The sequence below is a fragment of the Cellulomonas sp. P2_F12 genome (assembly GCF_056403775.1).
In genome coordinates, this window is the sequence record NZ_JBFUEV010000001.1 from 1 (window position 1) to 57,432 (window position 57,432).

A 57,432-nucleotide genomic window follows, 5' to 3' on the forward strand; every position below is an offset into this window, starting at 1 on the left:
GGGGTGGCCTGGCCGAGGCCGGGGTCGGTGCCGCGGAACCATTCGGCGCGGGTCAGGGTGGAGGTGTCGGTGGCGGTGCCGGTCAGGGTGATGGTGGTGGCGCCGAGGGTGGGGTTCGGGGTGGCGGTCAGGGCGGAGATCACGGGGCGGACCTTGTCCACGACCAGGGTCCCGGTGGCGAACGGTCCCCAGTTCCCGGCCGCGTCCCGGCCGTGCACCGAGATCGTGTGCGACCCGTTCGCCAACGCCGCCACCGTCGCCAGCGGGATGTCCGCGTAGACGCCCTCGCTCGCGCTGGAGTACCCGCCGTCGGCGGCGTTCACGACGAAGCCCGTGCCGGTGGCGCCGACCGCGTCGATGAAGCCTTCCGCGCGGGCGACGGGCGTGTTGACCCCGCCCGAGGCCGGGTCGGTCACCGTGGTGGTCACGCGGACCGCGGCGATGCCCGAGTTGAACGGCAGGGTGCCGTTGTTCGGCGTCACGGCGACGGTCACGGGCGACGTGGTGGTGGGTCCGGTCTTGTCCACCGTGAGGTTCGCGGTGGCGAGGTCGCCCCAGTTGCCGGCGGCGTCGCGCGCGTGGATCGACACCACGTGGCTGCCCTCGGTGAGGGCGTTGACGGTCGCCGCGGCGATCGTGCCGTCGATGCTGGACACGGACGACGCGGTGCCGACGGTCAGGGGTGCGCCCGTGCCGTTGGCGCCGACGGCGTCGACGAAGAGCTCGGCAGCCGCGATGTCGCCCCCGCCGCTCGCGGTGTCGTCGGCCGTCGCGCTGACGATGACGGCCGCGGTGCCGTTGGTCGCGTCAGGGGTCAGGGTCTGGGCGCTCGTGGTGGGTCCGGCGGAGTCGCCGGCGCTGATCAGCACGGAGCTGAACGGACCCCAGTTCCCCAGGGCGTCCTGGCCGCGCGCGTACAGGACGTGCTGGCCGACGAGGGCGGGTGCCCCGGCGCTGACGACGTCCTCGGTCGCGGAGTCGAACGTGCCGTCGACGGGGCTCATCGCGGTGCCCGTGCCGCTCGCCACGGTGTCGACGTAGTACTCGGCCGCCTGGATGGCGGCTCCTCCCGTGCCGGCGTCGCTGATCGTCGCGGTGACGTCGGCGGCGCTCTGGACGGCACTGGTCGCGGGACCTGCGTCGTCGCCGCCACCGGTGCCGGTGACGTCGAGGAGGGTGAGCATGCCGCCGATGCCGGCCGTGTTGCTGTTGTGCAGCAGCAGGCTGCCGTCGTGCACGACGAGCATGCGGTCGGTGGTCGACGCGCTGGGCGTCACCAGCGCGTCGGCGGTCTGCCCGGGACCGAAGGTCTCCGCGACGTACTGCCGCGCCAGGTTCAGCGGGCTGCCGTCGAGCGCGACCACGCTCTGGTGGGCGCCGAGCACGGACATCGAGTGGTACTGGCTCCCGGCGTTGACGTAGCGCAGCAGGGTGGTCCGGCCGACCGCCGTCGTGATCGGGGCGGTGTCCGGGTACGCCTTGCCGTTGACCAGGAAGTAGCGGGGGTTGTACTTGCGCATGTCGAAGCCCGCGGGGCTGGGGGCGTTGTTCAGCGCGGGGTCGATCTCGCTGAGCACCAGCACGGCCTCGTCGTCGAACGCGGTCGACGCGGAGTCGTAGGCCCGGCCCGCGGTCGGGGGGCGCACGACGAGGGCGCCGTAGAGGCCCATGGCGACCTGGTGCTGAGCGTTGGCCAGGAGACCCGCCTCGTAGAGGTAGGTGCCGGGCCGGCTCGCGGTGAAGGAGTAGACGGAGGTGCCCGCAGGCGCCGCGCCGACGCGGTCGGGGACCATCGCCTGCCCCTGGACCAGGAGGGCGGTGGCCTCCGTGAGCTGGTTGTGCAGCGTGATCTGCACCGTGTCGCCCACGTTCACCACGAGCGTGGGTCCGCCGGGCGCCGTCGCGGCCGCGCCGGTCGTGTTGTAGCCCCACACCGTGACGGCCTGGCCGCCCGCGGGCAGGGTCGTGCTCCCGGCGACCGCGTACAGGTCGATCGGGACGGCCGCCGCCGCGGCGGGACCGGCCACCGACACCAGGGCCAGCACGAGCGCCAGCGCACCGCCGGCTGCCACGGCGGAGGTGACCCTCCGCAGGCTCGTTGCGCGCATCATCGTTCTCCCCACCCCTTCGCTCATCCGCAGCTGTTGGGCGGCGGCGGGTTGATCCGCATGTAGGTGATGGGGCCGGTCATGGTGGCGCCCCACGAGGTGATCTGGAACAGGGCGTGGTTGTGGCTGATGATGTAGTACTCGCCGCACTGGTTCAGGGTCGGCGTGCCCGGCGGCAACGTCTGCGTGCTGCCCAGGTACGGGCTGCCGCTGTAGAACACCCCGATGACCTCGTTGGCCAGGCTCGGCACGGTGACCGGCACCGGGTTGCTCACCGGGTCGTAGCCCTCGGCGTCGTACCACTTGAACAGCACGTCCCAGGTCTGCCCGGGTCCCACGTTGATCGCGAACTTCTCGAACGACAGGTCCTGCCCGGCGGGCCCCTCGAGCGGGCGGCCGTCGCGGCCGATGACCAGGCCGTTGTTGCCGTGCGGGTGGAACGGGAAGTCCTCGGTGCCGACGTTGAGGTAGCGCGCCAGGCCGGGGTACGGGTGCGTCGAGACGTCGTAGGGGTTCACGGACGCGAGCGAGCCGTACGGCTGCGTCGGCAGCCAGGAGGCGCCGTTGTCGGCGATGCTGTCGGGGAACCCGCGCCCGTTGATGAGCCAGTAGCGCGGGTGGTACGAGTTCATGTTGAACGTGGTCCCGGCCTCGACCGCGGCGTGCTGGTACGGGTCGATCTCGGAGAGCAGGACCATGAACTCCTCGGTCGGCGTGAACTGGCTGTCGGCCCGGTCGTAGGCGAACCCGGAGCCGAGCGCGGGCCGCACGATCAGCGCGCCGAACAGCCCCATCCGCACCTGCTTCTCGGGGTTCGTGCCGGACTCGTAGAGGTACGTGCCGGGCTTCGATGCGGTGAACGTGTAGGACACCGTGCCGTCCACGGCCGCGGCCGTCGGAGCCAGGGAGGTCACCCGCCCGCCGCTCGTCACGGGCTCGGACGGAGCACCGTCGGCCCGCACGCCCTCCTGGCCCGGGAAGACGATCGAGGCCGCCTCGGGGAGCGTGTTGTGCAGGATCACCGTCACCTGGTCGCCCTCGTGCACGCAGAGCACGGGGCCGGGGTGCTGGAACGAGTCGAACCCGCTCGAGTACCCCCACATGAACGCGGTGTTGCCGTCCGGGAGGCTGATGTACCCGGTCCGCGTGGTGAGGTCGAAGATCGGGCTCCCGGGCACGGAGCCCGCGCCCGTGGTGCACACGATGCCGATCTTCGGCGGTGCGTCGGCGGTGGCCGGCGAGGCGCCCACGAGCGCCGCCACCGTCGCCCACGCCAGCGCCAGCACGGCGACGATCGCGGGACCGCGCAGGGCGCGGCGGGACGCCCTGCCCTGCAGGAGTGCGCGGTTGCTGGTCACGGGGCTCAGACTCCCCAGTCGTTCGGATAGGCCTGCGGGTGGACGCCGCTCGCATAGACGCGGACCTCGGTGGCCTGGCCGCCGAAGCCGCCCGGAGCGCGGTTGTCGGACCGGGCGTACGCGCGGTTGTAGAGCATGTACGTGTCGTAGGCCCCGGCCCCCTGCTTCGCAGGGGCGGTGAAGAGCACGTCGTAGCTCTCGCCGGGGCCGATGTTGAGCGTGTCGGTCTCGTAGGAGGTGTTCGTGCCGTCCCGTCCTCGCATCGGCGTGGCGTCGCGGCCGACCACCGTCATCCGCAGCCCGGAGAGGGTCATCGCCTGCTCCCGGAACCCCAGGTTGGAGAACCGGAGCGCCACACGCTCGCCCGCGTTGCAGTTCACCAGCGACGAGTGCGGCTGGTACTGCAGCTGGGGGAAGCCCGCCGGGGCGATGAGGTCGCCGTTCGCGTCCCGCACGGGGTGGAACGGGTCGATCGACCCGTTCGGCGCGATCGTGTCGGGGTAGACCCGCCCGTTGAGCAGCGCGAAGTCGGCCCGGTAGTCGCTCCACTCGGGGAGCTGGATGTGCGCGTCGGCCCAGTGGGCCTCGGCCCAGACCTCCGACAGGAACATGGCGAACTCGCGGTCGAACCCCGTGGAGCCGTCGCCGTCGTTGTAGAGGTACTTGCCGCTCGGGTAGTACGACGTGTTGCCGTCCTGCAGCGGCCGGACGAAGACGAGCCCGGTCATGCCCATGTGCACGTGCTCCACGTCCTCGACGTGGCAGTGGTACATGTACGTGCCGGGGTCGCGCGGCCGGTACGCGTACGTGAACTCGCGCCCCATCGGCACCGAGACCGAGCCGGTGGGCTCGCCGTCGAAGAACGGGATGACGTTGCGGAACCCGTGCCAGTGCAGGGTGTGCGCGTCGAACAGGTCGGGCCGCTGGGCCAGACCCAGGTTGGTCAGCTGCACCAGGAAGTCGACGGGGTGCGCCGGGTCGTACTGCTTGGCCCAGAACAGCGGAGCGGAGTGCTGCGCCTTGTTCTTCTGGTTCGCCTTCTGGGTGGGCGTCAGGCCCGTGACGTTGCGGAACCCGAAGATGTAGGTGGTGAACGGCGACGGCGCGTAGACGTCGGGGTGGAACGGCGGGATGGCCGGCGTGGGCGGCAGGTAGATCCAGCCGTCCGTGCCGCCCAGGGCCAGGTCCGCGACCCCGCCGGCCGCGACCGCGGCCTCGGGCAGCAGCACCTTGCCGGTCCACGCGATGCCGCCGGCGACGGCCGCGACCCCGCCGGCGACCTGCAGGAACTGGCGTCGGCTCAAGCCTTCGCTCGCACTCATCCCGGTCTCTCCCCTCGGGTGGTGGCGGAACAGGTCAGGGGACATCGAAGGCGTCCAGGTCCTGGGTGTCGGCGGTCAGTCGCAGGACCGTGCCGTCGAAGTACGTCGACCACACGCCGCCGTCGTCGCGGACCACGTCCTCGTCCTGGGCCGCGAGGGCGCCGGGCGCGGTCGTGTCGCTGCTGTAGGACAGGTACACGTGCGTCGGGTCGATCCAGACGAGCCCGTCGACGTTGGCCTGCGACCACCCGACGGCCGACGCGTCGACCATCCGCGTGTAGGAGCTGCCGCCGTTCCAGCGGTAGATGTCGGCGTCGTCGCCGGTCCCGCCCGCGCCCGGGGGCACGACCGTGTTGTCGGTGGAGAAGTACAGCCGGTTGTCGACGACGCTGATCGCGTCGAGGTCCGTGCTGCCCAGCCCGCTGGCGCTCCCGTCGTAGAACATCGACCACGTCCCGGCGTCGTAGTACACGACGTCCTCGTCCTGGACGGCCAGGTCCGGTCCCGGCACCGGGATGGTGACGGAGCCGTTGAAGGAGAGGTAGAAGTGCGTGTCGTCGATCCGGTCGAGGCCGTCGACGTTGGCCGCGGCGGGCAGCGGGTTGGTGATCGCCGAGACGTCGACCGCGCGCGTGAACTCGGTCCCGGTCCAGCGGTAGACGTCGGCGTCGTCGGCGGTGCCGGCCAGGTCGGTCGGGTTGGTGCTGCCGAACGTCGAGAACGAGATCGGGGCAGGGGCGGGTCCGCCGCCGGCCTCGTCGGCGCCGCTGTCGAAGCCGCCGAGCGCCGGGCGAGTCTGTCCGTCGATGTCCAGCAGCGGCGCGCCGAGCGTGGCAGCAGGCTGCTGGTACGACGGCACCGCCTTGCTGGCAGCCCCGAGGTTGCACGCCGGCGATCCCGGGCACGCGCTCAGGTGGTAGTTGCCGAGCAGGTTCGGCGGCGCCTCGAGGGTCACCAGGGTGGCGTCGACGAACGCGGGGTTCTGCCGCCACGTGGCGAAGGCGACCGACACGTCGTACGGCTGGACCACACCCGGGTCGATGCCGACCAGGTTGGTCGGGCTCGTCGTGTACGGATGCGTGCCGGCGTTCTGCTGCAGCAGGGTGGTGGTCGGCGCCAGCAGGCCCGTGCCGTCGGCCACCCCGAGGTCCCAGTAGTCGGTGTCGGCGGGTCCGACCAGGCCGATCCCCGTGACCGTGGTGCCGGCCCGGGTGCCCGCCCGGTTGTCCGAGAAGATGTTGTTGAACAGCAGCGGGTTGCTGAACACCGGCGAGCCGGCGGGCAGGGTGACCTGGAGCTCGTCGCTGTTGGCGGACGTCGACAGGCCCGCCGGCATCGGCTGACCGTCGGACGTCACGGCCGTGGCCGTCGTCAGGTTCTTCATGATCGTGTTGTTGTAGACCCGGACGTTCGGGGCGTCGTCGATGGCGATGCCGCCGCCCTCGTGGGTGGACACGTTGTTGACGATCAGGTTGTCGAACACGTTCATCGGGTAGTTCCCGGCCATGAGGAACCGCACGCCGCCGCCGTCGTCGTTGGCCAGGTTGGCCTGGATCTGGTTGGCGTAGATGTCGACCGGGCCGGAGCCGGGGGAGAGCGCGCCGGGCGTCGTCGGCAGCTCGCCGGCGATCATGATCGCGCCGCCCTCGTCGTTCGAGTTGTTGAGGTAGATGCGGTTCTGGTGGATCTTCCCGTTCGGGCTCAGGCCGTAGACGCTCAGGCCGCCGCCGTACTCGAGCGAGAAGTTGCCGCAGATGTCGTTGCGCGTGACCTCGTAGCGGTCGGACCCGGCGAAGATCCCGATGCCGCCCGCCAGGTTGGTGCCGGCGTTCGAGATGACGCGGTTGTTGGCGATCCGGGCGTCCTCGTTGTGCTGGTTGGTGTCGGGCGCGGCCACGTCGGGCGTGCCGAGGCGGATGGTGCCGTAGCTGCCGCCGTTGTTCTGCACCACGTTGTTGGTGATCTGCAGGTAGCGCGCGTAGGCGTTGGCCATGATCGCGCCGCCCTGCGTGACGATGCCCGGGGGCAGGCCCGTGGGTCCGCCGGTCAGGTCGTTGATGTTGCCGGGGAAGCCCTGCTGGTTGCCGCCGCGGATGTCGAAGCCGTCGATGGCGGCCTTGAAGCCCGCGGTGAACTGGCGCGCGACACCGGCCGCGGTCGTGGCGTTCTGCGAGGCCAGCACGTAGATCGTCTCGCCGTCGTTCACGGCCTGGTTGCCGTCCCAGGTGAGGGCGCCGAGCCGCGTGTACCAGTCGGTGGCCAGCACGCTGTCGCCGCCGAAGGCGCTGCCGTCGATGATCGAGCCCGGGACGAAGGTGCTGCCCTGGAAGCCGCCGGGGCCGACGCCCTGGAGCTTGACCGGCGACGCGACGATGAGGTTCTCGTAGTACGCGCCGAGGGGGTTGTTGCGCGGGTTGGCCAGGTCCGGCTGACCCGGGTACACGACCACGAGGTCGTTTCCGGGGCTCGCGTAGCCGGCGTCGATCGCCGCCTGCACCTTGGCGAACGGCTTGCCAGGCCCGACCTCGTAGACGTTGGGCAGGTACCCGCCGGGCAGGACGGACACGTTGCCGCCCGCGAAGTTGTCGACGCGGACGTCGTTCGGGGCGTTGAAGCTGGCCGCCGCGGTGGCCGTGAAGCGGACCCCGATGCGACCGCCGCCGGTGACCAGCGCCGTCGGCCACGGGGTGGGCCCGGTGGTGACGTTGGCGGTGCCCACGAGGGTGCCGTTCTTGTAGACGTTCACGGTGCCGTCGGACAGCGCGCGGGCACCCAGCTGGTCGCCGGCCGCGAACGTGATGCCGGGCAGGGTCGCCTGGACCACCGGGCTCGCGGCCTGCGCCGCCGAGGCCGCCGTCGAGACGACGACGCTGCCGGTGGTCGCGTTGGCGGTGACGCCGATGTAGCTGGTGACCGCGCCGCCGCCGCCCGTCCCGACCTTGAGCAGCACGCCGCCCTGGCGGTTGCCGCCGGCTACGACGGCCTTGGTGAACGTGAGGCGCGCGTCCTGGTTCTGGCCGAACGCGGCACCCGAGCTCCGGTAGATGGTGGCGCCGACGCCGCGGACCTGCGCCTGGTTGGCGTCGCTCGCGGGCGTGGTCGGCGTGATCCGGTACAGGCTCGTCGTCTGGCTGCCCGGGCCGCCCCAGGCGCTGCCGAGCGCCTGCGTGGTGCTCGTCGTGCTCCGGTTGAACGTGTCGAGCACGCTGCCGGCCGGGAAGGCGCCGTAGCTGCTGCGCAGCACGTGGAACGTCAGCCCGTTCACGGTGCTCTGCCCGTTGCCGGCCGTGACGGCCAGCTGGTGGGGTCCGGGCGGAGTGCTGGCGGGGACGGTGACCGCGATCTGCTGGGCGCCCCAGCTGCTGACGGGCAGGGCTGTGCCGTCGAGGGTGACCTTCCCGCTGCCCTGGGTGGCGCCGAACCCGGTCCCGGTGAGGGTGATCGCACCGGTGTCGCGCACGTACGGCCGCGAGACCGCGAACAGCTGCGGGGTCGCGGTGTCGAGGGTGCACGCGACGGCCTGCGGCAGGCCGGTCGACGGGGACTCGATGGTGAGCCCCACCTGCGTCGGCGCGAGGTCGGTCGGGATGATCAGGCCGGGGAACGCCTCGAACTCGGTGGCGATCGTGCGGTACCGCGGGTTCCAGTTCGGGTTGAGGTGGCCGGGCACGCCCGGGTCGTTGGCCACGAACCGGTACATGTTCGCGCACACGCCGGACGGCGTCGGGCAGCTGATGTGGTTGGTCGACGGCATGAGCACGTCGTAGACGCCGTTGAAGTCGGACTCGGTGGTGTAGACGAGCCGGTCGTTGAAGTCGTAGATGCCGACGGGCGCGAACGGGACGCCGGCCTTCTCGCCGTACATCGTCGAGCGCTTGTCGTTCGAGAAGTTGATGTCGTCCACCACGAGCCCGCGCATCCGGGCGGGGATCGGGACGTCGGTGAACACATTGAACATCGGCACGATCGACTTGCCGTTGTTGACGCGCACCAGCTTGGTGTCGCAGCGCGGGCGCGGGGTGCCCTCGAACGGCGACCCGCCGATGTCGACGAAGGTCGCGTTGTCCACCGGGGTCGAGGCCGGCACGGTCACGCCGACCGGGACGTCGTTGGTCACGCCGCCGTCGCCGACGACCGGCCCGTAGCCGTCCGTCCCGTCGCCGCCCAGGTCGACCGTGTGCAGGGCGCCGGCGCACGCCGGCGGGGGCACCTGCGGCACGATCTGGTCGCCGTTGCCGATGTTGATGTCCTCTTCGCCGGTCACCTTGTACATCGGGTTGCCGGACGCGTCGTCGGGCACGGCGATCCGCACCAGGTAGTCGCCCGCGCCGAGCGCCTGGAACGTTCCGCCGACGCACTGCGGGTCGGCCGGGTCGGAGGCGTCGAGGGTGCCGCCCACGCAGGCGTCGCCGAAGCCGTAGTTGCCGTCGACGGCCGCACCGAAGTTGGCGTCGGGAGTGCCCTGGTCGGTCGCGTACGGCCCGAACTGGATCTCCTGCATGAAGCTCGAGATGCACGGGCCGTCCGACTCCTGGTTCGGTGCCAGCACGTTCTCGTCCACCCCGTGGACCAGGGGGTTGCCGTCGACGTCGCGGGCCGTGCAGCCGGTGGGCCGGCTCCAGTGCTCGGTGACGTACGTGTTGAGCAGTGCGCCGGTGGCGTAGGACCCGTCGGCCGCGAGCTCGTACCGCGCGTCCGCGTCGCACGGCGCGCTCGTCGTGCCGCAGGGCACGGGCGCGTAGAGCTCGACGGGGACGTCCGCGATGCCCGGCTGCCAGTCCTCGGAGACGGCGTACTGCGGGTCGAGCTCGTTGCGGGTGGTGTCGTAGCTGACGGTGCCGACGATGCCGCCGTTGCGCGGGTCGGTGTGGTTGGCGCCCGTCGGGTCGTAGGCGTGCACGCCCCAGTCCATGCGTCCGCTCAGGCCGATGACGTTGAGCACGCTGACATCGACGCCCGCGCCCTTGACCGTGGTCGGGGTCGGTTGGTTGTCCGTCTGGTAGGTGACGCCCGTCGTGTAGATGGAGTCGCTGTACGCCTCCATGACCGTCCACTCACCGAGCGGGTACGCGGCCTCGAAGTGGTAGTGGCCGGTCGCGTCGGTGGTCGCCGACGTCTGGCCGCGGTCCATCAGCGAGTTCTCCTGACGCCGCAGCGTGAGCGTGAAGTTGGAGACACCCGGCTCGCCGGGGTCCTTCGCGCCGTTGCGGTTGGTGTCGTTGAAGACGTAGCCGTCGTAGCTGGTCCACCAGCCGTTGAGGGGAAGGGTGCCCAGCTGCTCGGTCTGCCCGTTGCTGATGGTCACGTTCAGCATGTTGAGGTTGTAGTCCTGGGGCTCGTCCCACCAGCTCAGCATGTAGTTGCCGTCGGGCACGCCGGAGATGTCGAACTGCCCGTTCGCGTCACCCTGGCCCACCCAGACGGCCTGGTCACCGTTCTGCAGGTCGGCCAGCGAGAGCCACGGCCGCACGATCGGCTTGTCCACCTTGGTGCCGGTGTTGCCGCCCCAGAAGTCGAACGCGCCGCCCGTGGGGGGCGTGTAGGTCTTGATGCCGACGACGTTGCCGACGATGTGGCCCGTCGCCGACGGCGAGAGGGGCTGACCGTTGTGAGTCGGCGGCGCGAACCCGAAGAGGGGCTGGGGGACCTGCTCGGCGCCCTGCACCGTCTCGGTGTCGTACCCCGTCATGCCCTCCATCACCCAGGCGTCCCAGTCGTGGTTGCCCTCGAGCGTGGTGGTCTGGATCCAGGACTGCCCGTCCGGCGGGACGGCCGACAGGGCGTACCGGTTGGTGCCGAGGTGCGGGATGGTCAGCAACCCGTCGGCGTCACTCACGCACTGGCCGCCCACGGTGTCCACCACCGGCAGCATGTCGGCGTCGAGGTCGGCGAGCGGGATCTGGTGGGTGTCCGGGTCCTCGCCGACGTACGTGGTGCACAGCGGGTTGCCGTAGACGTCGGTGCTGACCTCTCCCAGGTAGTCGGTGATCTGCCCGACGAAGCCGGGCAGGCCCGCGTCGCCGGGGTCGAGCGTCCCGTTGGTCGGGGCGACGTCCGCGAACACCTGGCCGCGCAGGGTCGCATCGGGCAGCGGGTTCGGCTGCACCTCCACCACGACCGGGGCGCTGGAGGTGAGCGGCATGGTCACGTGGACGCCGTCGATCTTGTAGCCGTCCGCCAGCACGGACACGAGGTACCGGCCGTCGGGGAGCGTGATCGAGCTGGTGCCCGTGACGTCGTCCTGGTTGCCCTGGGTGTAGATCGTGCTGGCGTGCGGGACCTCCTGGATTGACGGCCACGCGCAGCTCCCGGGGTACCCCGGGTCGGTCGCCGCGCAGCCGGTGCCCGGCGCGGGGGAGCGCTGCGCGGTGGTGCCGGTGTTGTCGACGCTCACGAGGTACTGGAAGTCGGGCACGGGGGCGCCCTTGACCACGCCGGCCCCGCCGAACGCTCGGGGCTCCGTGCGGGCGCTGATCACCTGCAGCTGCAGGTCGTTGGGTGCCGCGTGGGCGGCGACACCGGGCAGCGCGACGAGCATCGCCACCGACAGCGCGAGCGCGGCCACGCCCGAGGCGGCCTTCCGCCACGCAGGGATCCTCGTCGCGACTGCCCTCTGTTCACGCATGCGCTGCACCCTCCCGGCGAGCCCGGACGCTGTGTGGTCCCAAGGTCCGCCGCTCAGCGGGCGCACAGCCGGAACATGGCGAAGCGGTCATCACTTCGTCATCTGCGCGTCATGACGTGCCTGGTCACAGAGGTGTCGGGGTGAAGTCCGCCCGGTTTGCGTGCATTCGACCCGTTCGGCGCGGCATGCTTCCAGGGAATCTCGTTGCAGGAAGCCGGTGAACCGCCGCAGTGCCGCGGCGGGCGGTCGATGTCTGCGGGGCGGGTCGATGAGCACGGTGATGGTGGTCGACGACGAGGAGCGGATCCGCGCGCTCGTGGGCAGGTCGCTCTCTGCGGCCGGGCACCGCGTGGTGACGGCCAGCGACGGGCAGTCCGCGCTGGACCGGTTGGCGTCGGGCGGCATCGACCTGGTCCTGCTCGACCTGCTGATGCCGCACGGCAACGGGCTGTCGGTGCTCTCCTCGCTCGGGCAGCGCCGTGACGAGACCCCCGTGATCGTGCTCTCCGCCGTCACCGACGTCGCGGCACGGGTGCAGGCGCTGGAGAGGGGGGCCGTCGACGTCGTCGCCAAGCCGTTCTCGCTCGTCGAGCTGCTCGCGCGTACGCGCCGCCACCTCGGCACCAAGTCGACCGTCCCTGAGCAGGTCCGGTACCTGACCGCGGGCGGCATCCGGCTCGACCTCGACCGTCGGCGCGTGCACCTGGCCGACCGCGAGGTGACCCTGACCGAGCGGGAGTTCGCTCTCCTGGCCCACCTGATGCGCCGTCGCGGCGAGGTCTGCCGCCGCGAGGAGCTGCTGCGGGCCGTCTGGGGGCTCGACTTCGACCCGGGCAGCAACGTCGTGGAGGTCTGCGTCCGCCGGCTGCGCAAGAAGCTCGAGCCGGACCCCCCGATCGAGACGGTGCGCCGTGTCGGGTACTGCTTCGACGGCGACTGACGGCGGGCCGCCGGTGCAGGACCGCGCCCGCTGGGACCTCTACCTGGTCTGGTTGGCGTCCGCCGCGCTGTGCACCGCGGCGATGTGGGCGTCGCCGGGGAACGAGACCATCCCGTACCACCTGGCGTGGGCCGCGTTCGCGCTTCTCTACGCGCTAGGCAACTGGCGGCTGCGGTGGGCGATCGGCGGTCTGGTCCTGTGCGCGGTCGCCACCGGCTCGATCCTCGTGCTGCGGGTCGTGGACGGGCACATCCCGTGGCAGGAGGCCACCGAGATCCCCCTGATGACGCTGCTCGTGGTGCTCGGCGTCTGGCACGTCCGCCGGCGCCAGCTCGCGTTGCGCACGGTCACGGCGATGGCGCTGCGGGAGCACGAGATGGCAGTCGACAGGGAGCGGTTGACCCGGCTGACGTCGCACGAGATGCGGACCCCGTTGACCATCGCGCGCGGCTACGTCGAGCTGCTGCTCGGGCGCGTGGTCGATCCGGGGCAGCGGCACGACCTGGCCGTCATCGACGACGAGCTGAACCGGCTGACGCGCGCGACGGAGCGGCTGGTGCGCGCCATCCGGTTCCAGGGCGGTGCCGACCTCGCCCGCGTCGACATCGACGCCCTCCTGCGCGAGACCGCGGGCCGGTGGGCTCAGGTGGCCGACCGGCGCTGGGTGGTCGACGCGCGCGCGGGCGAGCTGGTCGGCTCGGCGGAGCGCATCCGCACGAGCCTCGACACCCTGATCGAGAACGCCCTGCGCTACACCGCCGACGGCGACACGGTCCGGCTCGCCGGGTTGCGGGGCTCGCACTGGGTCGAGGTCGCGGTGGGCGACTCCGGACCGGGCCTCAGCCTGGAGCAGATGGCGGGGATCAACGAGGGCTCCGACCGGACGCCGCGCGACGAGCTCTCGCAGAGCGGGCTCGGGCTGGGCCTGGTCCGCGGAGTGGTGGCCGCGCGCGGCGGCCGGCTCCGCGCCGGGGTCGCGCCCGAGGGCGGGGCGCTGCTCGTCATGCAGTTCCCCGCGGAGCCGACGAGGGCCGCGCCGACGCGGACCGACGACGTCGCGGTGCGGCACGGCGTGAACGAGGTCGTCGCCCCGGACGTCACGGTCTAGTCGGGAGCGGCCCCGTCGGGAGCGCCGCCGCGCACGAACGCGTCGCGCGGGTGCTGGACGTTCGCCAGCGAGACGATGTCGCGCCCGAAGACGCCCATCGCCAGCCACCCGGCCAGCACCCGGACCTTGCGCTCCCAGGTGGGCACGGCCAGCACGTGGTAGCCGCGGTGCATCAGCCAGGCGGGCAGGCCCCTCACCACGATCCCGCGGTACTGGAAGATCCCCGCGCCGACGCCGAGCGTCGCGACGACCCCGAGGCTCTCGTGCACGTAGTCCGTGGTCTCCTGCCCGCGCAGGACGGCGGCGACGTTCATGGCCAGGTGCCGGCCCTGGCGCACGGCGTGCTGGGCGTTCGGCACGGTGCGTCGGCCGGGCGCGCGTGCGGCGAGGTCCGGGACGGCGGCGTCGTCGCCCGCGGCCCAGGCGTCGGCCACCGGCGCGTCCCGGGGGCCGACCCGCAGGTCGGCCCCGACCACGAGGTACCCGCGCTCGTCGACCGGGAGGTCGGTGTGCCGGGCGACCACCGGGTTGGCGGCGTTGCCGGCCGCCCACACGATCAGCTCGGAGTCGAGCTCCTCGCCGTTCGAGAGCACCACGTGCCCGTCCACCGCGGAGACCAGCTGGGTGTTCAGGTGCACGTGCGCGCCGCGGGACTCGAGGTGCCGCACCACCCAGCGTCCCGGACCGTCGGTCACCTCGGGCAGGATCCGGCCCGACGCCTCGACCAGGTGGAAGCTCAGGTCCGCCCGCGTCAGCTCCGGGTAGGAGCGCAGGAGCCCGGTGGCCAGCGACAGCAGCTCGCCGAACCCCTCGACGCCCGAGAAGCCGCCGCCCACGAACGTCACCGTCAGGAGCCGCCGGCGCTCCGGCCCCGGAGGCAGCGTCGACGCCCGGTCGAAGGCCGTGAGCAGGGTGTCGCGGATGGCGACGGCCTCCTCGACGTGCTTCATGCCGATCGCGTGCTCGGCGACCCCGGGGATGGGGAACGTCCGCGTGACGGCGCCCGCGGTCACGACGACGAGGTCGTACGCGAGCTCGAGGTCGTCGCCGTCGGTGGGGCGCACCACGACCGTCCTGCGCGCGTGCTCGACCCTGGTGACCTGGCCGGCGACGATCCGGGTCCGCCTGAGGTGCCGGCGCAGCGAGACGGCGGCGTGGCGCGCCTCGATCGAGCCGGCCATCACCTCGGGCAGGAACGGCTGGTAGGTCATGTACGGGCGCGGGTCGATCACTGTGATCTGCGCCTCGCCGGGGCGCAGCCTCTTCTCCAGGTTCCACGCCGCGTAGAACCCCGAGTAGCCGCCGCCGACGACCACGATCCTCTTCTTCACGCGCACACCCTCTCGACCGTGCCGGACGCGGGAACGTGACACCTGTGGCCGTGGGCCGCCGCGGCGTGCCCGGGCAGCCCACGGCATCCACCGCGAGGAGGGCACGCTGCGGCGCGCGCGGCGGTGCTGTCGGCGGTCTCGCGGGCCACCGTCACAACATAGAGGCTGCGGTCACCGAGGGAGCCGGGCTACGTCACCAGCTCGCGCGGGAACACGAGCACGTCGACCAGGGCGCCGTTGCGCCACACGGTGATCTCGATCCGGCGGTCGATCGCGTCCTCGACCATGAGCTTCTGCACGGCCGTCGCGGTGACGACGCGGCTGCCGTCGAGCTCGACCACGATGTCGCCGCGGTGCAGGTCGGCCTGGGCGGCGGGGCTGCCGGGGGAGACGCCGGCGATCTGCAGCCCGGTCGGGGAGCCGATCCGCTCGACCAGCTGCGGGGGCAGCGGGACCTGCGCGCCGACGATGCCCAGCCACGCCCGGCGTACCCGGCCCGTCGTCATCAGCGCGGTGATGATCTCCCGGGTGGTGGTGTTGATCGGCACCGCCAGCCCGACCCCGATGCCCGCCAGGGCGGTGTTCACGCCCACCATCCGGCCCGCGCTGTCCGCCAGCACCCCGCCGCTGTTGCCGGGATTGAGGGCGGCGTCGGTCTGCACCACCTCGTCCACCACCCGGCCCGAGGCCGTGGGCAGCGAGCGGCCGAGCGCCGAGACGATGCCGGCCGTGACGCTGCCGGCGAGACCCAGCGGGTTGCCGAGCGCGACCACCAGCTGGCCGACCCGCAGCTGCGCGGCGTCGCCGAGCGTGACCGGCGCGGGCACGTCGCCCCGGGTGAGCAGGACGGCGAGGTCGGAGAGCGGGTCGCGTCCGACGACGTCGGCCTGCAGGGTGGTGCCGTTGCTGAACGCCGCCGTGGCCAGCGTGGCGCCGGCCACCACGTGCGCGCTGGTCAGCAGGTACCCGTCGGACGTGATGACGCTCGCGCTGCCGGCGCCGGTCCCGCGTCCGCTCCGGACCGTCAGGCTGGCGACGCTGGGCAGCACCGCCTCGGCGACGGCGACGACCGTGCGCGAGTACGCGTCCAGGGGCTCTTCCTCCACGGCCGGTACAGCCACGTGGGGAGGCCCGATATGCCCCCGGTTCGCCGCGGGCGCAATCCGGTCAGGCGCGCTCGCCGAGCGTGTGCCGGACGTCCTGCCCGAAGGTGATCCGCCCGGAGCCGTCGCGCAGCGCGCCGACCGCCTCCAGCACGTCGGAGCGCAGCGCGTCGTGCCGGTCCGGCGGGACGGCCTCCCACATCGCGCGCTGCCCGTGGGACCAGGAGAACTCGAGGAAGTGCTCGGGGTCGCGGAACGCGGCCTCGACGGTGCGGTGCGCCGTCCGGACGCCCCCGAGTCCCGCGTCGTCGAACAGGTTCGTCATGCCGTCGTCGGACGCGAACGGTCCGCGGGTGCCGCTCGTGCGCGCGTCGAGCATGGCCGGCGGCAGGTACGGGTCGAACAGCGCGTCGACGGCCCGCCACCGCTCGTCCTGCGCGCCGAACGTGGTCACGCCGAGGCGGCCGCCGGGCACCAGCAGCTCGCTCCAGGTGCGCAGCACACCCGCCGGGTCCGGGAGGAAGAAGAGCACGAGGCACGAGGCGAGGACGTCGAAGGAGGACGCCGGGAGCGCGGGCGCGCGGGCGTCCCCGACGCGGACCTCGACCTGCGGCAGGTCGGCCAGGTCGAGCGCGGTCAGCTCCACCATCCGCGGGGCCAGGTCGATGCCGAGCGCGTACCCGGTCGGTCCGGCCGCCCGGGCCAGCGGCGCCAGGGCCGCCCCGCGTCCGCAGCCCACGTCGAGCACCCGCTCGCCCGGATCGACGGCGAGCTCGTCGACCAGCCCGGCCGCGATCGGGCCGAACCACGGGACCCCGACGTCGTCGTAGGTGTCCGCGGCGCGGTCGAACACTCCGGCGATGCCGTCCGTCTCTCCCATGCCGACACCCTGGCAGTGCGACGTCGCGCGGGCCAGACGAGTGCGTCCGCCGACCGTTCGAGCCGGTCGGCGGACGCACGCGGACGCGCTAGATCCGGCGCCGGCGGCCCGGTGTCACCGCAGCCGCGACGACGGCCGTCTTGGCGACCGGCGCGGGTCCGGGAGTGATCGCCTTGGCGACGACGGCGGTCTTGGCGACGGGGTGGCCGACCACCCCGACGCGTCCGATGCGAGCGGGACGGAGCGGCATGTCAGGACTCCTCTAGGGCGAGTGCCTCGTCGGCCTCGATCGAGGCGATGATGGCCTGGATGGGGATGCGGCCGTCGGCGATGAGCTGACCGCCCGAGCGGCGGGCGGCGGACGCGAACCCGGCGGCCCACAGGTTCTCCCAGATGAGCACCCCCGCGACGCTGCCGGGGTCCATCGCGGCGGCCAGGTTCTCGACGTCCTCGGCCGCGAGCAGCTCGGCCAGCTCGGCCTCGATCGCCTCCAGCGGCCCGAGGTTCGGGATGTCGGAGAGCTCGATCGCGTCGACCGTGCCGTCCTCGTCCTTGGTGAGGACGAGCACGTCGATCACGCGGATGGTGCCGGCGTCGACCAGCTTCACCAGCTCGTCGACCATCTCCCCGGTGAAGCTGCTCTGCCCGGCCGGGAACTCGACGACCAGGTAGTCGACGGGTCCCAGCGTGTCCAGCGATGACTCGGTCATCGGACCTCTCCTTCTGTCGGTATCGGCTCAGGAGCCGATCGCGGCGGCCTTGAGCTTCGCGAACTCCGCCTGGTCGATGGCGCCCGAGTCGAGCAGCGCCTTGGCCTGGGCGATCTGGTCCGCCGCCGACGCCGTGGGTGCCGCGCTGCGGATCCGGTCGTCGAACGCCGCCTGGGCCGCCTGCATCTGCGCGGCCTGCCGCTCGCCCATGCCCCGCCCGCGCACGATCAGGTACAGCAGGATGCCGATGAACGGCAGGATGATGAGCAGCACGACCCACAGCGCCTTGACCCCGCCACCGGTCTCCCGGTCGCGGAACAGGTCCCCGAAGATGGCGATCAGCAGCCAGAACCAGATGACGAAGAGGAAGAACTCGAGCATCCAGAGCAGCACGTCTCCGCTGCCGAACGTCGCGGACAGGTTCATGGCGGACTCCTAGGTCGGCGGTAGAGCGAAGGGCTCGTGGAGATCGTCGGATGCCTGGTCCGTGCTCGGGATCACCCCCGCGGTCAATCACCCGGGTGAGACGGACTAGGGTGCATTTCAGGCAAGCCGGACGGCCCTGGGAGAGCTGATGCTGCAGGACGTCGATGCGCCGTGGTCCCCGGACCTGGGCGTGGTGCGCGCCAAGCTGGCGCCGCCGCGGCTCGCGCGCGGCGCGGTGAGCCGCCCGCACCTGCTGGACTCCCTGCGCGAGGGTCGCGGCCAGGGGCTGACCCTGCTGTCGGCCCCCGCCGGGTTCGGCAAGACGACGGTGCTCGCGGAGTGGGTGCAGGCGGACCCCGCCACGCGGTTCGCGTGGGTGACGCTCGACGCGGGGGACTGCGAGCCGGCCCGGTTCTGGACCCACGTGGTCGCCGCGCTCGCCGGGGTGGACCCGCTCGTCGACGTCGGCGGCATCCTCGCGGTGCGCGCACACCCGGAGCAGATCGTGGACGCGGCCCTCCCGCGGCTGTGCGCCGAGCTGGCGAGGGGGACCGGCGACGTCGTGCTCGTGCTGGACGACTACCACCGGGCCGAGACCCCCGAGATCGGCTCCCAGCTGGCGGAGTTCCTGCGCTACCGTCCGTCGCGCGTGCAGCTCGTGGTCTCGACGCGGTCCGACCCCGCCCTCGCCGTGGCGACGTTGCGGGCCTCGGGCGACCTGGCCGAGCTGCGGGCGGACGTGCTGCGGTTCGACGAGGACGAGCTCTCCCGGTTCTTCGACGGGATCGGCGTGGTGGGCCTCTCGGCCGCCGACGAGCACCGCCTGGCGGAGCGGACCGGCGGCTGGCCCGCACCCCTGCGGCTCGCGTCGCTGCTGATGCCGCCGACCGACCGCGGCGCGTTCATCGAGAGCTTCACGGGGGCGAGCCGGCACGTCGTGGACTACCTCGCCCGGGACGTGCTGGAGCTGGTCGAGCCGTCGACCCGCGACTTCCTGCTCGAGGTCTCGATCCTCGGACGGCTCAGCGGCCCGCTCTGCGACGCCGTCACGCAGACGTCGGGCTCGGGCGCGCTGCTGGCCCACCTCGAGCGCGCGAACCTGTTCATCTCGGTGGACAGCGCGGGGGAGTGGTACCAGGCGCACCAGCTGTTCAGCGAGGCGCTGCGGGTCGAGCTCGGCCGGACCCGCGCAGAGCTGGTGCCCGTCCTGCACGCGCGCGCCTCCGCCTGGCTCGAGGCGTCCGGGGACCTCGAGGCGGCCACGGACCACGCGATCGCGTCGCGCGACGTCGCGACGGCATCCCGGCTCGTCGCCGGCCAGGTGCAGTCGATGGCCGCCGCCGGGCGCAGCGCGACGATCGGCCGATGGCTCGCCGCGCTCTCGTGGCCCGAGGCGCAGCGGGACCCCGAGCTCGCGTTCGTCCGGGCGGTGGCCGCGAGCCTGACCGACGAGATCGACCGGGCCGCCGGCTGGCTCGACGTCGCCCGTGGCGGCCGGCTCGACACCCTCGACTCCGACGGCCTGTCGCTGGGCTTCCGCATCGACTTCCTCGACGCGGTCGTGGGCGTCGACGACGTCGGACGGGCCGAGGCCGCCGCGCGACGTGCCGTCGTCGCTGCGCCGAACCCCAGCTGGCACGGGATCGCGTTGTCGTGCCTCGGTCAGGCGCTCTACCTGCAGGGACGGGCGCCCGAGGCCGCGGAGACGCTGCGCCTCGCGGTCGGCCAGATCTCCGACGCCAACCCGATCATGCTCGCGTTCGCCGTCGGCAACCTCGGCCTGGTGGAGTCCTCGCTGGGCGCCCAGAGCCACGCCGATGCCCTGCTCGACCGGATGAGTGACGTCCTGACGGTCATCGGCGCCGACCGCTCGCCCTCGGGCGGGCTGCTGCTCCTCGCCCGCGGCGAACGGGCACGACGCGCGGGCGACCCCCAGGGCGCGGTCGCGCTGTTCCGCTCCGCCATCGACGTCCTGGAGGGGATCGGCCGCAGCGCCTGGCTGGCCAACGCGTACCTGCTGCTGGCGAGGGCGGACCGGGTGCTCGGTCACCGAGCCGCCGCGCTCGCCTCCGTCGACCTCGCCGACGAGGTCCTGGACCGGCTCCCCGACGCTGGTGCGCTGGTGGCGCGCTCGACGGCGCTGCGCGGCATGCTGGCGGCGCCGGGGGGACACCCCACCGAGTTCGGCGAGGCGCTGTCCGAGCGCGAGGTCGTCGTGCTCCGCCTCGCCGGCGACGGCCTCCAGCAGCGCGAGATCGCCGAGCAGCTCTTCATCTCGTACAACACCGTCAAGTCCCACCTCAAGGCCGCGTACCGCAAGCTCGGCGTGACCTCGCGGGAGGCGGCGATCGCCCGTCTCGACGAGCGGGACGCGCAACCACCCGGGTGAGCGTCCGCAGGGGTGGTCCGCGACGCCCCCTGTGCGACCACGATGCCCGGATGGTCATCTGCACGATCGTGGTCGCGGGAGAGCTCGACGAACGCTTCGGCGACGCCGTCGACGGCATGACGGTGACGGCGGGGGACGGTCGGACCGAGCTCGTCGGGCCGCTCACGGACCAGGCGCACGTGCAGGGGGTCCTTCGCCGGCTGTTCGACCTGGGCCTCGAGGTGGTGTCGTTCTCGACCGCTCCGACGGATCCGCCCAATCACCCGGGTGAGCGCCCGCGCGGGTGAGCACACCGCTCGGCGCCCGCACGAGCATGGCGTGAACCCGGGCGAACGACACGGTCGCGGTCCTCGGGTGCCACGCCAGCGAAGGAGCACCCCATGCCGCGCATGCTGAGACGAGCCGCCGTCCTGGGAGCCACGGCCCACGTCGCCTCGAAGGCTGGTGCCGCCCGAGGCGCCGCAGCGCAGGCCTCCGCGGACCAGGCCTCCGCGGAGCAGGCCCAGCCCCCCGAGCCGCCGCCCGCCCCGCCGGCCCCTGCCGTACCGGCCACCGACGTGTACGACGAGCTCACGAAGCTGAAGGGACTCCTCGACGCCGGCGTGCTGACGCAGGAGGAGTTCGACGCCGAGAAGGCGAAGCTGCTCGCGCGCTGAGCCCGACCGTCCGACCCCATCGATCACGCGTACCCAGGAGACCAGCATGACCATCGGACCTGTCCAGCTGCTCGTGGTGGCCTTCGACCGGCCGAACTTCACCGGCGAGATCCTCGAGGAGCTCGCGTACCTGCGGGACAACGACCAGATCCGTCTGATCGACGTGCTCGCCGTGCAGAAGCTGGAGGACGGCTCGATCGAGGCGTTGCGCCGCAGCGACCTGTCGATCGACGAGGCCGAGGACGTCGGCGCGACGATCGGCGCCCTGCTGGGTCTCGGCCTGGCCGGTGAGGAGGGCGCGGAGGTCGGCGCGCTGCTCGGGTTCGAGGCCGGGTCCGACGGGCACATCATCGACGACGCTCAGCTCTGGGACGTCGCCGACTCCATCCCCGAGGGCAGCGCCGCCGCGATCGCCCTGATCGAGCACGTGTGGGCGATCCCGCTCCGCGAGGCGATCGCCCGCGCCGGCGGCGTGCCGGTCAGCGACGAGTGGATCCACCCGCTCGACCTGGAGGCGATCGGTCTGGCCGACTGACCGCCGTCAGCCCGCCGGGGTCCCGCGCTGCGCAGCCTCGACCGCGTCCCCGACGGCCTGCGCCAGGGCCTCCAGGTCCCGGCGCGCGTGCCGGTGCGAGACGGAGGCGTGTGCGTCCCCGCGCAGCCCGTGCTGCTCGACGCCGGGATCGGCGGTGAGCAGCAGGAGGGTCTTGCCGAAGCCTCGGGGCACCAGGTGCGCGGCGACGCGGTAGTCGATGCCGTTCCAGGTGGCGAAGCCGCCGGCGCCCTCCCCGGCCGTGGCCGAGTCGATCGCGACGTCGGCGTTCTCGAGGTGCCACGTCGTGCCCGGGACGGTCTCGTCGGCGCCCGCGGCCCTGGTCAGGGCCCGCCACGCGACGGCCGTCGACACCGGCAGGTCGATGCTCGACTCGGTCTCCTTGGGTACGCCCATCTGGTGATCATCGACCGGTTCCGCCCGTTCTGCACCATCCGGGCCCCGATCAGTCCGCGGGAACGACGCGCAGAGTCACCGGCGCGACCGTCGGGCCGACGATCGCGCCCACCGGACCGGGCCCGTAGCGGTCGTACTTCGCGTGCAGCGCCGCGTCGAGATCGTCGTGCGGCGCGTCCGTGGCGTCCTCGAAGCGCACGTCCTTCTCGACGGCACCGACCCGGACCCGTCCGGCCCCCGACTCGCGCGCGCGGCGGAACCACCCGTTGGTCGGCCCGTGCGCGGAGCGGATGTAGAGGTCGGTGGCGTCCGTGACGAACCAGATCGTCACGAACGGCCGCAGGCTCCCGTCCGGGCGCCGCGAGGACACCTCGAGCTCGTCGACCCGCTCGATGCGCCGGAGCTCGTCGGCGGTCCACGCGCTCATGCGCCCGTCCCGTACTGCTCGTCGGTGACGGGCTCCGCCCACTCGGTGTCGGGGCCGGCGGTGCCGTCGCCGATCTCCCACATCGCCAGGTGGGTCATGAACCGGTCCGGGGCGGCGCCGTGCCAGTGCCACTCGCCCGGCGGCGTCCAGACGGTCTGCCCGGGCCGCACCTCGACCACCGCCCCGTCGCGGGTACCCACGCGGGCCACGCCCTCGGTGACGTGCAGGGTCTGGCCGTTGACGTGCCGGTGCCAGAACGTGTGCGCGCCGGGCGCGAACCGGACGGTGTTGACGCGCAGCCGGGCGGGCGCGGGCGGGGCGCCGAGGACGTCGAACCAGACGTCCCCGGTGAACCACTCCTCCGGTCCCTTCTGCGTCGACGGCAGCGGGGTGATCTCCATGTCGGTGTCTCCTTGTCGGTCAGGGCTGCAGCAGGACCTTGATCGCGCGCCGCTCGTCCATCGCGCGGTAGGCCTCGGCCACCTCGGACAGCGGAAGCGTCAGGTCGAAGACCCTGCCGGGGTCGATCTGCCGGTCCAGGACCAGCTCGATGAGGCGCGGGAGGTAGGCACGGACGGGCGCCGGCCCACCGCGGATGCCCTTGTTGGCCCAGAACAGCTGGTCCGTGGGCAGGTCGCCGTGGGGCACGCCCACCAGGCCGATCATGCCGCCCGGGCGCGCGGCCTGGACGGCCTGCAGCCGGGCCTCCTCGGTGCCGACGCACTCCAGGACCGCGTCCGCGCCGATGCCGTCGGTCAGCTCCCGCACGCGGGCGAGCCCCTCCTCGCCCCGCTCGGCGACGAGGTGGGTGGCGCCGAACTCCGTGGCCACCTTCTGGCGGTCCGCGTGCCGGCTCATCGCGATGATCGTGGTCGCCCCGAGCTGCGCAGCGGCGAGGACGCCGCTGAGGCCGACCGCGCCATCGCCGACCACGACCACGCTGGTGCCGGGGCCGACGCCGGCCGACACGGCGGCGTGCCAGCCGGTGGCCATGACGTCGGAGAGCGCGAGCAGGCTCGGGACCAGGTCGGCGGCGGGCTGACCGGGGGTGGCGATCAGCGTGCCGTCCGCGTTCGGGATGCGGATCTTCTCCGCCTGGCAGCCGTCGTACCCGCCGCCGTGCTGACACGCCGAGTGCATGCCCTTGCGGCAGACGGGGCAGGTGTTGTCGCTGTGCAGGAACCCGCCGACGACGAAGTCGCCGGGCTGCACCGTGGTGACGGCGTCGCCGACCTCCTCGACGATGCCGACGTACTCGTGCCCGATCGGCGTCGGCCGCGGGACCTCGGCCAGCCCCCGGTAGCGCCACAGATCCGAGCCGCAGACGCAGGCGGCGACCGTGCGGACGACCGCGTCGGTGGGTTCGATGACGGTGGGATCGGGGCGCTCCTCGACGCGCACGTTCCCGGGTCCATGGATGATCGCTCCTCGCATGGGATCCATGGAACACGGTCGCCGGACCCGGCGGGAGGACCTGTCAGAACCCCCCAGCGTCCGACCTGACGGCGGCCCGGCGCCGCGGCACGATGGACCGATGGACATCATCGCCTGGCTGCTCGACTCCGACCCGGCCCTGCGCTGGCAGGTCCTGCAGGACGTCACCGACGCGCCCGCCGACCAGGTCGCCGCCGAGCGCGCGCGTGTGGCGCACGAGGGCTGGGGTGCCCAGCTGCTCGCGGCCCAGGAGCCCGACGGCCGGTGGAGCGGCGGGACGTTCTTCCCCGAGTGGGTCTCGACCGAGGCGACGCTGCGTCTCCTGCGGGTGCTCGGCCTCGACCCGGGCAGCGACGAGGCCCGCCGCGCGCTCGCACCGGTGCACGAGGCCGCGCGCTGGGAGTACGACCCGACGATGAAGTTCTTCGACGGCGAGGTGGAGCCGTGCATCAACGGCCGCGCCGTCGCGATCGGCGCCTACTTCGGCCACGACGTGCGGGTCGTCGTCGACCGCCTGCTCACGGAGCAGATGGCGGACGGGGGCTGGAACTGCGAGCAGGAGAACGGCTCGACCCGCGGGTCGTTCGACACCACGATCAACGTCCTCGAGGGCCTCCTGGAGTACGAGCGCTCGACCGGGCCCGACGACGACGTCCGCGCCGCCCGGGTGCGAGGCGAGGAGTACCTGATCGACCGCCGCCTGCTGCACCGGCTCACCGACGACGTCGTCCCGCAGGAGCGGTGGTTGCAGATCGGGTTCCCGAACGGGTGGCACTACGACGTCGCCCGCGTGCTGGACTACCTGCGGGTGGCGCGGCCGCGGCCGGACGAGCGGATGTCCGAGGCGCTGGAGGTCCTCGAGTCGAAGCGGGGAGCCGACGGGCGCTGGCGACTCGAGCGCGCGTACCACGACCGCCTCCTGGTCGACCTCGGCGAGACCGAGGGGCAGCCCAGCCGCTGGCTCACCCTGCGCGGCCTGCGGGTGCTGCGCTGGGCGGCCGACGGACGGGACCCAGCGGCTGTCGTCGCCGCGGTCTAGCCTGGCGCGTGCCCGAGCGGAGGGAGACCGACATGGTCCTGATCGGCGCCCATGTGCGCGACGACGACCCGGTGGCCACGGCCGCCACCCTGGACGCGGAGTGCGTCCAGGTGTTCCTCGCCGACCCGCAGGGGTGGAAGAAGCCGGTCCCGCGGGACGACGCGGACGCGCTGCTCGCCTCGGGCCTGGGCATCTACGCGCACGCGCCCTACCTGGTCAACGTCGCGTCGACCAACAACCGGATCCGCATCCCGAGCCGGAACATGATCGCGCAGCACTCGGCCGCCGCGGCGACCCTCGGCGCCCGCGGGCTCATCGTGCACGGCGGGCACGTCGGCGAGGGCGACGACATCGCAGTCGGCATCGACAACTGGCGCAAGACGTTCGAGCGCGCCACGTTCCCCGTGCGCGTGCTGGTCGAGAACACGGCCGGCGGCGAGAACGCGTGCGCCCGCACGCTCGACCGGATCGCCATGCTCTGGGACGCGATCGGCCAGTACGACGTCGGGCTGTGCCTGGACACCTGCCACGCCTGGGCGGCGGGGGAGGACCTCGAGACCCTCGTCGAGCGCGTGCGCGCCATCACCGGACGGGTCGACCTCGTGCACGCCAACAGCTCGCGGGACGAGCACGGCTCCTCGCGGGACCGGCACGCCAACTTGGGTACGGGCACCATCCCGCCGGAGCTCATCGCGCACGTGGTCCGCGAGGCGGGTTGCGACGCGCTGGTGGAGACGCCCGCGGAGGGCCAGGCGCAGGACATCGCGTTCCTGCGGGCGGCTCTCGCGGGCTGACGCTCAGATCCGGCCGCGCACCGGGGTCCGGTCGGCGGGGTCGTCGGGCATGACCATCTCCGCGCGGACGCCGAGGAGCCGGACCTCGCGGTCCTCGAGCTTGTCCGCGAGCGCCATGACCGCGTCGACGACGGTCGCCGCGTCGCGCGTCGGCTGCGCGAGCTTGCGGCTCATGCCCTTGGTGACGAACGGCGCGTAGCGCACCTTGATCGCCACGCGCAGCACCTCGCGGCCGTCCTGCGCGGCGTCCTCGACCACGGCGACCGCCAGCTCCCGGACCGCGTCGCGCACCTGCTCGGGCGTCGTGAGGTTCTGCTGGTACGTCGTCTCGCGGCTGTGGCCGCGCGGCACCCACGGGGTGTCGTCGACCGTCGTCGGACCGAGCCCCTGCCCGAGCTCGTGGTACCAGACGCCCATCCGCGGCCCGAACTCCGCGACCAGGGCGTCGACCGGCGCGGCGGCCAGCTCGTGGACGGTGCCGATGCCGAGCGCGGTGAGCCGTCCTGACACCTTCGACCCGACGCCCCACAGCTCCCTGGTGGGTCGGTGGCCCATGACGTCGGACCAGTTCTGCGCGGTGAGTCGGAAGACGCCGGCGGGCTTGCCGAACTCCGTCGCGATCTTGGCGCGGACCTTGTTGTCCCCGATGCCCACGGAGCAGTGCAGCCGCGTCTCGCGCAGCACCGCCTCCTGCGCGCGTCGGGCCAGCGCCTCGGGGTCGTCGGTCTGCGCGCCGAGGAACGCCTCGTCCCAGCCGAGCACCTCGACGACGGCGCCGAGCGAGCGCAGCGTCGACATCACGCCCTCCGACGCCGCCTCGTACTCCGGTGCGTCCACCGGCAGGAACACGGCGTCGGGCAGCTTGCGGGCCGCGACCCGCAGCGGCATGCCGGAGTGCACGCCGAAGGCCCGGGCCTCGTAGGACGCGGTGGAGACGACACCCCGCTCGGTCGGGTCGCCGCGGCCGCCGACGACCACCGGCAGGCCGGCCAGCTCCGGGCGGCGCAGCACCTCGACGGCCGCGACGAACTGGTCGAGGTCGACGTGCAGCACCCAGGCCGCGGGAGAACCCATGACCCGAGTCTGCCCGGGACGTGCAACACGGGCTACGAGAGGCCGAAGACCTGCAGCGGACGCCCGCGCGTCATGTCCACGACCGCGTCCGCGGCCTCGTCCTCGTCGAGGCGGTGGTCCGCCACGAGCCCGGCGAGGTAGCCCGCGTCGAGCCTGCGTGCCATGTCGTGCCGCGCGGGGATCGAGCAGAACGCGCGGGTGTCGTCGATGAAGCCGCTGGTCCGGGACAGTCCGGCGGTCTCGGACACCGCGGACCGCCAGCGGCGGATGGCGTCGGGCGCGTCGAGGAACCACCAGGGTGCGCCGACGTACACCGACGGGTAGAACCCGGCGAGCGGTGCGAGCTCGCGGGAGAACACGGTCTCGTCGAGGGTGAACAGCACGAGCGTGAGGTTCGGGTGGTTCCCGAACCGCTCGAGGAGGGGGCGCAGGGCGTCGGTGAACGCCCCGGGCAGGGGCAGGTCGTGCCCGGTGTCCGGCCCGAACCGCGCCGCCGTCGGGGCATGGTGGCCGCGTCGGACGCCCGGGTGGAGGGTCATGGTCAGACCGTCGTCGGTCGCCATCCGGGCCATCTCGAGCAGCATGTGCCGCCGCAGAGCCGTGGCCTGCGGCGCGGTCGCCACTCCCGACAGCGCGGCGGCGTAGATCCGCTCGGCGTCGGCGCGGGCGAGCGGCTCCGTGCCGACGTCCTCGTGGCTGTGGTCGGTGGAGACCCCGCCGTGCGCCCGGAAGTACGCGCGACGGTCCTCCATCGCGCTGACCCACCCGGCGTAGGTGCCGGTGTCGACGCCTGCGACGGCCTCGAGCCGCCGCACGTCCTGAGCCCACTGGGGCCGGCCTGCCTCGAGGTAGCGGTCGGGCCGGAACGTCGGCACCACGCGCCCGGTGAACGTCGGGTCGTCGCGCAGGGCCGCGTGGGCCGCCAGGTCGTCCGCCGGGTCGTCCGTGGTGGCCAGGACCTCGATCCCGAACCGGTCGAACAGCGCCCGGGGCCGGAACGCGGGCTGGGCGAGCTGGTCGGCGATCCCGTCGTACAGCTCGTCGGCGGTCCGCGCGCTGGGCCGCAGGCTCTGGCCGAACACGTCGGACAGGGCGCTCTCGAGCCAGTACTTCACGGGGGTCGCGCGGTAGACGGTCCAGTGCTCGCACAGCAGCCGCCAGGCCGCCCGGGCGGCGTCGGGGGAGAGCGGGCCCTGCCCGACCCCGAGCCGGTCGAGGGGGACACCGGACGCGTGCAGCAGCCGGGTCACGTAGTGGTCGGGCGTGACCAGCAGCGACGTCGGGTCCGTGAACGGCCGGTCCTCGGCGAGCAGGCGTGCCTCGACGTGCCCGTGCGGCGACACGATGGGCAGGGCGCGGACCTCGTCGTAGAGGCGTCGGGCGATCGCCAGCTGCTCGGGTGCGGACGGCAGCAGCCGGTCGGGGTGCAGGCGCAGGGCCGGGGCGGTGAGCGTGGGCACGGTCAGTCCTCCCGCGCTGCGCGACGTGCCGCCACCTCGGCGACCATGGTGCGGAACCGGGCCTCGGTCAGGGGGTAGAAGACCATGATGAGGACGCCGATCGTGATGAAGGCCGCGGGGACGAAGCCGGCGATGTAGCGGATGCCGTCCTGGGTGGCCTGGCTCTGCACGTCCTGCTGGGCCACGTAGCCGACGAAGGCGAGACCGAACGCCGCGGCGGCCCCACCGACGGCCTGCCCGACCTTGCGGGTGAAGGAGAAGACCGCGTAGGTGGTGCCCTCGGTCCGCACGCCGGTGCGCCACTCGCCGTACTCGACGGTGTCGGCCTCGAGCGCCCACATCAGGGTGTTCACGGCGGCCATGCCGACGCCGTAGAGGCCGAAGAACGCGATGGCGAGCCCCGGCCGGGTCGAGGGCGTCAGGGCGATGCCGAGGGCGGCGACGATGGCGACGACGCTGCTGGCCACGTACGCGGGCTTCTTGCCGACCGCCCGCACGATCCGGGGGATGAAGCCCGCGACGACGAACATGACGCCCGTGCTGACGACGGTCAGGATGATGAAGTAGTTGGCGTCGCCGAGGACGTCCCGGGCGTAGTACGCCTGGACGGTCTGCAGGGTGAACATGCCGACCAGGAACGACAGCGCGGACAGGCACAGCATGAGCAGCGGGCGGTTGCCCTTGAGGGTGCCGAGGCTCTGCTTGAGGCTCACGTGGGCGACATCGCGGGCCACGCGCTCCTTCGACGTGGCGAACAGCAGCATGTAGAGCCCGAACCCGATGACGACGAAGAGCAGGGTGGTCAGGGTCAACGACTGCTGCAGGTTGTCCGAGCTCTTGATCTGCGGCGCCACGATGAACGCCAGCGCGATGATCGTCGCCGCCGTGCCCATCGAGCGGAAGCTCGCCAGCCGGGCGCGCTCCACGGGCTCCTGCGTCATGGCGGACGCGAGCGAGCCGTACGGGATGTTCACCAGGCTGTAGGCGAGGCCGAGCAGCGCGTACGTCAGGTAGGCGTAGATCAGCTTGCCCGTGCCGCCGAGGCCGCCGGGGACCGTGAACGTCGCCACCGAGAGCAGGAGGAGGGGGAGCGAGCCGAACAGGAAGAACGGCCGGAACTTGCCCCAGCGGGTCATGGTCTTGTCGACCTGGCGGCCCGCCCAGATGTCGGCGAACGCGTCCCAGACCCGGACGACGAGGAACAGGGTGCCCGCGGCGGCCGCGGAGATGCCGACGACGTCGGTGTAGTACAGCAGCAGGAACATCGACGTCATGGAGAACGCCAGGTTGTTGCCCGCATCCCCGGCGGCGTACCCGAGGTACGTGCGGAACCGGAGCGTCGGGGCCGGCGCGGCGGTGGGCGTGGTGACGGGTGTGGTGACGGGTGGGTCCTGGACAGCGACGGTGCTGGTCATGACGGCTCCTCGATCAAGGGGTGGCTGGGTGCTGCGGGTCACGGCTTGGTGGTCCATCGGCGGCGCAGCACGTGCGCGGCCGACTTGGGGCGGCGGTCGCGGGTGAACACGCCCTTCTTGTTGCCGTCCACCCGGAACACGCTGTTCGACGCGGTGGCGAAGTCGGCGAAGTTCCAGACCTGCTCGCCGACGACGGCGTCGACCGCGTCGAACACGCGGTGGTTCATCTCCAGGTACTCGACCTGGTACTCCTCGGACCACGGCTGCGGGGTCAGCGAGTGCACCCCCGCGAGGGTGTCGGCGCCGTACTCGGTGATGATGATCGGCTTGCCGTCGCCCGCCCACTGCTGCAGCTCGGCCAGCCAGGCGGCCTCCGCGGCGACCAGGTCGCCCGTGTTCACGTACCAGCCGTAGTAGCGGTTGAGCATGAGCACGTCCCCGAGCTCGGAGACCTGGCACGAGCCGTGCGGGGCGAGCATCACGTTGACGAAGCCGACCGGGCGGCTGCGGTCCAGCTCACGGGTGAGGGCGAACAGCGGCTCGAAGTAGGCGCGCGCGGCGTCCGTGTCGGACTCGGGCTCGTTGGCGATGGACCAGAGCACGACGCTCGGGTGGTTCTTGTCGCGGGCGACGAGCTCTCGGATGGCCTGCGCGTGGGCCTCCTGGCTGACGTCGTTCACGGTCTCCGGGGAGAACGTCACGTAGCTCTGGCCGCCGAACACGCCCCCGGCCAGGCCCATGTTCTGCCCGACCGCCGCGACCTCGTCGATGACGACGATGCCCTTGCGGTCCGCGTACTCGTACACCTCCTCGGCGTACGGGTAGTGCGAGGTCCGGAACGAGTTGGCACCGATCCAGTCGAGGAGCTCGAAGTCGTGCACGAGGTACGCGTCGTCGTGCCCCTTGCCGCGGACCGCGCTGTCCTCGTGCTTGCCGAAGCCCTGGAAGTAGAAGGGCTCGCCGTTGATGAGGAACTGCGTGCCACGGACCTCGACGGTGCGGACGCCGACGCTCTGGTGGAAGCTGTCGAACGGTGCCCCCGACGTGTCGAGCAGCTGGATCTCGGCGTCGTACAGGTAGCCGGCTCCGGGCTCCCACCGGTGCACGTCGGGCACCGCGAGCTCGCCGCTGGCGCCCTCGGCGGTCGCGACGGTGCGGCCGTCGGCGTCGCGGAGCGTGACGCGCACGGTGTGCTCGGCGTCGCCGGCGACCGTGACGTCGTACGCGACGACGCCCGTCGTGCCCTGCAGGTCCGTGGTGACGACGACGTCGTCGACGTACGTCGTCGGCGTCGCGTACAGCCACACCGAGCGGTGCAGGCCGGCGAAGTTGAAGAAGTCGTGGAAGTACTGCTGCCGACGCCCCCGCGGGGTGTCGTGCACGATGCCCGGCGGGATGGTCTGGAAGCTCAGCTCGTTGTTGACGACGGCGGTCACGCGGATCTCGTCGCCTGCCGTGACCAGGGCGGTGACGTCGGCCTCGAACGGCGTGTAGCCGCCCTCGTGGCGCACGACCTCGGTGTCGCCGACCCACACGACCGCGGCGTGCGTGGCGGAGTCGAACCGCAGCGCGATCCGCTGGCCCTCCCATCCGCGCGGCACCCGGACCGAGGTCTGGTACCAGGCGTCGCCGACGTGGTCGCGTCCGGTGGTCCCCACGAGCACGTCGTTGTAGCTCGCGGGGACGGGCATGGCCTGCGCTCCGGCGAGGGGGCCGTCGTGCCAGCGCTCGCGGCGGCCGGCGCCGGGGGCGTCCAGGCGGAAGTCCCACATGCCGTTCAGCGACTTGCGCTCGCGGCTCGCGGTGTCCTGGGGACGAAGCATCGGTGCTCTCCTCTCATCGCCGGCGACGCATCTGCGCATCGGCCGGTGCACTCATTGACGCCCCGTGTCCCCGGGACGACAAGCGGTTGCCACGACTTGTCGCGACGCCTACCGTCCGGAGGGTGGAGGAGCACCGCGTCCCGACGATCTACGACGTCGCGAAGGCCTGCGGGGTCGCACCGTCGACGGTGTCGCGGGCGTTCTCCCGGCCGGGGCGGGTGAACGCCGACACCGCGGCGCGGATCCGCCGGGTCGCCGAGGAGATGGGCTACCGCGCGAACCCGCTGGCGCGGGCGCTGCCCACCGGCAAGACGTCGCTGCTGGCGCTCGTCGTGTCCGACGTGACCAACCCGTTCTACTTCGAGATCATCCGCGGGGCCGAGATGGCGGCGACGGAGGCGGACTACACGCTGCTCGTGGCGGACGTGCACGAGTCGGCGACCGCGGAGCGCAAGGCGCTCGAGAGGTCGCTGCCGCTGGTCGAGGGCGTCGTGCTCGGCACGTCGCGCATGTCCGACTCCGCGATCCGGGTCATGGCCAAGCAGCGCCCGACAGTGGTCCTCAACCGGGTGCTCACCGGGATCCCCAGCGTCATCACCGACAACGCGCGCGGGATGCGGCGGGCGATGGAGCACCTGGCCGAGCTCGGTCACCGGTCCATCGCGTACGCCGCGGGACCCGAGGCGTCGTGGGCGGACGGCATGCGCTGGCGCGCGATGCGCGAGGCCGCCGACGAGCTCGGCCTGCGGGTGCAGCGCCTCGGGCCCTACACGCCCACGCTCGCGGGTGGGACGGAGGCGGCGGCGGACGTGGCCGGCTCCACGGTGACTGCGACCGTCGCCTACAACGACCTGGTCGCCATCGGCCTGATGCGCGGGCTGGCGGCGGCCGGCGTCCGCGTGCCGCACGACGTCAGCGTCGTCGGGTTCGACGACATCTTCGGCGCCGAGCTCTGCTCGCCGTCGCTCACCACGGTCGCCGCACCGCTGCAGTCGCTGGGCCGGTACGCCGTGCAGACCCTGCTGGTCGGGATGCGCTCACGGACTCCGCCCGACGTGCGGCCGGCACTCCTGCCCGCGCAGCTCGTCGTGCGGGAGTCGACGGCCCGACGGGTGCGCCGGCGGAACGCCTGACCCGTGGGCGGCGAGGCAAGTCGCGGCAACCGATTGCCATCGGACCCTGTCCGGGTGCTGAATCGTCGGAGACCCGACGAGGGGTCGCCGATCTGGAGGTGGACACCGTGCACGACACGACGGGCTGGGGGCGCACCGAGGCGCTCGCCCCGGTACGGCTGGTCCACCTGGGGCTCGGGGCCTTCGCCCGGGCTCACCCGATCTGGTACACCGACCTGGCCAACACGTCGGTGGGCGTCGCGGACCGTTGGGGCGTGGCCGCCTTCACGGGTCGATCGGCGGCCGCCGCTGTACCCCTCGTGACCCAGGACGGCCGCTACACCGTGCTCGTCCGCTCGGCCGGCCGGGACGACCCTGTTGTGGTCGACTCGCTGGTCTCCGTGCACGACGGGGCGGACGCGGGCGCCTGGCGGGACTACCTGAGCCGTCCCGAGGTCGGGGTCGTCACCCTGACGGTGACCGAGGCGGGCTACCGGCGCGCCGACTCGGGTGGCCTGGACCGGCACGACCCGGACGTCGGCGACGACGTGGCGCGCGGTGCCGTCGACGCGGTCACGGCACCGGGCCGGCTGGTGGACGGGCTGCGCGCCCGCCGCGCGGCCGGCGCCGGACCGATCGCGGTCGTCAGCTGCGACAACCTGCCCGACAACGGCGCCGTGCTGCGCCGCGTGACGCTGGACCTCGCCGTCGCGGTCGACCCGGACCTGGCCCGCTGGATCGAGCAGAACGTCTCGTTCGTCTCGACGATGGTCGACCGGATCACGCCGGCCACCACCGACACCGACCGGACGACCGTGCGCGTGCTCACGGGCCGTGACGACCGTGCGCCGGTGGTCACGGAGCCGTTCAGCGAGTGGGTGCTCCAGGGCGCGTTCCCGGCCGGGCGTCCCGCGTGGGAGCTGGCCGGAGCGCGGTTCGTCGACGACCTCGAGCCGGACGAGCGCCGCAAGCTGTGGCTGCTCAACGCCGGCCACTCCCTGCTCGCCTACGAAGGGCTCGCCCGCGGCCGGGCCACGGTCGCCGAGGCGTTCGCCGACCCGGTCTGCCGCGCGCAGCTCGAGCTGCTCTGGCAGGAGGCCGCCGACGTGCTGCCGGCACCCGTGGAGGACTACCTCGCGGCCCTGCGGGACCGGTTCGCCAACGCGCGCATCGAGCACCGCCTCGCCCAGATCGCCCGGGACGGTTCCCAGAAGCTCCCCGTCCGCGTCCTCGCCGTCGTGCAGGCACGCGCCGCCGCCGGACTGCCCGTCGGGCGTGCCGGAGCCGGGGTCGTCGCCGCCTGGATCAGCCACCTCGACGTCGTCGACGTCGCCGTCTCCGACGCGGGGGCGGTCGCGCTCGCAGCGCGGCTGCACGGGCAGGGGAGCGCCGCCCGTGCCCGCCTCGCCCTCGCCTCGCTCGCCCCCCGCCTCGCTCGCTCGGACGTCTTCGCGCGCCACGTCGCCGAGGCACTCGCCGTCAGTCAGCCCACTCTCACAGGAGCACGAGCATGAAGATCGTCGCCGCCGACGTCGTCGTCACGAGTCCGAACCGCAACTTCGTCACCCTGAAGATCACCACCGACGACGGGCTGACCGGCCTGGGGGACGCCACCCTGAACGGCCGCGAGCTGTCCGTCGTGAGCTACCTGCGCGACCACGTGGTGCCGCTGCTGATCGGCCGCGACCCGCACCGGATCGAGGACACCTGGCAGTTCCTGTACCGCAGCGCGTACTGGCGCCGGGGGCCGGTGACGATGGCCGCGATCGGCGCGGTCGACATGGCCCTGTGGGACATCAAGGGCAAGGCCGCCGGCATGCCGGTCTACCAGCTGCTCGGCGGCGCCAGCCGCAACGGGCTGATGGCGTACGGCCACGCGTCGGGCACGGACCTGCCCGAGCTGTTCGACTCGATCCGCGAGCACCAGGCGCAGGGCTACCGGTCGATCCGAGTGCAGTCGGGCGTGCCGGGCCTCAAGGCCATCTACGGCATCGCCGCTCAGTCCACGGGCGAGGAGCGGTACGACCACGAGCCCGCCCAGCGCGGCGCCTACCCGGCGGAGGAGGACTGGGACACCCGCGCCTACCTGCGCCACCTGCCGACCGTCTTCGAGGCGGTCCGGAACGAGTTCGGACCCGAGGTGCCGTTGCTGCACGACGGGCACCACCGCATGACCCCGATCCAGGCGGCCAAGCTGGGCAAGTCGCTCGAGCCGTACGACCTGTTCTGGCTGGAGGACTGCACGCCCGCGGAGAACCAGGAGTCCCTGCGCCTGGTCCGCCAGCACACCACGACCCCGCTGGCCATCGGCGAGATCTTCAACACGGTGTGGGACTTCCAGGGGCTCATCAAGGAGCAGCTCATCGACTACGTCCGGGCGGCCTCGACCCACTTCGGCGGCATCAGCCCGCTCAAAAAGGTCATGGACTACGCCGCGCAGTACCAGGTGAAGTCGGGGTTCCACGGCCCGACCGACATCTCCCCGGTCGGCCTGGCCGCGCAGATGCACGTCGGCCTCGCCATCCACAACTTCGGCATCCAGGAGTACATGAAGCACGGGGCGCGGACCGACGAGGTGTTCCGGCAGTCCTTCACGTTCACGGACGGCTACCTGCACCCCGGCGACCAGCCCGGCCTCGGCGTCGAGCTCGACCTGGACGAGGCCGGCAAGTACCCGTACGAGACCGCCTACCTGCCCTACAACCGGCTGGCCGACGGCACGGTGCACGACTGGTGAACCGCGTCGTCGTCATGGGGGTCTCGGGCTGCGGCAAGTCGACGGTCGGCGCGCTGCTGGCGGACGAGCTGGGCGTCCCGTTCCTCGACGCCGACAGCCTGCACCCGCAGGCCAACCGGGCGAAGATGGCGGCCGGGATACCGCTGACCGACGACGACCGGTGGCCGTGGCTGCGCGTCGTCGGCACCACGCTGGCCGCCGCGCCGGACGGTGCCGTCGTCGCCTGCTCCGCGCTGCGCCGCGGCTACCGCGACCTGCTGCGAGCGGCGGTCCCCGACCTGCGGTTCGTGCACCTCGTCGGCACCCGCGACCAGCTCGCCGCCCGCATGCGGGCCCGGCAGGACCACTTCATGCCCGTGTCCCTGCTGGCCACCCAGCTGGCCACGCTCGAACCCCTGGGCCCCGACGAGGACGGGATCGAGCTGGACTGCGCGTCCGCGCCCGCCCGGCTCGTCGCGGCCGCGGTCCTCGTCGGGTCGTAGGACCCGATCAGGCCTTCGGCACGACCGTCAGGTCGGGCCCGGGGGAGACGAGCGTCTCGTGCCCGTCGTCGAACCGCACGACGTACGGGCCGTCCGCGCCCCGCGCCTCGATCACTGTCCCGTTCCGGTCCGCCGTCCCGACCGTCCGGCCGTGGATGACGACCTTGTCACCGACCTCTGCGTGCATGGTGGCTCACCTCACCCCCCAGGCTAGAACGCCCGACGCGGCCCGGGGAGGGGGTGCCTACACGTACTCGCGCCGACGCAGCCAGCGCATCGCGGCCGCACCCCAGATGGGCGGCAGGTAGAACGTGACGAGCCGGTAGGTGATGGCCGTCGACACGGCGATCGCGCTGGGTACCCCGATGGCCTGCAGGCAGAGCGTGAAGCCCGCCTCGGCGACCCCCATCCCGCCGGGCACGGGCATCAGGCCGGAGAACAGGCTCACGGCCGTGTTGATGAGGATGAGCTGCGAGAAGTGGGCGGTCTGCCCGAACGCGTGCAGGCAGAGCGCCAGGACGGCGGCCTGCAGGAGCTGCGCGCCCAGGTTCCCCCCGAGCATCGCGAAGATCTTCCCGGGGCGCCGCAGCACGCCGAGCGCGGCGCGCGCCGACTGCGCCTGCTCGGTGACCGCGCGGCGGATCCGGGGGACCCACGCGGTGAGGCGGTGGCGCAGCCGGGGCACCACCAGGGTCACGACGACGGCGAGGAGCGCGAGCGCCAGCAGGATCGCCAGCAACGACGGGCCTGTGGACCCCGAGCCGGAGCTCTGCGACCCGGCCCCGAGGCTCGAGGTGAAACCGGGTAGTCCGCTCACGACGATCACGAGGATCAGCGTGATCTGCACGACGAACCCGCTGACGCTGTCGATGAGCCCGAACGAGAGGGCGGTGGCCGCGGGGATGCCGAACTTCTGGAAGAAGCGGACCTCGAGCGCCAGCCGCGCGGCGGAGGCCGGCACCACCAGCGAGATGAACTGGATGGCGTACTGGAGCATGAGGACGGGCAGGTAGCGCAGCCGCGCGGTCGTGGCGCCGAGCGTCGAGCCGGCCAAGGCCGTCTGGATGGTCGGCGAGAGCGCGAGCGCGGCGATGAGCCACGGCAGGTCGGCCGACCTGAGGGCGGCGGCGACGCTGGCGAGGTCGGCCCCCGCGAGCAGCGTGATGACCACGTAGATGAGCAGCGCGACGACCAGGAGCGTCCCGATCGAGCGCGGCGTCACGCGCCGCAGGCGCTCCAGCGGGGGCTCCTCGACACCCGCCGCCGTGACCGCCGCGTCCCGCAGCTCGTCGATCGACCACGTGGCCGACCGCACGTCGGCCCGGGTCGAGCGCCCGAGCGCGGCCGGCTGCAGGAAGGGCAGGACGGCGGCGAGCCCGTCGGGCCCGAGGGCCGCGATGGCCGCCGCGAGGGCGCGGTCGGGGCCGACGGCCAGGGACGTGGCCACCAGGAGCTGGGCCCGGTCCGTCTGCAGGTCGCCCGGCTCGGCGGCGGTCCGCGCCGAGTCGAAGTCCGCGAGGGCGACGGTGCCGTCGGTCCGCAGGACGACGTGGTGGCCGTCGATCGTCCCGTGGGCGATCCCCGCGTCGTTCAGCGTGAGCAGGGCGCGCCACATGTCGCCGAGCAGGTCGTCGTCCAGGAGTTCGGGCTCGTGGTCACCGAGCTCGCTGAGCGACGACCGGGGCGCGCTCGAGACCAGCAGGGCGTCACCCTGCTCGGCCACGCCGACGGCGACGACGTCGAGGGTCGGGACCCCCGCCTGCGCGGCGAGGAGGGTCAGCAACGCCTCGTGCTCGACGCGGGACCGTCGGCTCCCGCCCACGTGCGCCCGCTCGCCGCGGCGGGTCAGGGCGGTCCACAGCGACCCCACCACCTGGCTGTCCCACGCGTCCCGGCCGTAGAGCCGGACCAGCACGTCGGCGCCCTCCTCGGTCCGCCCGTCCAGCAGGTACCTCCCGGACTCCATGCTGACGGCCGGGGTGACCTGCGTGGTGCGCACGCCGAGGTCCGCGAGAGCGACCTGGACCTGCGCGGTGGTCAGGCGTCCCTGCGGCGACCCGAGCAGCAGGTGGGCGATCGCGGCGGCCGCGATCCCGACGGCGATGGCGGCGCTCGCGCCGAGCAGGTTGGTGGTCTCGAGGCCGATCGCGGCGAACGCGCCCAGCCCGATGACGACGCGCCCGGCGTACCTCCAGGGCCGGGCGAGGTGCGGGGACGCCGTCACCAGCACCGCCGCCAGCACCGCGACGCGCGTGGCGATGTAGACGACCGGGGGACCGGACGACACGAGCGCGTCGATGCTCTTGGACGCGTCCGTCCCGGCCAGGGCCCCGACGCCCATCGCGGACGCGAACGCCAGGACCGCGGCGGTCGCCTGGTCGAGCAGGAGGCGTCGCCGACCTCGGCTCAGCGCCGCGAGCAGCACGACCCCGAGGGCCCACAGCGCCATGAGTGCGTACACGACGTTCCACAGCCAGCCGAAGACGGGTTCGAGCCAGGTGAGCAGCGCCTTGACCGCGTCGTCGGCACCCGACGGGCCGGGTGCCGCCAGCGCGACGATCCCGAGCGCGACGATCGAGGCGACGAGCAGGAGGACGTCCGTCGGTCGACGCAGCCGCGGGGCGTCGGCTGCCGACGACCACACGCGGACGAGTCCCGACCGGTCCGGCCTCACGGCCATCGAGCCTCCTGGCTGGTGACGGATCTCGCCGGCGCTGCGCCCCGCATCCCCGCGCTGAGCAGCGCGCGGACAGCGACGAGGCTACTGGCGCGGGGGCCCTCGCGGGGGGACCTTTCGCTCGGGGTCGTGCGCGCGACGGTCCGCGTCAGCGAGCGGCGGCGTCCGCCAGAGCACGCGCGGTCGCGACGGCGCAGAAGGTCCAGGTGCCGACGAGGGCGACGACGGCCGCGTGCCCGAGCGCGCTGACGGCGACGTTGCCGGTGGCGTCGCCGAGCAGGAGCGAACCGAGCGCGAGCGTGCCGACGGGGAACGTCAGCGCCCACCAGCCGGGCGTGAACGGCATCCCGGCCCGGAATCCCCGGACGGTGACGCGCACGGCGAGGACGACGACCGGGATGCTCAGCGCGAGCATGCCGTAGCCGAACGCGTCGGCCAACCCGTGCACCGCGGCCGCGGCCCCCGGGTCGAGGAGCGAGCCGCCCTGGCCGGCGATGGCCTGCGCGGCCGCTGTGGACTGGCCGACGATCCCCAGCGGGATCCAGGCCGACACCGACGCGGCGACCGGCAGGTGCGCCACCCGGACGTGGTGGCGGTACGCGACGGCGAAGACGAGGCCCCCGAGCACCAGGGACAGGACGAAGCACGCGACGACGGTCGCGAGCAGCACCGCCTGAGCGAAGGGAGCGCCCACCGAGGGCAGGAGCGCGGCGCCCGTCGTCGCGGAGACCATCGGCGGCACGACGAGCAGCCCCCAGGCCGGCACCGGGCGCCCCACGTCACGCGTGAGCGCCGCGGCGACGAACCCGGCCGTCGTGACCAGGCCGAGCGCGGTCCCGACGGTCCAGAGGATCGCGTCGACCCGCAGCGCCCCGGGACCGAGCCCACCGCCGAGCTGCGGAGCGACCGTCAGCACGGCGGAACCGCTGGCCAGCAGCCCCATCGCGACCGTGCCCCACGTCGGGGCGACCGCCGGGTCCCGGAGCGTGGCGGTCAGCGCGGACCGGTCCCGGGCGACGCGGCGCACGAACGCGGCCCCGAGGCCGACCAGGAGCAGGACAGCCACCGCCAGCATCGCCGCGGCCGGGGCGGTCAGGGCCGGCACCCGGGCGGCCTCGTGCCCGAGCAGCGTGGCCAGGATCGCGGTGCCCATGACCGCCGGGAACCACGCGGGCCCGGCCGGCGGAACGCTCGTCGGCACCGGAGTGGTCCGTCGGCCGGCGGTCAGGGTCGTCGTGCTCATGGGTCGAGCCTGACGGGGCGCGCGCGCCTCGCGTAGGGGCCGCATCGTTGTGGACCCACAAGCGGCGGTTGTGGCGGGCTACCCTGGTCGACGTGCCCTCCCTCGCGCGCGTGCCCAGCCTGGAGCAGCTCCTCGCGCTCACGACGACCGCCGCCCACGGCAGCATGGGCCTGGCCGCGAGCCACCTCGGCATCAGCCAGCAGGCGGTCAGCGCACGGGTCGGCGCCGCCGAGGCGCTGCTGGGGGTCGCCGTCTTCGAGCGCACGTCGCTCGGGGTGCGCCCCACCGGCGCCGGGCAGCTCGTCCTGTCCTGGGCGGACGGCGTGATCCAGGCGGCGGGCGCCCTCGAGGAGGGCGTCGAGGGCCTGCGGTCGGCCGGCACGCAGCTGACCGTCGCGGCCAGCAGCACGATCTCGGAGGTGCTGCTGCCTACCTGGGCGGGGAGACTGCGCCGGAGCCATCCCGGGGTGTCCCTGCACGTCGTGCCCGGCAACTCCGTCACCGTGGCCGCCGCGGTCGCTCGCGGCGACGCGCACCTCGGTTATGTCGAGGGGCCCACGGTCCCGCGGACGGTGCGGTCCCGGACCGTCGCGCACGACGAGCTGGTCGTCGTCGTCCCGCCGGACCACCCCTGGGCGCGGCGGCGGCACGGCATCGGGCGCGACGACCTGGCGGCGGCCCGGCTCATCCTGCGGGAGGACGGGTCCGGGACGCGCAGCCACCTCGAGCAGGTGCTGCCCGACCACGCCCCACCGCTGCAGACCCTGGGCAGCAACGCCGCGGTCCGCGACGCCGCACGCGCCACCGGTGCGGCGACGGTGCTGTCCGCCCTCGCCGTCGCCGACGACCTGCGCGCGGGGCGGCTCGTCCACGTGCCCGTGTCGGGCCTGAGCATGCCGCGCACCCTGCGGGCCATCTGGCACCCGAACCAGCGACCTCAGGGTGCGGCGGCGGAGCTCCTGCGCCTGTCGACGACGGGCGGCTGAACCCGCCGGGTCAGCGGATCACGACGGGGAACGACGCGTACGCCTGCGGCCGCTCGGGGGTCGAGGAGCTGCGGGCCGCTCCCGGCACCTGCTCGTCGTAGATCGCGCTTCCCGGGCCGTAGGTGTCGGACCACCCGACGGCGCTGGGGACCTGCTGGTCGTACACGGAGCCGCCGTGCCGGAATGCGGGGGCCGGTGCGGGTGCCGGGGCCGGGGCCTCGGCCGGGGCGCCGACCCCGAGCGGGTGCAGCCACACGAACACGACGGTGAGCGTGACGACCGCCAGTGCCAGGACGACGAGTGCGAGGACGAGGGCTCCGCGCGAAAGTCCAGGGCGGGTCGACGGGGTGAGGGTGGGGACGGCGGTGATCATGATGACCTCCAGGTACGTGCTCCCCGGGTGGGAGCTGCACCTCCACCGTCCGAGGGGTCGGTCACGCAGTGCCCATCACGGCGGTATCGCCGCGGTATCGGGTCACGCGCACGCCGGGCGGTACGGCGTCCCCGGGAGGTAGGCCGCCCACTCCTGCCTGGTCAGCGACCGGCCCGCCAGCGTGCACGCGGCGTCCTTCCAGTGCTGGACGTCCAGGTCCAGGCGCTCGACGCCGGTGCCGGTGCCGACGAACACGAAGCCGTCGGAGGTCGGCGCGAGGGACGCGTCGCCGTCGGTCGCGGGGATGTCCCCGGTGGACCCGAGCGGGCTGAACGTCGTCGCGTCCCAGATCGAGAGCCGGACCTCGTCGTAGCCGTCCAGGCCGAGGAGGAGCCGACCGTCCGCGCTGTACCGCAAGGTCGCGTACTCGGTCCGGCCCCCGGTGGCGACACGCGTGGTCCTGCCGCTGGCGAGATCGCGCGAGAGGATCTCGCCGGTCGACCTCCAGAGCAGCAGGCGGTCGCTGTCGGGCGTGAAGGTCAAGGCGGTGACGTTCGGGTTGTCGGGTCCGGGGGTCTCCGTGACGACCCGCTTGCCCGCCCGCACGTCGTAGACGATGAGCGGCGCCCGGCCGCCGAACCACGTCGCCGCGAGCATCGTGGAGTCGGGCGAGAACGCGATCGCCCGCGGCTTGGGCATGCCCCAGTCCGGGTCGTCCAGATCGGCCAGCGAGTCGGTGAGCACCGGCGCCGAGGTGTCCGACAGGTCCCACACCCGCACCGTGGTCGTGATCGGGAACCCGTCGGGGTGCACCCCCTCCGGCACCGGCGGGTCGGCCATGTCCTGCGTGAACTCCGAGGTGGCGAGGTACCGGCCGTCCGGGGAGACCGCCAGCCAGGACGCGTGCACGTCGTCCCGCGACCACAGGAGGCTCCCGTCCGCCACGGACCACATCCGCAGGTGACCCGTGCGGTCGGCGGCGACGACCGCCGTGCCGTCCGGCGTGACCGCGAGCGCCGAGACGCGTCGGTGCAGCGGAGGGTTGAACGTGCCGTCCGGGTCGGGGTACGGCCCCAGCCACAGGTCCCGCAGGGGGCGCAGCGAGGCCTGGTCGAACACGGTCACCCTGCCGTCGTAGAAGCCGGCCGCCACGACGGTGCCGGGCGGCCCGGCGGACGCCTGGTCGACAGCCCCGGTGGCCACCGCGGCGGCGATGCTGCTCGCGCCGTGCAGGGAGAAGGTGGTGGTGCGCGAGTTCTCGTCGACCGCGACGACGGTGTCCCCGCCGGCCGGCAGGGCCACGAGCCGCACCATGACGCTCGTCGCGGGGACGCGCAGCGCCAGGTGCATGCTGCCGGTCTCGTAGACCTCGACGGAGCCGTCCCGGTAGCCGACGGCGAGCCGGTCGCCGTCGGCGGAGAACGCCACGGCCGTCGGCACCGACAGGCCCGGGACGCTCGTCGAGCCGCCGGTCACCAGGTCGTGGAGCGTCACGGTGCCCAGCTGCGAGGCGACGGCGAGGGTCGCCCCGTCCGGGGAGAGCGCGACGTCGCCGGCCGTGAGGTACGGCCCCGACCAGACGCCGGTGGACAGGTCGACGGCGACTGCGAGCTCCGGAGGGTTGGCGTCCGCGCGCCCGAGGTACTCCATGACGACGACCACCCGGTCACTGTCGGCGCTGAACCGGATGGAGTCGGGCGCCTCCTGGTCCGACCGCGACGCCGGGAGCTCGGGCAGGGGGAGCAGCCGGGGACCCAGCCACGCGCCGCCGCTGCGAGCCCACACCCGCAGCGTGCGGTCGGCCATCGAGACGAGCGTCTGGCCGTCCGGGCTAATCGACAGCCGGTCCTGGCGGAAGAAGTCACCCGTGAACGACCCCGCGACCGGCTCGGCGGGCGCGGCGGCGCCGCTCGTCGCATCGATCCGGACGAGCTCGCGGCCCGACCCGTCGGCCGTGTCGCGCATGACGACGATGGTCCGGCCGTCGTCGACGAACCCCGAGACCCACGGCGTGTGCCACCAGTCGGCGACGGGCGGCCCGAGGCCCATGCTGGTGATCACCCGCCCCGTGCGCGTGTCGACGAGGTACGGGCCGGCGTCACCCTGGCCATCGCTCGGCTGCCCGTCGAGGATCGCCCGCGTGCCGTCGGGGCTGACGGCCGAGTCGTCGAACCGCATCGGGATGAAGACGCCGGAGCTCGCCGAGGTGATGACGTCGCGCCGGGCCAGGACATCGAGGAGATTGCCCTGCAACGACGGTCGGGGGGACATCTCGACGGCCTGCCGGGCGAGCAGGAGGGCGAGGTCGATCCTCGGCTCCGACTGGCTGGCCGACGACAGCCGGTCGCCGCGGGCGTCGGCGGCCGCCGACTCCGCGGCCAGGGCCGAGGCCGCGGCCCGCCGGCCGTTGCCCACGGCGAGCGACCCGCCGAACAGGGAGACGGCCAGCAGCAGGCCGACGGCGACGAGCGCGCCGAGCAGCTGCCGGTTGGCCCGGGTCCGGGCCTGCAGCCGTCGGGCCTGCTCGCGGTGCTCGTCCTGCTCGTGCTCGGCGGAGGCGTCGAGGAATGCCGCCTCCGTCGCGGCGAGGACGGGGTGCGCCCGCGCCCGCCACTCGAGCGCCGTCTGCAGGCGCGCCTCCCGGTAGAGCTCGTCCGTCGGCCGCCCCGCGAGGTCCCAGGCATCGGCCGTGACCTGCAGGTGCGTGAGCGTCCGCTGCCCGTCGACGTCCTCGTCGAGCCACGACCGTAGCCGCGGCCACGCGCGGACGAGGCTCTCGTGCGCGAGCGCGGCGGTGTCCGCATCGGTCGTCACGAGCCTCGACCGCACGAGCAGGTCGAGCAGCCGGGGTGCGTCCTGCGCCGTCTCGAACACCCGGGTGGGGACGCGGACGACGACCGGGTCACCCCCCGGCGCCGCGGCGACGAGCCGGTGCACGACGGCGCGCAGCCCCTCGCGGTCGGCGGCCGGCAGGGACACGTAGAGGCGCTCGGCCGACTGCGCGACCGCGCCGTTGATCCCGCCGCTCGCCGTGTATCCCTCGACGGTCAGGACGGCACCCTCGCGCCGGGTCCAGGTCTCCGCGAGCGCGTGGCCGAGCAGGGGCAGCGCGCCGGGCTCGTCGAGCACGTCCCGCACCAGCAGGTCGACGAGCCCGGGTTCGAGCAGCAGCCCGCTGCGCCGGGCCGGCTCCTCGATCGCACGCCGCAGGGCGGCCTCCGAGAGCGGGCCCAGCAGCAGGACGCCGCGCTCGACGTGCCGCGCAAGTCCCGGGTTGCCGGACATCGACGCGAGGTGGTCCGCGCGGACCGTGACCACGACGGTGCGCCCCGAGTCGACCAGCGTGGTGAGGCCGTCGAGGAACCCGGCCACGTCGGCCTCGACCGTCGGGGCGAACACCTCCTCGAGCTGGTCGACCACGAGCACCGGTGCGTCCTCGGCGGCGACCGCCGCGGCGAGCGTCGCCACCGGTGTCGCGCCCGGCGTGAGCACGACGACCGGCTGTCCCCGTCGGCGGAGCGCGGGCACGAGCCCGGCGCGCACCAGCGACGACTTCCCGGAGCCCGAGGCGCCCACGACCACGAGGAACCGGGACGAGTCCAGGCGCGCCAGACAGTCGGTGATCTCCGCCTCGCGACCGGCGAACAGGTCGGCCTCGTCGGCGTCGAACGACCGGAGCCCGGGGTACGGGCACACGTCCGACGGGCGGGCGGCCGGCGTGCCGGCGCCGTCGAGCGCGGGGTCCTGAGCGAGGATCGCGCGCTCGAGGTCCGCCAGCTCGGCCCCCGGGTCGAGCCCCACCTCCTCGAGGAGCACGGCACGGGCGCGGCGCAGCACGTCGAGGGCCTCGCGCTGACGCCCGGTGCGGTACAGCGCGAGCGCGTACAGCGCCCACCGGTGCTCCCGGGCGCGTGCCCTGCTCACGAGCCGGCGACCGTCGGCGACGGCCTCGGACGCGCGGCCGGCCACCAGCAACGCCTCGACCAGCTCCTCCTCGACCGACTCGCGCACCTCGGAGAGCCGGGCCGCCTCGGCGCGCCCGTCGTCCCAGTCCAGCAGGTCCGCCAGGGCCGGGCCGGACCAGCACGACAGTGCCTGCCCGTACACCGCCACAGCCCTGTTCGCGTCGCCGACCGCGAGGAGCTCGCGCGCCCGTCCGACGTGTCGCTCGAAGTCGGCGACGTCGAGGTCGAGGCCGTCGGGCTCGAGCACGTACCCCGCCGCGGTCGTCCGGATCCGCTCCGGGCCGAGCACGCGGCGCAGCCGCATCACCACGCCCTGGACGACCTTCGGCGCCGACGGCGGGACCGTGTCACCCCAGAGGGCCACCGCGATCTGGTCGACGGTGAGGGGCTCGCCGGCGTGGACCAGGAGCGCCGCGAGGACGACACGGTCGCGGCGCCCGAGAGCACCATCACCCTCGACCTGCGTCGGACCCAGGAGCCGGACCCTCATTCTCGGAGTGTCCGCCCGCCCGATACCGAGGTCAACGGACCTGATACCGCGGCGATACCGGCGAGGCGCCGCGGTGGGGTCAGGCCCCGCGGAGCGCCGAGAAGCCGAGGACGCGCTCGAGGACGAGGTCCGTCTGCGCCGCGTCGAACGTGGCGACCGAGTCGTCGACGAACAGGTGCGTGCTGCCGGGGTAGACGAACACCTCGCCCTCGCCGGCGGCGGCCACCAGCGCGCGGGCGTGGGCCGCCCCGTCCGTGCCGAAGAACTCGTCGTCGCCGTGCCCGTGCACCTGCAGCGGGACGCCGGCCGGCCAGCCGTCGAAGTCGTCGGTGCTGGTGGACGACTCGAGGAAGACCGCGCCACGGGCACCGGGGCGCTCGCGCACCAGCAGGTGGGAGTACACGACGCCCATCGAGATCCCCAGGTAGACCAGATCCGTCGGAAGCCCGTCGGCCGCGCGGCGGGCGCGCGAGGTCATCACGTCCCAGCCCAGGTCGTCCTCCTCGTGGGACATCCCCGCGGGGATGCTGTCGAAGGTGCGGCCTTCGAACAGGTCGGGCGTGTGCACGGTGTGGCCCGCCGTGCGGAGCCGGTCGGCGAGCGAGCGGACCCCGTCGGTGAGCCCGAGGACGTGGTGCAGGAGGAGGATCTCGGCCATCGACCGAGCCTGCCACGCCCTCCCGGCGGGCACACTGGGAGCACGAGCACACGCACGAGCACCGACGACGACGACGGAGGTCGCCCACGATGCCGGGTCACCGGATCTTCGCCATGAGCTTTGCCCGCATCTACCCGCTGTACGTGCAGAAGGTCGAGCGCAAGAACCACGGCAAGGACGAGGTCGACCAGGTCATCACGTGGCTCACGGGCTACGACGGCGCCGGTCTGGACAAGGCGATCGCGGACGAGGTCGACATGGAGACGTTCTTCGCCCAGGCGCCCGCGATGAACCCGAACGCGTCCGCCATCACGGGTCTGATCTGCGGGATCCGCGTCGAGGAGATCGACGACCCCCTGATGCAGAAGATCCGCTACATGGACAAGCTGGTCGACGAGGTCGCGCGGGGCAAGAAGATGGCGTCGATCCTGCGGGGTGTCGGCGCGCCGTCGTCGACGTAGACGAGGGGCACTAGGACGTTCCGTCGTCCTCGAGCCGGCGACCGATCTCCCAGCGCTGGCCCCACGGGTCCACGACGCTGCCCAGACGCCACCCATAGTCCTCGGCGACCTCAGCCTCGGCCGTTGCCCCGGCCGATACTGCGCGAGCCCAGACGGCATCCACGTCGTCGACCAACAGAATCATCCGTGCGGACCGAGAGCCCGCGGTCGCCGGCGAGAGCCGGCCGTGCGACGCACCCTCGCGGGACAGCCACAGCCGTGCTCCGTCGATGTCGAGCTGGACCACTCCACCGTCGGGAACGCTGTGGAGCACGGAGGCGCCGAACGCCGCGCGGTAGAACTCGACCGCAGCGGCGACGTCGGGCACGACGAGATCGGGTTCGACACTGGCCATCGGACCATGATGCTCTCCGCCGGCCAGCGCCATCGAGCGTCCGAGCACGCCGGCGCTACCGCCCGGGCGGTCAGAGCTGGTGGCCGAGCTTGTACTCGCCCTGCTTCCAGCTCGGCAGCTCCTCGGGAGCGTCCCCCTTGCGGGTGTAGGAGAACCCGTCGGCCCCGATGGTCACCTCCATCTCGCTGGAGTCCGTGCGCGCGACGACCGGCTGTGGGACGCCGTCGAGGTCGAGGACGAGCGACGCTTCGGTGTACCAGGAGGGGACCACCGGGTTGCCCCACCAGTCGCGGCGCTGGTTGTCGTGCACGTCCCAGGTGACCACCGGGTTGTCGGGGTCGCCGGTGTAGTAGTCCTGCGTGTAGATCTCGATGCGGTGTCCGTCGGGGTCGCGCAGGTACAGGTAGAAGGCGTTGGACACGCCGTGGCGGCCGGGACCCCGCTCGATCCGGTCCGACATCCGCAGGGCGCCGAGCTTGTCGCAGATCGCCAGGATGTTGTGCTTCTCGTGCGTGGCGAACGCGACGTGGTGCAGGCGCGGGCCGTTCCCGCCGGTCATCGCCGTGTCGTGGACGGTGGGCTTGCGGCGCATCCACGCGGCGTAGGTGGTCCCCGCCTCGTCCTGGATGTCCTCGGTCACCCGGAACCCGAGGTCCTCCAGGTACGCGACGGCCCGGGGCACGTCGGGCGTGACCTGGTTGAAGTGGTCGATGCGCACGAGCGTGCCCGGCGTGTACAGGTCGTAGCGCCACGCGAGCCGCTCGACGTGCTGGACGTCGTGGAAGAACTCGTAGGGGAACCCGAGCGGGTCCTCGACGCGCACCGAGTCGCCGAGGCCCTTGACGAACCCGTCCGCCCGCCGCTCGATCCGGCACCCGAGCTCGCGGTAGAACGCGACGGCCCGGTCGAGGTCCTCCGGTGCTCGGACCCGGTAGGACAGCGCGGCGACCGCGGCGACGGGGCCCGCGCGCAGGACGAGGTTGTGGTGGATGAACTCCTCGTGGCTGCGCAGGTAGACGCACGTGTCGTCCTCCTCGGTCACGACGAGCCCGAGGACGTCGACGTAGAAGTGCCGCGACGCGGCGAGGTCGGTGACGACGAGCTCCATCGACGCGGCGCGCAGGATGTCCGGCGGCGGGGACGACGGCGTCGGGATGGGGTCCGGGGTCGCGCTCACGTCAGTGTCCCTTTCCGAAGGTCGGGTTGTGCGCCTCGCCGAGCGTCACGTGCACGGCCTGCTGGTGGGTGTAGAAGTCGATCGACCGGTAGCCGCCCTCGTGGCCGAGCCCGGAGGCCTTGACGCCGCCGAACGGGGTCCGCAGGTCACGGACGTTGTTGCTGTTGAGCCAGACCATCCCCGACTCGACCGCCTGGGCGAAGGTGTGGGCCCGCCGCAGGTCGTTGGTCCACACGTAGGCGGCGAGCCCGTACTTCACGCCGTTGGCCAGCGCGAGCGCCTCCTCGTCGGTGTCGAACGGCGTGATGGCCACGACCGGGCCGAAGATCTCCTCCTGGAAGATCCGGGCGTCCGGCGGCACGTCGGCGAAGACGGTCGGTGCCACGTAGTTGCCCGTCGGGAAGCCGTCGGGCCGCCCGCCGCCCGCGACGAGGCGACCCTCGGTCCGGCCGATCTCGATGTAGCCCATGACCTTGTCGTAGTGCTCGGGGTGCACGAGGGCGCCGACCTCGGTGCTCGCCAGGTGCGGGGGGCCGACGACGACCCGCCGTGCCTGGGCGGCGTAGCGCTCGACGAACTCGTCGTAGATGTCGCGCTGGACCAGGATCCGGCTGCCCGCCGTGCACCGCTCGCCGTTGAGCGAGAACACCCCGAAGATCGTCGCGTCGATCGCCGCCTCGAGGTCGGCGTCGGCGAACACGACGGCGGGGGACTTGCCCCCGAGCTCCATCGACAGGCCCTTCAGGGCCGGCGCCGCGTTCGCGAAGATGAGCTGCCCGGTCCGGCTCTCGCCCGTGAACGAGATCAGCGGGACGTCCGGGTGCTTGACCAGCGCGTCGCCCGCCTCCTCGCCCAGACCGTGCACGAGGTTGAACACGCCCGTGGGCACGCCCGCCTCCTCGAAGATCCCGGCCCACAGGGACGCCGACAGCGGCGTGAACTCTGCCGGCTTGAGGACGACCGTGTTGCCGGTCGCCAGCGCGGGTCCCAGCTTCCACGACTCGAGCATGAACGGGGTGTTCCACGGCGTGATCAGCCCGGCGACGCCGATCGGCTTGCGGTTGACGTAGTTGAGCTGCCGCCCCGGGACCTTGAAGGCATCGTCGGTCTGGGCGACGACCAGGTCGGCGAAGAACCGGAAGTTCTCGGCGGCGCGGCGGGCCTGGCCCAGGGCCTGGGTGATCGGCAGGCCGGAGTCGAAGCTCTCGAGCTCGGCCAGGCGGGCGTCGCGCGACTCGACGATGTCGGCGACGCGGTGCAGGACCCGGGAGCGCTCGCGCGGCAGCATCCGGGGCCACGGACCGCTCTCGAACGCGTGCCGGGCCGCGGCGACGGCCCGGTCGACGTCCGCCGCCTTGCCCGCGGCGGCCCGCAGGTACGTCTCGTTGGAGACGGGGTCGAGGACCTCGAACGTCGCGCCGTCGGCGGAGTCGACGTGCTCGCCGCCGATGTAGTGCTGGATCCGCTCGGGCAGGTCGGCGGGCAGGTGGCGGGGGGTGGTCTCGCCCATGGGTCGCCTCTCGGGGTGCGGTCGTCTGCTCGTGGCTGGTGCGGGGGCGAGGTCAGCCGCTCGCCCGGGAGACTTCCTCCCAGAAGGGTGCGACCACGGCGCCGGAGATGCGCAGGTCGAGGAGCAGGAACGGGCGCTCGGCGGCCGGTCGGGCGCGCCACTCCGTCAGCGCGTCGAGGTCCTCCACCGACCGGACGGCGACGCCCTGGGCGCCGAGCGCGGTGGCCACGCCGGCGAAGTCGACGTCCGGGATGAGCATCGGCTCCCGGGACAGCCCCTTGCGCGCGTAGAGGTGCACCTCCGCGCTGTACGCCCCGTCGTTCCACACGACCGCGATCCCGCGGCCGCCCGCCACCCGCACCGCCGACTCGAGGTCCGACAGGGCCATGAGCCCGCCGCCGTCGCCGGTCGTCAGGACCACCGTGGCCTCGGGCCGGGCGAGCGCCGCGCCCACGACGCTCGGGAAGCCGAGACCGATCGCCTGGAACGCGGTGCCGACCATGACCATCCGGTCCGGCGCGGCCACCGGCCAGTACATGTTCGACCAGCCGAGGAAGTGGCCGCCGTCCGAGACGACCACCCGGTCCTCGGGCAGCAGCTCGGCGAGGCGAGCGGCCGCGGAGCGCGGGTCTAACCGGCCGTCCTGCGCGATCCCGTCGCCGGGCTCGTGCCGCTGCGCTGCCGTGAGGTCGACGGTCTCCCGCCACCCGCTGGGCACCGCGCCGTCGAGCTCGTCGAGGATCGCCGCCGCCACGACCGCGGCGTCGCCGCGGACGTAGCCGCCGACGTGCGGGTGGGTCGCCGCGGGTGCGACGTCGACCTGGAAGACCCGGCACCCGGGGGCGAAGAGGTCGCCGAACCGCATCGTGAACTGGTTGAGGGAGGCGCCCACGACGACCGCGACGTCGGCCTCGCGGACCAGCGCCATCGCCTCGTCCGCGCCGAACCCGCCGGCGACGCCGAGGTCGAACTCGCTGCGGGGGAAGATCCCGCGCCCGAGCGCCGTCGTCGTCGTCAGCGCCCCGGTCGCGTCGGCGATGGCGCCGAGGGTCTTGCCCGCGTCGGCCACCCAGGCGCCGCGTCCCGCGAGGAGCAGCGGCCGGCGGGCACCGGCGAGGGCCGACGCGATCTCCCGCACGACGCCGTCGGCGAACGCCCCGCGGACGGCGAGGGGTTCGGGCAGGCGGGGGATCGGCGTCTCGGGGACCGGGCCCGTGTCCAGGGTCGCGACGTCGTAGGGGATCGCGAGCACGGTGGGCACCCGGTACGTCAGGGCGTGCTCGACGGCGATGACGGTGGTGGCGGCGGCGTCGGTGCGGCCCACGGTGTAGGTGCGGGCGCCGACGGCCGAGGCCATCGCGATCTGGTCGACGTCCCAGGGTCGCGGTCCGGACGTCGGCTCGTCGCCGACCACGAGGACGAGCGGCACGTGCGCCTGCACGGCCTCGGCGAGGGCCGTGAGGGTGTTGGTGAACCCGGCGCCGTACGTCGTCGTCGCCGCAGCGAGCCTGCCGGAGGACCGGTGGAACGCGTCGGCGGCGACGACCGCGCCGGCCTCGTGCCGGACGGGGATGAAGCGGGCGTCGGTCTGGCACGTCAGGGCGTCGAGGAAGTACGCGTTGCCGTTGCCCATGACCCCGAAGACGTGGTCGACGTGGGCGGCGAGCGTGACGGCGACGTGTGCGGAAACCGTCGGCATGGAGCAGGGCCTCCCGGACCAGGGTCGACCGCGTCGTTGCGGCTCAGGGCGATAGTATACGATCCGTCAACCTCGACATCGACGTCAGGGGAGTCGGTCCCATGCAGTTCCACCACCACGGTTACGTCTCCGGCGACCCGCGCGTCCAGCCCGCGTCAGGCGTCGGCCTCGACCGTCCCGACGAGCTTCCCGACGAGGTGGACGTCCTCGTCGTGGGCACCGGACCGGCCGGCATGATCACCGCCGCGCAGCTGTCGCAGTTCCCGGACATCACCACGCGGATCGTCGACCGACGCGAGGGGCGGCTGGCGATCGGCCAGGCGGACGGGATCCAGCCGCGCAGCGTCGAGACGTTCCAGGCCTTCGGCTTCGCGGGGCGGATCGCGGAGGAGTCCTACCGCGTCATGGAGGTCTGCTTCTGGCACCCGGACCCGGCCGACCCGACGCGGATCGTCCGTGGCGAGCGGACGCCCGACGACCCGTCCGGGATCAGCGAGTTCCCCCACCTGTACGTCAACCAGGCGCGCGTCCTCGACTACTTCGCCGAGTTCATGGCGAACGCCCCGACGCGGATGACGCCCGACTACGGCTACGAGTTCCGCGACCTCGAGATCGCCGACTCCGGCGAGCACCCGGTCACCGTCCGTCTCGTGCGCACGTCGGGTGCGGACGCGGGGAGCGAGAAGACCGTCCGCGCGAGGTACGTGGTCGGAGCCGACGGCGCGCACAGCGGGGTCCGGCGGGCCATCGGCTGCACCGCGATCGGTGGCAGCGCGGCCCACGCGTGGGGGGTGATGGACGTCCTCGCCGTGACCGACTTCCCGGACATCCGCCGCAAGTGCGCGATCCAGTCCGGCTCCGGCGGCAGCATCCTGCTCATCCCTCGCGAGGGCGGCCAGCTGTTCCGCATGTACGTGGACCTCGGCGAGGTCCGGCCGGAGAACCACGACGCGCTGCGCAGCACGACCGTCGAGCAGATCGTCGCCCACGCGAACGCGATCCTGCGCCCGTACACGCTGGACGTGAAGGACGTGGCCTGGCACAGCGTCTACGAGGTCGGCCATCGCGTGACCGACCGGTTCGACGACGTCCCGCTCGAGGAGATCGGCACGCGCACCCCGCGCGTCTTCATCGAGGGCGACGCGTGCCACACCCACAGCGCGAAGGCCGGTCAGGGCATGAACGTGTCCATGCAGGACGGGTTCAACCTCGGGTGGAAGCTCGGCTACGTCCTGTCGGGTCGCAGCCCGGAGAGCCTGCTGGCCACCTACTCCGCCGAGCGCCAGGTCATCGCCCAGAACCTCATCGACTTCGACAAGCAGTGGTCGGCGCTCATGGCGAAGAAGCCGGAGGAGGTCACCGACCCCGCCGAGCTCGCAGACTTCTACGTGCGGACCACGGAGTTCCTCTTCGGGTTCATGACGCAGTACCCGCCGTCGATGCTCGTCGCCGAGGCGGACCACCAGGCGCTCGCCACGGGCTTCCCGGTCGGGAAGCGGTTCAAGGCCGCGCCCGTGGTCCGCGTCGCCGACTCGAACCCCCTGCACCTCGGGCACGGGCACCGCGCCGACGGCCGGTGGCGCGTCTACGCGTTCGCCGACCACGGGGCCGCCGCGCTGACCGCGTGGGCCGACTGGATGGCCGGCTCGCCGGACTCCCCGGTGCTCGCCCACACGCGGGCGGGGGAGGACCTCGACAGCGTCCTCGACATCAAGGTCGTCTACCAGCAGCCGCACGTCGACGTCGACGTCGCCGCCGTGCCCGAGCTCTTCCGGCCGCGCACCGGGCCGTTCGGGCTCGTCGACCACGAGAACGTCTTCGCCACGCACCCGACCGACGACATCTTCGAGCTGCGGGGCGTGGACCGAGCCGGGTGCGTCGTCGTCGTCCGGCCCGACCAGTACGTCGCAGCCGTCCTGCCGCTCGACGCCACGGACGAGCTCGCGGCGTTCTTCCGGCAGCACCTGCTCGTCGTCCGGGACCGGCAACCCGTCTGACCGGGGCGGTCGGTCAGGCCCGCGCCTGCACGAGCCAGACGCTCGCGTCGAGCCGGACCCCGTCCGCCACGGTGTACGGAGCCATCGCCGCCCGGACGTCGGCCAGTGCGCGCGCCTCGGTGTCCTCGTCGGTGCCGTCCAGCGTCCGGCCACCGAGGGATCCCCTCCGGAGGAACGACACCGCGTCCTGGGGCGAGCTCCCGAGACGGAGCGGGATGGTCATGGGTTCCAGCTCGACGGACGTCCACCCCGCCGCCTGCAGCACGGCCCGCACGCGGTCGGGGTCGGCGAGGCCGAACATGCCCGGTCCGCCACCGTTGGTCAGGTCGGGGAGCTCGACGTAGCGCGCGACGGCCGCTCCGGGGACGCACAACCAGGGCTGGTGCGCCGGCGACCGCCAGGACACGAAGGCCAGGCGACCCCCGGGTCGGGTCGCCCGCCGGAGCGTGGTGAACGCCGCGACCGGGTCGGCGAAGAACATCAGACCGAGCCGCGAGAGCACGACGTCGAACGACGACGCCGGGAAGACATGGGTCTGGGCGTCGTCCTCGACGAACGAGACGGTGCTCGTGCCCGCGGCGCTCGTCCGCGCCAGGGCGAGCATGGTGGGCGACACGTCGATACCGGTCACCGTGCCGGGTCGAGCGAGCGCCTCTGCGGCCAGCGTCGTCGTGCCGTACCCGCAGCCCACGTCGAGCACGTCCTCGCCGCGGCGGATCCCCGCCGCGGACAGCAGGGCTCTCTGGAACGGCTCGTACATGCCGTCGTACCGGTCGCGGTGGACCACCCAGTGGTCGGCGCCCCGCTCGTCCATGCGGTCCATCCGTGCCGGGGCAGCGGTCAGCGGGCGGTCAGCGCGGCGTCACGGGCGAGCCGGGCCGGGGTGTCGTCGTCGAAGTCGGCGAAGAAGCCGCCCACCCGGTCGGTGAGCTCGCCCATGCCGTCGCACGCGAACAGGATCGGCTGGTAGTGGGAGATGTCGTACTCCAGCGTGGCCATCGCATGGAAGTCGACCGGCCGGACGTCGGCCCCGCGGAACTCCTCGATCTCGCCGTAGGACGAGAGCAGGCCGGCGCCGTACGCGCGCAGCTCGCCGTGCTCGTACATCACCCCGAACTCGATGGTGAACCAGAAGACGTCGGCCACGTACTGCAGGCCCTCGGGCGTCTCGCACCGTCGCGCGGCCTCCCCGGCACGGCGCTTGACCTCGGCGATCGCGGGGTTGGCGAGCAGATTGCAGTGCCCCACGACCTCGTGGATGATGTCCGGCTCCGGCGTGTACAGCGGTTGCGACGGGTGACGCAGGTACTGGGTGGAGTGGAAGACCCCGTCGGCGAGCGACCCGTAGAACACGTCGAGGGGCACCAGCCCGGCGGCGGGGTGGAGCGTGAACCCGCTGAGCGGACCGAGGCCCGCGCTGACCTCGTCGAGCTGGGGCACGTGGTCCGTCGGCAGGGCGAGCGCCTCCTTGCCCTCGAGGAAGCCGCGGATCGCGAGCCGTTCGTGCTTGGGCGCGAGCTCGCGGCACACGGTGCGCCAGATCGCGTTCTCGGAGTCCGTGTACTCGACGCGCGGCACCGGGTCCCCGGGCTGCCACGCGAGCGCCGGGGCGGCGATCTCGTTGCGGCGGCGGCGGTACTCCGGGTCGTTCGCGCCGGGGTGGTCGTCGGCGAGGTGCACCGTGGCCTTGCCATCCTCGTCCGCGGTGACGGGGGCGTAGAGCTGACCTTCTTCGAACATGCGATCCGTTCTACGCCAGAAGACCGGGCGACGCATCCCCCGAACGTGTCCCCGACGTGCTGGCGAGAACCCCGTCGGTGCGAGCAGGCTGGCCGGGTGACCCGGTCCCGTGACGCTCGACTCCCGGCGGTCGTGGTGCTGGTCGGGTTCCTCCTGGGTGTGGGTGTCGCCGCCTCGGCGATCGCCGACCACCCGGGTGCCGCCGACCGCGACTGGGTCGTGGTCTGGTCCGGCCTGGCGGTCGCGCTGTCCACCAGCTCCGCCGCCGTGTTCGTGCTGGGGCTCCGGCGCTCGGCCGACGTCGCCGACGTCCGCCCGGTGCGGTGGGGTCCGATCCGGGCGCTCGCAGCCGTCACCGTGGCCGTCGTCGCCGTGCTGGCGGTGGCCTCCGTGGTTCTCGACCTGAGCGGCGTCAGCTGGCGCGGGCCGGTGCTCACCGTCTGGGCGGTCGTCGGCTCGACGACCGTCGTGATCGCTCTGCTGGGTGTCCGCGACGCCGTCCTGGCCGTGCCGGCGGGGTCGGTCCTCGGGCGTCGCGTCGACGACTATCTGCGCCTGCGTGAGCTCACGATCGGCCTGCTGCCTCCTCTGGGTGCGCTCATCGCGCTGTCGACGTTCGCCCTCGGGGCCTCCGCGCAGCTCACGCCGCTGCACGGTGCCGCGCCTGTCACGCCCGTCACGGTGCTCACGTTCGGGGTCGTCGGGACGGCCCTGGTCGGCGGCGCGTACGCGGTTCCCCGCCACGCGCTCCGTCTCGAGGCTCGCGCGTTGCTGCGCGTTCTTGCTCCGGTCGGTGGGTCGGACGCCGGCTCGGTCGGCGGCGAGCTGCAGCAACGGCAGGCGACCCAGGCGCAGCTCGGGCTCGACGCCACGCTCCTGGGCGAGCTGCAGACCGGGATCCTCGTCGTCGGGCCGCTGCTCGCTGCGGCCTCGACGCTCCTCCTCGGCGGCTGAGTCGCGCGTCAGGTGTAGTGGCGCCGCAGCGCGGTGATCGCGGGGTCGTCGATGGCCCGGACCCGCCCGCCGACCGGGTTCATCAGGCTCCCCGGGCCGTGGTCGTGCAGGAGCCCGAGCACGTCACCGATCTCGTGCAGGACGACTGCCTGGAGCAGCCCGACGGACCACTCGGCACGCGCGGAGAGGCGGATCCGGCCGCGCACGATGACCGTGCCGGACAACCGGGTGGTCGTGGAGCCGACGACGGAGCCGACGAACGACGGTTCGACGTCGGAGTCGACGAACGAGACGGAGATGTCGGACGGGCCCGCGCCGTCGACGATCTGGAAGTCGAGGTAGCCCGCCGCGCCGACCAGACCGGCGGCCTGCCACTGGAGGAACGCGCTGGTCACGATGTCGACGGCGTCCCTGCCGGCCGGGTCGACGAACGGGGCGAAGCGCGCACCCGACCCGTCGATGGCGACGGTCAGGCCGCCGTGCGCCCAACGCGCGGCAGCATCGGGACCGACCCCGCCCAGCGGGCCGATCTCGCTCAGGCTCGGGATGGGGAAGTCCCGCACAGCGCAGAACCTCCGCCGTCGGGCGAGGAGGGCGGCGATGGCCGTCTGCGCATCGTGCGGGTCGTGACCGAGGCCACCGTCGAGATGGCTCGGCAGCAGCGAACCGAGCGTGCCGTCACCGGTCGCTGCCGCGATCAGCCGACCGAGGGCTTCGGTGTTCTGCACACCGGATGCGCCGAATCTCTGAAGTGCACGTTGGGCTTGGTCTCTCACGCCGGCCGCGGCCGAGCCGACGGGAGCGCCTGCGGTCGTGCCGAGAGCTGCGAGGGCCTGCGGGATCTGTTGCCGTGCATCTGCCGCCGCCCTCGCTGCAGCGACCGCGGCGGCGATCCTTGCGTTGATCTGTTCGACGTCGTGCGAGTCGTCGTCGAGCACGTGCTGCTGTGGGGCATCGAGCTCGACGACCTCGATGCCCCGCAGCGCCCGACTGGAGAACGACAGGAGCGCAGACGAGGCGTCGGTCGCTCCTAGTGCGGCGAGGGCTCGGGCGTGGCTCGCGATGCGGGCTACCGGTTCGGCGACGCGGTTCCACAGGGCCAGTCCCCACTGAAATGCGGCGAGCGTGGCGAGGTCGCGAGCGGCGCCGGCGGCGTCCGGCTGCCCCGCATCGTCACATCGCGCCGCGAGCGTCACCAGAAGGTCGGACAGCAGCGCGTCATAGTCGGCACGCCACGCCGCGGGTGGGGAGTAGGCCTCGAGCACGGCGACGGCGGTCCGCTGCGTCGCGAAGCCCTCCGAGGCGAGGCCGAGGGAGAGCATGAGCTTCTGGAGCGACGTGAGGTTGCGTGCGATGCCGATGACGGCGGCTCCCGGGGCTGCCGCGGCCCGCTGGTAGGCGGGGAC

47 protein-coding genes (1 of these 47 only partly in view) are annotated in these 57,432 nt (G+C 73.1%); 16 read left to right on the forward strand and 31 right to left on the reverse strand.

Annotated features, from left to right (window positions below):
* The 4 genes from AC1DWH_RS00005 to AC1DWH_RS00020 form a co-directional block, all read right to left on the reverse strand.
* Positions 1-2,072 (reverse strand): multicopper oxidase domain-containing protein (locus AC1DWH_RS00005; RefSeq protein ID WP_477091927.1); only part of this gene is annotated, 2,072 nt, incomplete at its 3' end.
* Between the two features lie 59 nt (positions 2,073-2,131).
* Positions 2,132-3,466, reverse strand: a complete 1,335-nt coding sequence (locus AC1DWH_RS00010; RefSeq protein ID WP_477091928.1) for a multicopper oxidase domain-containing protein — start codon at positions 3,464-3,466, stop codon at positions 2,132-2,134.
* 5 nt (positions 3,467-3,471) lie between these two features.
* On the reverse strand, positions 3,472-4,788 hold the full coding sequence (locus AC1DWH_RS00015; RefSeq protein ID WP_477091929.1) for a multicopper oxidase domain-containing protein: 1,317 nt from the start codon (positions 4,786-4,788) through the stop codon (positions 3,472-3,474).
* A gap of 34 nt (positions 4,789-4,822) precedes the next feature.
* Positions 4,823-11,413, reverse strand: a complete 6,591-nt coding sequence (locus AC1DWH_RS00020; protein WP_477091930.1) for an SdrD B-like domain-containing protein — start codon at positions 11,411-11,413, stop codon at positions 4,823-4,825.
* Between the two features lie 268 nt (positions 11,414-11,681).
* Here AC1DWH_RS00020 and AC1DWH_RS00025 point away from each other — a divergent pair, with 268 nt between their 5' ends.
* On the forward strand, positions 11,682-12,353 hold the full coding sequence (locus tag AC1DWH_RS00025) for a response regulator transcription factor (RefSeq protein WP_477091931.1): 672 nt from the start codon (positions 11,682-11,684) through the stop codon (positions 12,351-12,353).
* Between the two features lie 13 nt (positions 12,354-12,366).
* Complete coding sequence (locus tag AC1DWH_RS00030) at positions 12,367-13,461, forward strand: sensor histidine kinase (RefSeq protein WP_477091932.1); 1,095 nt, start codon at positions 12,367-12,369, stop codon at positions 13,459-13,461.
* Here AC1DWH_RS00030 and AC1DWH_RS00035 read toward each other — a convergent pair.
* The 6 genes from AC1DWH_RS00035 to AC1DWH_RS00060 all read right to left on the reverse strand — a co-directional run bounded on the left by AC1DWH_RS00035 (position 13,458) and on the right by AC1DWH_RS00060 (position 17,911).
* Positions 13,458-14,792, reverse strand: a complete 1,335-nt coding sequence (locus AC1DWH_RS00035) for an NAD(P)/FAD-dependent oxidoreductase (RefSeq protein WP_477091933.1) — start codon at positions 14,790-14,792, stop codon at positions 13,458-13,460. The two genes, AC1DWH_RS00030 and AC1DWH_RS00035, sit on opposite strands and share 4 nt — an antisense overlap.
* Positions 14,793-14,980: 188 nt before the next feature.
* A complete protein-coding gene (locus AC1DWH_RS00040; protein ID WP_477091934.1) occupies positions 14,981-15,898 on the reverse strand; it encodes a S1C family serine protease in 918 nt (305 codons plus the stop codon).
* 61 nt (positions 15,899-15,959) lie between these two features.
* Complete coding sequence (locus AC1DWH_RS00045) at positions 15,960-16,775, reverse strand: class I SAM-dependent methyltransferase (protein ID WP_477091935.1); 816 nt, start codon at positions 16,773-16,775, stop codon at positions 15,960-15,962.
* 88 nt (positions 16,776-16,863) lie between these two features.
* The gene (locus AC1DWH_RS00050) at positions 16,864-17,025 is read right to left on the reverse strand and encodes a hypothetical protein (protein WP_456847665.1); all 162 of its coding nucleotides are present in this window, start codon (positions 17,023-17,025) and stop codon (positions 16,864-16,866) included.
* A 1-nt stretch (position 17,026) separates the two neighbouring features.
* On the reverse strand, positions 17,027-17,485 hold the full coding sequence (locus tag AC1DWH_RS00055; protein WP_477091936.1) for a DUF6325 family protein: 459 nt from the start codon (positions 17,483-17,485) through the stop codon (positions 17,027-17,029).
* 27 nt (positions 17,486-17,512) lie between these two features.
* A complete protein-coding gene (locus AC1DWH_RS00060; RefSeq protein WP_477091937.1) occupies positions 17,513-17,911 on the reverse strand; it encodes an SHOCT domain-containing protein in 399 nt (132 codons plus the stop codon).
* 148 nt (positions 17,912-18,059) lie between these two features.
* Between AC1DWH_RS00060 and AC1DWH_RS00065 the strand changes: the two genes are divergently transcribed.
* From AC1DWH_RS00065 to AC1DWH_RS00080, 4 genes are all read left to right on the forward strand, one after another.
* On the forward strand, positions 18,060-20,300 hold the full coding sequence (locus AC1DWH_RS00065; protein WP_477091938.1) for a winged helix-turn-helix domain-containing protein: 2,241 nt from the start codon (positions 18,060-18,062) through the stop codon (positions 20,298-20,300).
* A gap of 50 nt (positions 20,301-20,350) precedes the next feature.
* Positions 20,351-20,587 (forward strand): hypothetical protein, encoded by a 237-nt coding sequence (locus AC1DWH_RS00070; protein ID WP_477091939.1) that lies wholly within the window; start codon positions 20,351-20,353, stop codon positions 20,585-20,587.
* Positions 20,588-20,680: 93 nt separating this feature from the next.
* On the forward strand, positions 20,681-20,956 hold the full coding sequence (locus tag AC1DWH_RS00075; RefSeq protein ID WP_477091940.1) for an SHOCT domain-containing protein: 276 nt from the start codon (positions 20,681-20,683) through the stop codon (positions 20,954-20,956).
* Positions 20,957-21,002: 46 nt separating this feature from the next.
* A complete protein-coding gene (locus AC1DWH_RS00080; protein ID WP_477091941.1) occupies positions 21,003-21,491 on the forward strand; it encodes a hypothetical protein in 489 nt (162 codons plus the stop codon).
* Between the two features lie 6 nt (positions 21,492-21,497).
* On the opposite strand, the gene AC1DWH_RS00085 is transcribed toward AC1DWH_RS00080, so the two are convergent.
* From AC1DWH_RS00085 to AC1DWH_RS00100, 4 genes are read right to left on the reverse strand one after another with little or no spacing between them, the layout of a single operon-like run.
* Positions 21,498-21,905, reverse strand: a complete 408-nt coding sequence (locus tag AC1DWH_RS00085) for a hypothetical protein (protein ID WP_477091942.1) — start codon at positions 21,903-21,905, stop codon at positions 21,498-21,500.
* A gap of 49 nt (positions 21,906-21,954) precedes the next feature.
* A complete protein-coding gene (locus AC1DWH_RS00090) occupies positions 21,955-22,332 on the reverse strand; it encodes a DUF2255 family protein (protein ID WP_477091943.1) in 378 nt (125 codons plus the stop codon).
* A complete protein-coding gene (locus AC1DWH_RS00095; protein ID WP_477091944.1) occupies positions 22,329-22,733 on the reverse strand; it encodes a (R)-mandelonitrile lyase in 405 nt (134 codons plus the stop codon). Before AC1DWH_RS00095 ends, AC1DWH_RS00090 begins: the two co-directional genes overlap by 4 nt.
* A gap of 19 nt (positions 22,734-22,752) precedes the next feature.
* Positions 22,753-23,766, reverse strand: a complete 1,014-nt coding sequence (locus AC1DWH_RS00100; RefSeq protein ID WP_477091945.1) for a zinc-dependent alcohol dehydrogenase family protein — start codon at positions 23,764-23,766, stop codon at positions 22,753-22,755.
* Positions 23,767-23,866: 100 nt separating this feature from the next.
* On the opposite strand from AC1DWH_RS00100, the gene AC1DWH_RS00105 reads away from it, so the two are divergent.
* Together AC1DWH_RS00105 and AC1DWH_RS00110 are read left to right on the forward strand one after the other, a co-directional pair.
* A complete protein-coding gene (locus AC1DWH_RS00105) occupies positions 23,867-24,805 on the forward strand; it encodes a hypothetical protein (RefSeq protein WP_477091946.1) in 939 nt (312 codons plus the stop codon).
* 32 nt (positions 24,806-24,837) lie between these two features.
* Positions 24,838-25,599 carry a deoxyribonuclease IV gene (locus tag AC1DWH_RS00110; protein ID WP_477091947.1) on the forward strand — a complete coding sequence of 254 codons (762 nt, stop codon included), beginning with the start codon at positions 24,838-24,840 and terminating at the stop codon, positions 25,597-25,599.
* Positions 25,600-25,602: 3 nt separating this feature from the next.
* Here AC1DWH_RS00110 and AC1DWH_RS00115 read toward each other — a convergent pair whose 3' ends face one another.
* Genes AC1DWH_RS00115 through uidA form a run of 4 tightly spaced genes read right to left on the reverse strand, consistent with a single transcriptional unit; the run spans position 25,603 to position 31,371 of the window.
* Complete coding sequence (locus AC1DWH_RS00115; RefSeq protein WP_477091948.1) at positions 25,603-26,673, reverse strand: DNA polymerase IV; 1,071 nt, start codon at positions 26,671-26,673, stop codon at positions 25,603-25,605.
* A gap of 32 nt (positions 26,674-26,705) precedes the next feature.
* On the reverse strand, positions 26,706-28,133 hold the full coding sequence (uxaC, locus tag AC1DWH_RS00120; RefSeq protein WP_477091949.1) for a glucuronate isomerase: 1,428 nt from the start codon (positions 28,131-28,133) through the stop codon (positions 26,706-26,708).
* 2 nt (positions 28,134-28,135) lie between these two features.
* The gene (gene uidB / locus AC1DWH_RS00125) at positions 28,136-29,548 is read right to left on the reverse strand and encodes a glucuronide transporter (RefSeq protein WP_477091950.1); all 1,413 of its coding nucleotides are present in this window, start codon (positions 29,546-29,548) and stop codon (positions 28,136-28,138) included.
* A 38-nt stretch (positions 29,549-29,586) separates the two neighbouring features.
* Positions 29,587-31,371 (reverse strand): beta-glucuronidase, encoded by a 1,785-nt coding sequence (gene uidA, locus AC1DWH_RS00130; RefSeq protein WP_477091951.1) that lies wholly within the window; start codon positions 31,369-31,371, stop codon positions 29,587-29,589.
* A 122-nt stretch (positions 31,372-31,493) separates the two neighbouring features.
* Between uidA and AC1DWH_RS00135 the strand changes: the two genes are divergently transcribed.
* From AC1DWH_RS00135 to AC1DWH_RS00150, 4 genes are all read left to right on the forward strand, one after another.
* The gene (locus AC1DWH_RS00135) at positions 31,494-32,504 is read left to right on the forward strand and encodes a LacI family DNA-binding transcriptional regulator (RefSeq protein ID WP_477091952.1); all 1,011 of its coding nucleotides are present in this window, start codon (positions 31,494-31,496) and stop codon (positions 32,502-32,504) included.
* A 107-nt stretch (positions 32,505-32,611) separates the two neighbouring features.
* Complete coding sequence (locus AC1DWH_RS00140; protein WP_477091953.1) at positions 32,612-33,997, forward strand: mannitol dehydrogenase family protein; 1,386 nt, start codon at positions 32,612-32,614, stop codon at positions 33,995-33,997.
* Entirely contained in the window at positions 33,994-35,220 is a 1,227-nt protein-coding gene (gene manD / locus AC1DWH_RS00145) for a D-mannonate dehydratase ManD (RefSeq protein WP_456847049.1), read from the forward strand. The genes AC1DWH_RS00140 and manD overlap by 4 nt, the downstream gene beginning before the upstream one ends.
* A complete protein-coding gene (locus AC1DWH_RS00150) occupies positions 35,217-35,702 on the forward strand; it encodes a gluconokinase (protein ID WP_477091954.1) in 486 nt (161 codons plus the stop codon). Before manD ends, AC1DWH_RS00150 begins: the two co-directional genes overlap by 4 nt.
* A 7-nt stretch (positions 35,703-35,709) precedes the next feature.
* Here AC1DWH_RS00150 and AC1DWH_RS00155 read toward each other — a convergent pair whose 3' ends face one another.
* The 3 genes from AC1DWH_RS00155 to AC1DWH_RS00165 form a co-directional block, all read right to left on the reverse strand.
* On the reverse strand, positions 35,710-35,889 hold the full coding sequence (locus tag AC1DWH_RS00155) for a DUF1918 domain-containing protein (RefSeq protein ID WP_456847047.1): 180 nt from the start codon (positions 35,887-35,889) through the stop codon (positions 35,710-35,712).
* A gap of 57 nt (positions 35,890-35,946) precedes the next feature.
* A complete protein-coding gene (locus tag AC1DWH_RS00160) occupies positions 35,947-38,382 on the reverse strand; it encodes a lysylphosphatidylglycerol synthase transmembrane domain-containing protein (RefSeq protein ID WP_477091955.1) in 2,436 nt (811 codons plus the stop codon).
* A gap of 145 nt (positions 38,383-38,527) precedes the next feature.
* Positions 38,528-39,622 carry an SLAC1 family transporter gene (locus AC1DWH_RS00165; protein ID WP_477091956.1) on the reverse strand — a complete coding sequence of 365 codons (1,095 nt, stop codon included), beginning with the start codon at positions 39,620-39,622 and terminating at the stop codon, positions 38,528-38,530.
* 92 nt (positions 39,623-39,714) lie between these two features.
* Between AC1DWH_RS00165 and AC1DWH_RS00170 the strand changes: the two genes are divergently transcribed.
* Positions 39,715-40,608, forward strand: coding sequence for a LysR family transcriptional regulator (locus tag AC1DWH_RS00170; RefSeq protein ID WP_477091957.1), 894 nt, complete (start codon positions 39,715-39,717; stop codon positions 40,606-40,608).
* A gap of 10 nt (positions 40,609-40,618) precedes the next feature.
* Here AC1DWH_RS00170 and AC1DWH_RS00175 read toward each other — a convergent pair whose 3' ends face one another.
* The 3 genes from AC1DWH_RS00175 to AC1DWH_RS00185 all read right to left on the reverse strand — a co-directional run bounded on the left by AC1DWH_RS00175 (position 40,619) and on the right by AC1DWH_RS00185 (position 46,094).
* On the reverse strand, positions 40,619-40,981 hold the full coding sequence (locus AC1DWH_RS00175) for a hypothetical protein (protein ID WP_477091958.1): 363 nt from the start codon (positions 40,979-40,981) through the stop codon (positions 40,619-40,621).
* Positions 40,982-41,083: 102 nt separating this feature from the next.
* Positions 41,084-45,436, reverse strand: coding sequence for an nSTAND1 domain-containing NTPase (locus AC1DWH_RS00180; RefSeq protein WP_477091959.1), 4,353 nt, complete (start codon positions 45,434-45,436; stop codon positions 41,084-41,086).
* Between the two features lie 79 nt (positions 45,437-45,515).
* On the reverse strand, positions 45,516-46,094 hold the full coding sequence (locus AC1DWH_RS00185) for a dienelactone hydrolase family protein (protein WP_477091960.1): 579 nt from the start codon (positions 46,092-46,094) through the stop codon (positions 45,516-45,518).
* 89 nt (positions 46,095-46,183) lie between these two features.
* Between AC1DWH_RS00185 and AC1DWH_RS00190 the strand changes: the two genes are divergently transcribed.
* Positions 46,184-46,555, forward strand: coding sequence for a DUF2200 domain-containing protein (locus AC1DWH_RS00190; protein ID WP_477091961.1), 372 nt, complete (start codon positions 46,184-46,186; stop codon positions 46,553-46,555).
* Positions 46,556-46,565: 10 nt separating this feature from the next.
* Here AC1DWH_RS00190 and AC1DWH_RS00195 read toward each other — a convergent pair whose 3' ends face one another.
* From AC1DWH_RS00195 to AC1DWH_RS00210, 4 genes are all read right to left on the reverse strand, one after another.
* The gene (locus tag AC1DWH_RS00195; RefSeq protein WP_477091962.1) at positions 46,566-46,949 is read right to left on the reverse strand and encodes a VOC family protein; all 384 of its coding nucleotides are present in this window, start codon (positions 46,947-46,949) and stop codon (positions 46,566-46,568) included.
* Between the two features lie 70 nt (positions 46,950-47,019).
* Complete coding sequence (gene hpaD, locus AC1DWH_RS00200; protein WP_477091963.1) at positions 47,020-48,126, reverse strand: 3,4-dihydroxyphenylacetate 2,3-dioxygenase; 1,107 nt, start codon at positions 48,124-48,126, stop codon at positions 47,020-47,022.
* Position 48,127: 1 nt separating this feature from the next.
* A complete protein-coding gene (gene hpaE / locus AC1DWH_RS00205) occupies positions 48,128-49,636 on the reverse strand; it encodes a 5-carboxymethyl-2-hydroxymuconate semialdehyde dehydrogenase (RefSeq protein WP_477091964.1) in 1,509 nt (502 codons plus the stop codon).
* A 52-nt stretch (positions 49,637-49,688) separates the two neighbouring features.
* A complete protein-coding gene (locus tag AC1DWH_RS00210; protein ID WP_477091965.1) occupies positions 49,689-51,335 on the reverse strand; it encodes a thiamine pyrophosphate-binding protein in 1,647 nt (548 codons plus the stop codon).
* Positions 51,336-51,436: 101 nt separating this feature from the next.
* On the opposite strand from AC1DWH_RS00210, the gene AC1DWH_RS00215 reads away from it, so the two are divergent.
* Positions 51,437-53,332 carry an FAD-binding monooxygenase gene (locus tag AC1DWH_RS00215; RefSeq protein WP_477091966.1) on the forward strand — a complete coding sequence of 632 codons (1,896 nt, stop codon included), beginning with the start codon at positions 51,437-51,439 and terminating at the stop codon, positions 53,330-53,332.
* A gap of 13 nt (positions 53,333-53,345) precedes the next feature.
* Here AC1DWH_RS00215 and AC1DWH_RS00220 read toward each other — a convergent pair whose 3' ends face one another.
* Positions 53,346-54,146, reverse strand: coding sequence for a class I SAM-dependent methyltransferase (locus AC1DWH_RS00220; protein WP_477091967.1), 801 nt, complete (start codon positions 54,144-54,146; stop codon positions 53,346-53,348).
* Between the two features lie 26 nt (positions 54,147-54,172).
* On the reverse strand, positions 54,173-55,072 hold the full coding sequence (locus tag AC1DWH_RS00225; RefSeq protein WP_477091968.1) for a phenylalanine 4-monooxygenase: 900 nt from the start codon (positions 55,070-55,072) through the stop codon (positions 54,173-54,175).
* A 96-nt stretch (positions 55,073-55,168) separates the two neighbouring features.
* Between AC1DWH_RS00225 and AC1DWH_RS00230 the strand changes: the two genes are divergently transcribed.
* Entirely contained in the window at positions 55,169-56,026 is an 858-nt protein-coding gene (locus tag AC1DWH_RS00230; RefSeq protein ID WP_477091969.1) for a hypothetical protein, read from the forward strand.
* Between the two features lie 8 nt (positions 56,027-56,034).
* Here the strand turns inward: AC1DWH_RS00230 and AC1DWH_RS00235 are convergent, their stop codons facing one another.
* On the reverse strand, positions 56,035-57,432 hold the 3' portion of the coding sequence (locus tag AC1DWH_RS00235; protein WP_477091970.1) for a matrixin family metalloprotease. It continues 327 nt past the right edge of the window; the window shows 1,398 of its 1,725 coding nt (coding positions 328-1,725); its start codon lies off the right edge, out of view; its stop codon occupies positions 56,035-56,037.

Bases quoted from the DNA above. Each gene is read 5' to 3' on its own strand.
- AC1DWH_RS00015 (WP_477091929.1), bottom strand. From the start codon at position 4,788: ATGAGTGCGAGCGAAGGCTTGAGCCGACGCCAGTTCCTGCAGGTCGCC.
- AC1DWH_RS00020 (WP_477091930.1), bottom strand. From the start codon at position 11,413: ATGCGTGAACAGAGGGCAGTCGCGACGAGGATCCCTGCGTGGCGGAAG.
- AC1DWH_RS00025 (WP_477091931.1), top strand. From the start codon at position 11,682: ATGAGCACGGTGATGGTGGTCGACGACGAGGAGCGGATCCGCGCGCTC.
- AC1DWH_RS00045 (WP_477091935.1), bottom strand. From the start codon at position 16,775: ATGGGAGAGACGGACGGCATCGCCGGAGTGTTCGACCGCGCCGCGGAC.
- AC1DWH_RS00050 (WP_456847665.1), bottom strand. From the start codon at position 17,025: ATGCCGCTCCGTCCCGCTCGCATCGGACGCGTCGGGGTGGTCGGCCAC.
- AC1DWH_RS00055 (WP_477091936.1), bottom strand. From the start codon at position 17,485: ATGACCGAGTCATCGCTGGACACGCTGGGACCCGTCGACTACCTGGTC.
- AC1DWH_RS00060 (WP_477091937.1), bottom strand. From the start codon at position 17,911: ATGAACCTGTCCGCGACGTTCGGCAGCGGAGACGTGCTGCTCTGGATG.
- AC1DWH_RS00065 (WP_477091938.1), top strand. From the start codon at position 18,060: ATGCTGCAGGACGTCGATGCGCCGTGGTCCCCGGACCTGGGCGTGGTG.
- AC1DWH_RS00070 (WP_477091939.1), top strand. From the start codon at position 20,351: ATGGTCATCTGCACGATCGTGGTCGCGGGAGAGCTCGACGAACGCTTC.
- AC1DWH_RS00075 (WP_477091940.1), top strand. From the start codon at position 20,681: ATGCCGCGCATGCTGAGACGAGCCGCCGTCCTGGGAGCCACGGCCCAC.
- AC1DWH_RS00080 (WP_477091941.1), top strand. From the start codon at position 21,003: ATGACCATCGGACCTGTCCAGCTGCTCGTGGTGGCCTTCGACCGGCCG.
- AC1DWH_RS00085 (WP_477091942.1), bottom strand. From the start codon at position 21,905: ATGGGCGTACCCAAGGAGACCGAGTCGAGCATCGACCTGCCGGTGTCG.
- AC1DWH_RS00090 (WP_477091943.1), bottom strand. From the start codon at position 22,332: ATGAGCGCGTGGACCGCCGACGAGCTCCGGCGCATCGAGCGGGTCGAC.
- AC1DWH_RS00095 (WP_477091944.1), bottom strand. From the start codon at position 22,733: ATGGAGATCACCCCGCTGCCGTCGACGCAGAAGGGACCGGAGGAGTGG.
- AC1DWH_RS00100 (WP_477091945.1), bottom strand. From the start codon at position 23,766: ATGCGAGGAGCGATCATCCATGGACCCGGGAACGTGCGCGTCGAGGAG.
- AC1DWH_RS00105 (WP_477091946.1), top strand. From the start codon at position 23,867: ATGGACATCATCGCCTGGCTGCTCGACTCCGACCCGGCCCTGCGCTGG.
- AC1DWH_RS00110 (WP_477091947.1), top strand. From the start codon at position 24,838: ATGGTCCTGATCGGCGCCCATGTGCGCGACGACGACCCGGTGGCCACG.
- AC1DWH_RS00115 (WP_477091948.1), bottom strand. From the start codon at position 26,673: ATGGGTTCTCCCGCGGCCTGGGTGCTGCACGTCGACCTCGACCAGTTC.
- uidB (WP_477091950.1), bottom strand. From the start codon at position 29,548: ATGACCAGCACCGTCGCTGTCCAGGACCCACCCGTCACCACACCCGTC.
- uidA (WP_477091951.1), bottom strand. From the start codon at position 31,371: ATGCTTCGTCCCCAGGACACCGCGAGCCGCGAGCGCAAGTCGCTGAAC.
- manD (WP_456847049.1), top strand. From the start codon at position 33,994: ATGAAGATCGTCGCCGCCGACGTCGTCGTCACGAGTCCGAACCGCAAC.
- AC1DWH_RS00155 (WP_456847047.1), bottom strand. From the start codon at position 35,889: ATGCACGCAGAGGTCGGTGACAAGGTCGTCATCCACGGCCGGACGGTC.
- AC1DWH_RS00160 (WP_477091955.1), bottom strand. From the start codon at position 38,382: ATGGCCGTGAGGCCGGACCGGTCGGGACTCGTCCGCGTGTGGTCGTCG.
- AC1DWH_RS00165 (WP_477091956.1), bottom strand. From the start codon at position 39,622: ATGAGCACGACGACCCTGACCGCCGGCCGACGGACCACTCCGGTGCCG.
- AC1DWH_RS00175 (WP_477091958.1), bottom strand. From the start codon at position 40,981: ATGATCACCGCCGTCCCCACCCTCACCCCGTCGACCCGCCCTGGACTT.
- AC1DWH_RS00180 (WP_477091959.1), bottom strand. From the start codon at position 45,436: ATGAGGGTCCGGCTCCTGGGTCCGACGCAGGTCGAGGGTGATGGTGCT.
- AC1DWH_RS00185 (WP_477091960.1), bottom strand. From the start codon at position 46,094: ATGGCCGAGATCCTCCTCCTGCACCACGTCCTCGGGCTCACCGACGGG.
- AC1DWH_RS00190 (WP_477091961.1), top strand. From the start codon at position 46,184: ATGCCGGGTCACCGGATCTTCGCCATGAGCTTTGCCCGCATCTACCCG.
- AC1DWH_RS00195 (WP_477091962.1), bottom strand. From the start codon at position 46,949: ATGGCCAGTGTCGAACCCGATCTCGTCGTGCCCGACGTCGCCGCTGCG.
- hpaE (WP_477091964.1), bottom strand. From the start codon at position 49,636: ATGGGCGAGACCACCCCCCGCCACCTGCCCGCCGACCTGCCCGAGCGG.
- AC1DWH_RS00210 (WP_477091965.1), bottom strand. From the start codon at position 51,335: ATGCCGACGGTTTCCGCACACGTCGCCGTCACGCTCGCCGCCCACGTC.
- AC1DWH_RS00215 (WP_477091966.1), top strand. From the start codon at position 51,437: ATGCAGTTCCACCACCACGGTTACGTCTCCGGCGACCCGCGCGTCCAG.
- AC1DWH_RS00220 (WP_477091967.1), bottom strand. From the start codon at position 54,146: ATGGACGAGCGGGGCGCCGACCACTGGGTGGTCCACCGCGACCGGTAC.
- AC1DWH_RS00225 (WP_477091968.1), bottom strand. From the start codon at position 55,072: ATGTTCGAAGAAGGTCAGCTCTACGCCCCCGTCACCGCGGACGAGGAT.